The following is a 57,671-nucleotide window of genomic DNA, read 5'->3' as shown; positions in this document are numbered from 1 at the left end:
AGCTTGAACTTAACACTTGGATTATAAAGTTACTAGCAATATCAAGAGCATTCATGAAATAAGATACATAGTTGCTGTAATTTTCTGCTAGATTTTTAGATAAATGATCAAATAAGCTATCCTCGATTTTCATATTAAGAAATTCTAATACAGAGGGGATTACTTTAAACTTTAATGAAGGCACTTTACTCACTAAGAAATTTAATATTGAAGTAATTTGAACATATATAATAGGTAAAACAAATGTTATGACTAGTATAAAAGCTATTAATAAAATAAGTATTATAAAAATTACAGAACATGAACGTGGTATTCTATACTTTTCAAACTTGACTACTAGCGGATTAAACAAATATGCAATAATAATAGATATTAAACATGGAAAAATCATAGGACGCATCAGGAATAACATCCCTATTATAAAAAGCAGTATGAAACAAATAGTTATATGACGTTTTTGCATGTGTTTAGCATAGCTAATTTACTGAAAAATATGCAATTTATTTTTTCTATGTTGAAAGTATTTTACGATTTGTAATACTATCATTTTTTACTAAAATTTAGTTGTTTAATCCGCAGGCAAAGATAGATTTTGAGCTCTCTAAATATCTCTTTTGCTATTATAATTATGCTAGTTAATAGGGGAAGTAACTTTTATATGATGTCAGAAATTTTATTTTTCGGAAAGAATCTTGGATAGAGAGGAAAGCTTCTACAAAAAGAAATATGTGCGCTAAGAAATACAAAATAGCAGCATTAATAGTTGCAGCGGGAGTAGGCAGTAGATGCAATTCTACGATTCCTAAGCAATATATAAAACTGGCAGGTAAATCTGTTTTATTTCATACAATTAAAAGATTTCTGGCTAACCAATATATAGATTACATAAGAATAGCAATTAATAGAGACCATGAAAGTTTCTATGAGAAAGCTATATCACTAATTACAGACACTAAATTACTAAGCCCTGTATACGGAGGAGAAAACAGGCAAAGTTCAGTTAAACTAGGGCTTGAAAGCTTACAAAAAATTAACCCAGATTTTGTAGTTATACACGATGCTTGTAGGCCTTTTGTGTCAGATGTTCTGATAGATAACTTGGTTGAATCTATGATTAATGATCAATATACAGGAGTAGTTCCAGCAATAGAAGTTGAAGACACTATGTCATTGGTGAGTAATAGTTTTATTGAATCTACGATTTCAAGAGGAAAGCTCAGAGCCATACAAACCCCTCAAATTTTTAATTTCAAAGAATTATTATCATGCCATCAATCAGTCAAAGAATTTACTGACGATTCATCACTAATGGTAGAACACAAAAAACATGTTGCGATTATTAAAGGTGAGAAAAGCAATTTTAAGTTAACCACAAAAGAGGATATCAATATGGCAAAGCTTCTTTTTGAAGAGCCAAAATTTCGTGTCGGAGCCGGTTATGATATACATAAGTTCATTAAAGTTCAAAATGGTGCTGAAAGCTTTATAAAAATTTGCGGTGTGAAAATTGAACACAACATGGCAATAGAAGCGCACTCTGATGGTGATGTTGCAATACATGCAATCGTTGATGCAATACTCGGAGCACTGGGATGTGGCGACATAGGAGAGCACTTTCCTCCTAGTTCCTCTGAATGGAAAGATTGCAATTCATCTCACTTTCTTGACTTTGCTGCTAAAAAAGCAAAAGAAAAAGGGTACAGCGTGTCTAATTTAGATATTACTATAGTTTGTGAAGAGCCTAAAATATCGCCTTACAAAGTAGAAATGAAGAAATTCATATCAAAAGCATTAGAAATTGATGATGAATTTGTAAATATCAAAGCAACCACTGCAGAGAAATTAGGTTATATTGGAAGAAATGAAGGAATAGCAGTGCATGCTTCTGTGTTATTGCATACAAACTTTTATTGGAAATAGAAACGAAAAAACTTACTTGACACCCTTCGCCAGCCCCCTTATCATGAAACTGAAGCTATTTATTTATCTTCTCTGTACAGATTAAATGACAAAAAAACTCAACGTATTTGGCGTCTCATGTTTAATTTTTTGCACTATGTGCACCTTATGTCTTTATCAAATTTCTAGCTATACAAGCTAAAATGCGCTTATAAAGCATTTAAAACATCAAAAAACGCCAACTTAAAAAATGGATAGTGAGTAATTAGCTACCCTAGGTTTTCTTTGCCTTTTTTTCTGTTTAGTAAATTTCTTAATGTTTATAATTTAGATTAGTTGCGGCTTAAAAGCAGATGAATCGCGGTTATTAAACGTTTAGAATAAAAAAACGCCATACTTGAAAGTATAATGTAAGTAACTAGCCAACCACGGGGCTTCTTTTGCCTTTTTTTTCGTTTGGTAAATTTCTTAAACATTTATGGCTAAACGACAATCGTCATCCCGCTACTTGTTAGCGGGATCTAGAGATACCGCGGCGGCATGACGTAGGACTGCTGTCATTCAAGTAGCTGACGCTGGAATCCAGCCTTGCTGTAATCTCATCAAGAACGTTGTGTTTTAACATAAGATCAGCCACTTTTATGCTTACCAACTTAATAAAATTCCTGGATCCAAGTAGTCAGGCTACTCGAATGACACCTTCATAAAGTGAAATGAGATCCCGCTAACAAGCAGCGGGATGACGAGAAAGGGGCTACTCGGATGATACCCTCATAAAGTAAAATGAGATCCCGCTAACAAGCAGCGGAATGACGGGAAAAGAGGTGCTGGGATGACACCTTCACAAAGTGAAATGAGATCCCGCTAACAAGCAGCGGGATGACGGGAAAAGAGGTGCTAGAATGACACCGTTTACTATGTAACATCTCATCATATCACAATGTTCGTACAGTTGTGGCGGTATGACGTAGAAAAACTGTTAACTTAAATCTATATTGACATGTCCCATTTTACGCTTATCCCTAACCTCTTTTTTCCCATATATGGTTAAACTAGCTTTTTCGTTGCTCAAATACTTATGAGAATCATATATATCATTACCTATTATATTTTTCGTCATACAAGGAAAGCGTAATACTACTTCCTGCATAGGTAGCCCGCATATTATCCTAACTAGCTGTTCAAATTGACTAACGTTACATGCATCCAAGCTCCAGTGGCAAGAATTGTGAGGTCTTGGAGCTAGTTCATTAACTAACAATTCGTTATCCTTAGTAACAAAAAATTCAATAGCCAGAATTCCTATTACATCAAGCGCATTTGCTATTTTCTTTGCAGCTCGTTGTACCTCTTGAGTTAATTTACTATCTATTTTAGCTGGCACTGTTGAAGTATCAAGTATTCCATCAACGTGGTAATTTTCTGCTATAGGAAAAAAAGCTACTTTACCGTTTTTATCTCTTGCAACGACTATTGAAACCTCTTTCAGTAAATCAACACTTGCTTCAAGAATGTACTCTGTATTCCAATCAAAGGAAGCAAATTGCTTCACTTCAGAATCATTCTCAAGCACATATTGCCCTTTTCCATCATAACCCATTTCTGTTGTTTTCAGCCTTGTTGGATAGCCAAAAGCTCTACTGCTTTTCAGTAGCTCATTATAATTTTGTATACTTTTGTATTCAGCAGTTTTTATACTCAAGCTTCTAATGAAATCTTTCTCTCTAAGCCTATTTTGCGCAATGTGTAACGCTTTTTTACCCGGATAAAAATTTACATCGATATCAATTGCACTACATGGAATATTTTCAGACTCAATAGTGACCAAATCCACACTCTGTGCAAAAGATTCAAGCGCTTTCTTATCAGAGAAATCTGCTATTGTGAAATCATCAGCAATAGAACAAGCTGGATCGTCTTTAGCACTGGCAAAAACATGTATTTTTTGTCCAAGTTTTGTTGCAGCGATAGCAGTCATTTTACCTAATTGTCCACCACCTATTATTCCTATTACTTTTTTGCTCAGCGCATCTGGTTCATTCATACTATAAATTGATATTTCCTAATTAAAGTATACTTGAAAAATCTATGAAAAAAGTATATAATTAAAATACTATTTTCTTATCATGAATATTTTATAATGATAGAATACACACTAACTACCAACTTTGTTGAAGTTACAGTTTTACCAATTTATATTGAAGAGCAATCCATTCCTTATGAAAATTGCTATGTATGGATGTATAACGTTAAGATAAAAAACAAAAGCCAATCAACTATTCAATTGTTAAGTCGTCATTGGCAAATAATAGATTATAAGGGAAAAGTAAATGAAATTGCCGGAGTTGGTGTTATCGGAGAACAACCTGTGATAAAATCTGGAGAGGTATTTAAATACACAAGTGGAACATACTTAAATGTACCGTCAGGAATAATGCAGGGTAAGTATGAATTTCTGAATGAAGAAAGCATAAAAGTTTTTGAAGTTATGATACCACCCTTTTCTTTGGATAGTCCATACATCAAAACTAGACCCCATTAACTGTCAAAATAGTTTATTTGTAACCAGACTGCATTCTGTGATTTTTAGCAAAGCACGATACACAATCGTCATCCCGCTACTTGTTAGCGGGATCTATGCTAAGATACCGCGAATGAATCGCGGTATGACGGTTCGCGGCGGCATGACGATAAGCTCGTCATCCCGCTACTTGTTAGCGGGATCTATGCTAAGATACCGCGAATGAATCGCGGTATGACGGTTCGTGGCGGTTATGACGTGTTAGCTATAGCTATCTTCAAAAATATGGTTGAATAATTGTTAATAATAGTGTATAATTATTAATATTTTTAAGCACTTTGGCTATGGCTCTTTCAAAATTTCTCGATCCTCGCAATGATTTGTGTTTCAAAAAAATCTTTGGAACGGAAAAAAATAAGAATATCCTGATCCACTTTTTGAACGATATTTTAGGGTTTACTGAGATAAATGCAATACAAGAAGTTGAGTTTCTTAGCACTATTATGGATCCCGAAGTTGCCTCTGATAAACAAAGTATTGTTGATGTTCTCTGCAAGGATTCTCACGGAAATAGATATATAGCAGAAATGGTGCGACCTGAAAGCCTTCGGTCATATTGTTTAAAAGGAGAGGAATTCATTCAGAAAGAAACTGAAAGGATTCTAAAGCTTATTGAACCAGATGTTTTGCCATCTGAGTCTACGCATCAGTGCGAATTGGGTAACCAGTTGGTGCCGAGCGACGCGGACAATGAACCTCCTCTTGATAAAGAAGATGCTCAATCGTGAGAGAAAGCATAAACTACAAGCATCATGTGGTTGGAGGGCTAGGCTTAGTGGTATGGTGAACGTAAGTGAAGCTTCATAAGTATCGTAACGATTAAAGAGCTAAAGATGCTGATAAGCTCCGACCAAAAGGTAATGTGGATGAGTTACATTTTTCATTTCTGGATGTACGCAAATAATAATTCCACCGGTATAGAGAAGCCACCTAACCCACTATTGTATGACAAAAGGAACAGGATAAGCCTGTATTTTCGCCTATATGGCAGGCAACCCGCAAGGAATGCTGATGGATGTGCAGGTAAAGGATAATGGAGAAAGCGAATGCCATTTTGTAACGAAATGGATAGAATTTGTAACATTAATTCGCGTGAAAACGAGCAGACTTCCATTTGGTCCCTCATGACAAGAAACTTTGTTAACCACTTAAGGTAGGAAAGCAGATGATTACAAGTACAACTGTAAGTGCACCTACCAATAACTCCGAAGCATGGAACCAGTTACCCTGGAAGAAATGCCAAAAAGTTGTTATGAGGCTACAGAGGCGTATTGTTAAGGCTGTCCAACAAGGCAGATGGGGTAAGGTGAAAACTTTACAACACCTTCTCACACGCTCTTTTAGCGGCAAAGCTTTGGCGGTTAAGAGAGTAACTGAAAACCAAGGAAAAAACACAGCAGGTGTAGATCGTCAAATATGGTCAACTTGCAACACAAAATTTCAAGGAATAAAGCTATTAAAACAAAGAGGATACAAACCTTCTCCGCTAAAACGGATATACATCAGTAAGTCTAATGGCAAAAGAAGACCTCTTGGAATCCCTACGATAAAAGATAGAGCCATGCAAGCATTATACTTGTTTGCTTTGGAACCGATAGCTGAAACGATCAGTGATCGTCACTCTTATGGTTTTAGACCAAAAAGATCCTGCGCAGACGCTACTGTGGCTTGTCACTTGTTACTGGCAAGCCGTAACCAACTACAATGGATACTCGAAGGTGATATTAAAGGGTGTTTTGATAACATTAACCATGAATGGCTCATGAAGCATATTCCTATGGAGAAGAAAATTCTTCATAGCTGGTTAAAAGCTGGCTTCCTAGAATCAAAACTCTGTATTCCACAACTGCAGGTACCCCACAAGGTAGTATCATCTCTCCAATACTAGCAAATCTAGCCCTAAATGGACTTGAAAAATCATTGGAAAGTCAATTTGGTAAACTTGGCAGTAAAAGAAGAAGCAAAATCAGAAGTGGAGTAAATGTAATCAGGTACGCAGATGACTTTATCATTTCAGGAATCACACGTGAAGTACTGGAAAATGAAGTAAAACCTCTAGTATCGTCCTTTCTTCAGGAGAGAGGTCTTATCCTTTCCGAAGAGAAAACAAAAATTACATCTATTACAACAGGGTTTGACTTTCTTGGTTGTAATGTACGCAGGTATAATAAGAAGTTAATTATAAAACCTTCAAAAGAAAGTATTAAGAAACTTCTTAATAAAGCACGTACATTGATAAAGGCAAACATAGCGAACACTCAGGCCGTACTAATCAAGTTGCTCAATTCCCTATTAAGGGGATGGGGAAATTACTACAGCCATGTGTGTGCGAAAAGAGCTTTTAACAAAATAGACCATGAAATTATGTGTGCTCTATGGAAATGGGCAAAGAAAAGACATCCTCGTAAAGGATTACGTTGGATAAAGAATCGTTACTTCAAGGTAATGAAACAACGCCAATGGGTCTTTGCTGCACCCATATGCAAGAACAAACCGAAAGAGATAAGGTATTTAAGACTGCTTAGGTTGATTGATATACCTATCAGACGACATGTTAAAATCAGGGCGGATGCAAATCCACTTGACTTAAAATGGAAAAAGTATTTTGATGAAAGAGTGAAACAAACAAAAATGTTAGCAAGCTCTTTCTCAAGAGAAGGTTCTCTACTGTTGGTGTCACCATTAAGAATGATGTTTTCTGAGGAATCATGAAGGACAAGCCGGTTCGAGAAAAGAAGGACTTAGATAAGGGGCTCAAGCGTAGTGTGGGGAAACCTGCATGCTGCGTTTCTAAGGGAGGGAGTAGTAGCAATACTACTTCCTTACCTAACCAGCTCACTCGCGATAAAGGCTTCGAAAAACGAGCTCAACTATATGCTGCTAAGGCTTACTCAAGGCAAGCTGATAAATCTGGTAAGTACATTGATTTAAAGAAGGTTTTCTTTATTGCTATCTCTAATTGTAATTTATTTCCTGATAAGCTTGATTATATATCCAGCCACACTATAAGAGATGAGAAAACCAATGAGCATGACTTAAAAGATTTTCAATTTGTATTTATTGAACTACCTAAATTTCCTAAGAATAAGGAAGAACAGCTAGAAAGCATAGTGGATCGTTGGTTATTTTTCTTCAAATATGCAGATGAAACTACGGAAGAAGACTTAAGGAAAATAGCAGAAAAAGCACCAATAATAAAGTTAGCCTACGATGAATTAGACAGGTTTAGCTGGAATGAAAAAGATTTAGTAGCTTATGAAGAAAGAATAATGGATCTACGGAAAGAAGAAGCCATTCTTGAATACAGACTTGACCTTGCTACTGAAAAAGGCATCCAAATTGGCGAAGAAAGAGGCATCAAAATCGGTAAAGAGGAAGGGAAAATTGAAGGAAAAATCGAAGTCGCAAAAGCAATGCTGGCTAACAATGTTGATGTCAACACTATTGTCAAATTTACTGGCCTTTCTATTAGTGAGATTGAAGAATTAAGTGTGAACGGTACAGAGTAATTTCAAAGTGCATTTGCAGTTGGAACGGATACATTTAATGAGAGTCCCATTTCACGGTGTTCAAATCTACTCCTTCTTGTACCATCTCCCAAAGTGGGCTCATTTCTCTCAGTCGGCCAACATTTTTAGCAACAAGATCTGCTGCATACAAAACTTCTTCTCTAGTTGTAAATCGGCCTAGGCCAAATCTAATTGATGAATGCTCAAGGTCATGGCCATTATTTAGCGACCGTACTACATAGGAAGGCTCAAGAGACGCAGACGTGCACGCAGAACCAGAACTTACTGCTAAATCCTTGATTGCCATGATGAGAGACTCACCCTCAACATAGGGAAAGCTCAAGTTTAGGTTGCCAGGAATTCTATTTTCATAATCACCATTTAAAACGATATCAGGAAACGCTTCTTTTATCTTGTTATACAAAATATCCCTTAATTCTTCCACTCTAGTTGTTTCTTTTTTCATTTCTTCTCTAGCAATACGTGCCGCTTCACCAAAACCAACTGCAAGAGGTGTTGGAACTGTTCCAGAACGCATGCCTCTTTCCTGTCCACCACCACTAATTAGTGGTATCAGCCTAACACGAGGATTCTTTCTACGTACATATAATGCGCCTATTCCCATAGGTCCATAAATTTTGTGGCTAGAGAGACTCATAAGATCAATGCACATCTCATTAACATCAATTGGAACTTTTCCAAAGCTTTGAGCTGCATCTGTATGGAAAAATATATTATGCTTTCTGCATATTTTACCAATCTCCTTTACAGGCTGAATTACTCCGATTTCATTATTTACCATCATTACTGAAATCAAAATTGTTTTATCAGTAATTGCTTCCTCAAGCTTTGATAAATCTATAATTCCGTTTTGCTTAACAGGCAAATATGTAACTTTAAAGCCTTCATTTTCCAGATGCCGACAAGAATCCAGAACACACTTATGCTCCGTGCAGACAGTGATTATATGATTTCCTTTATTTTTATAAAAGTGAGCAACGCCCTTGATTGCCGTATTATTTGACTCAGTTGCACCTGAGGTAAAGATAATTTCTTTGCTATCTGCGTTCACCAGATCAGCGATGTGTTTCCTTGCTTTTTCCACTGCTTCTTCAGCAGTCCAACCAAATGAATGGCTGCGAGAGTGTGCATTGCTGAACTCACCAAAGTAAGGTATCATCACCTCTAAAACACGGGGATCTACTTTAGTAGTAGATTGATAATCAAGAAATATTGGTAATTTTATTTTAGCATCGTGTATTTTTTTACTTTCAACATTCATAAAGCTACCACGGAGACAAAATTTACAATTATTTTATAGCATTAAAACTTAATTTTTTCAAGATATAATCTTGCATCAAGTACAAAAGTGTCATCCAAGTAGCTGACACATAACTGTACGAACATTTATTTGCGAAAGCAGTGTGTTAAATGTTATAGCCAGTTTTGCCTCAAACACAAAGGCAGTGCCCAGACACTGGGATGACACCCTATTGGTGGCAATTGCTTCCAAATCATAATGTTTGTACAGCTGTGCGCCGTGCGCTGGAATCCGTTTTAGCCCTTATCTATATCTCAGTTCCACCAACAGTTATTGCGTCGACTTTGAGTGTCGGCTGACCAACTCCAACGGGCACATTTTGTCCATCTTTCGAGCATGTGCCAACACCAGGATCTAACTTTAAGTCATTACCAACCATAGATACTTTTTTCAACACTGTTGGACCGTCACCAATTAGTGTTGCTCCTTTTACTGGCTGTGTAATTTTGCCATTTTCTATTAGGTAAGCTTCCGAAGATGAAAAAACAAATTTTCCTGACGTTATATCAACCTGCCCACCACCGAAATTTACTGCATATAGACCTTTCTTTACGCTAGATATTATTTCCTTCGGTGTATACTTTCCGGGCAACATATAGGTGTTTGTCATGCGCGGCATAATAACTTCTTTATAACTTTCTCTTCTACCATTACCAGTTGGGCTTACACCCATGAGTTTAGCGTTCATATGATCCTGCATGTATCCTTTTAGGATCCCATCCTCTATCAATATATTATAACTGGGTGGAGTGCCTTCATCGTCTACGCTGATAGAGCCGCGCAAATTGGGCAGAGTTCCGTCATCAACTACTGTGATGTCACTAGCTGCTACTTGTTTACCCACAGAATTTGAAAATGCTGAGACTTTTTTGCGATTGAAGTCGCCCTCAAGTCCATGACCCACGGCTTCGTGTAACAATATTCCTGGCCAGCCTGGACCTAAAACGACTGTCATTTCTCCGGCTGGAGTTGGAATTGCTTCAAGATTTACCAGTGCTTGTTCTAACGCTTGGTTTGCAACTTCTTTCCACTTTTTCTCAGAAATAAACTTACTATAAGAGTCCCTTCCACCATGCCCTGCAGAACCTCTTTCGGTACGGCCATCTTTTTCTACAATGACTAGCACATTAAAACGTACCAGAGGCCTGATATCGCTTAATCTGTGATCACCCTTTATTATTTGTACAACTTGCCATTCTCCACTTAGAGTTATTTTTACTTGCTTCACGCAGTTATTTTTGGACCTTACATACTCATTAACCTCATTGAGTAGCTTAATCTTTGAATTCAGATCCATTTCATTTATAGGGTTAATCCTCGAATATAGGCTTTTTGTCTCTTCGTTTAAATTTATTGAATTTGTCTTGTTTAAAGACACTGAGCTTTTTACCATAGAAGCAGCATTACTAATTTCTTTTTCGCTGATCTCAGAAGAACAAACGAAAGATGTACTATCTTCACAAAAAGACCTTAAACCAAATCCCCTTCTAGTATTCAAGTCCATGTGTTTTAATATGTTATCCTCAAAAACCAGGGACTCCGACTGGCAAAATTCTAGAAACAGCTCACCACCATCGCTATTGCTCAAAGCGTTATTGACTATTTTATATACGTTATTAATATTAACATTGTTTTGAGCAAAAAATATTTGATCTAGATTTGGCATTACCTTTGAACTAAAAATTGTTTAAGTATATTATTTAACTTTAACATAGTAAACTATAAAAAGCCCGGGTGGCGGAATTGGTAGACGCGCTAGCTTCAGGTGCTAGTAACTTTTTAAGTTGTGGAAGTTCAAGTCTTCTCTCGGGCACTCTTAGCTTCCATATTGCTTATTGAATTAATTAATGTTATAATATAACATATTAGGTAATATTTATGCTATGTATGGTGAAAAAGATAAGTTAGCCTACAGAAAGAAGGTACGAACTTACTCGAAACGCTTAGTTACTACACTATCTACTATCTCTTTCATTGGATACATAGCGGCATTGGTCTTGAATATTCCTGTCTTAAGTCTGTATTTTAGTATTGCCGGCACTATATTCAGTGCACTTTCGTTTGCTTTAAATATATGGTCACTAAATGATCATTCCCGACAACAGAATCTTAATAAGAAATCTGGCATAAAAAACACTCCAGGACAAAAAAAGTTAACAAAGATCTATCTTGATATAGCATCCAGTGCTTCATTTCTAATAGGAGGTATTGCATCTATGTCGCTTTTTGAGTCTTCTGTTATTTATTTTGTTTCTACGCCTTTTTTTATTCTAGGCTGTGTTATTATGGCAGCTAATATCGTTCAAACTATGATTAGTGAACCACAGACAAAAAACGTCCTTGAGAATCTCTCTTCAAATACTGCAAGAGTACAAGCTTAAGTATTAACTTATTTAACTTATACAGGAATATTAGCTATATAATTCCACTGAAGGAAGCCATTCAAAAGAGTTCGATGTAATTAGCGTCAAAAAAGTGTAAGCAGAAATTGTGGGCTTATTGGGGTAGGAGCGCTTAGTACTCCTACTTCCACATAAATTACTTGAATAATTGCTCAAGCTATCAAAATAAAAGTTTTTATTCAGTAATTTGTGTATAAAGGGTACTATTTTACTAGTAGTGAAATAAATCAGAATGAAGTCTATTTTATTAACGAGGCCTTTATTGGATTCGTTCAATACAAGAAATATATTGAGAAAGTATGGATACAAAGTTTATATAGAACCAGTATTCACAATAAAGTACTTAAATCCTGATATATCTGCACACGAATTTGACGTTGTAATATCCACAAGTAAAAACAGTGTAAAGGCTTTTAGTCAAATATGCAAAGTGGATGACTTTCCGATTATTACAGTTGGTAATTCAACCATGCAGGCTGCAAAAAATTTGGGATTTTCTGATATAATCTCAGCAGACAGCAACGTTGATGGTCTGATATCATTCATAAAAGCTCACTATTCAAGTGCAATAAAGTTCTTATATATAAGAGGACAAGAAGTATCATGTGACCTAAAAAAGAGATTATCTGAAGAAGATTTTAACGTAAGAGAAGTTGTACTCTATAAAACAATCATTAAAAGGAGTCTAACTAATAGGTGTAAAAATTTACTGTTGGATGGTAAAATTGGTAGTGTTGCTTTTTTTTCCTCACAGACAGCAAGGGTATTTTGTTCATTAGTTCTAAAAAGTGGGCTATCTCATGTGATGAATAATACAGTTGCATATACCATGAGTAAAAACATTGCTGATAGTTTAAAGTTAATCAAGTGGAAAAAAATTATAACATCGAGGTTGCCTACTGGGGAGAGTTTAATTGATATAATTAATAAGGATTGCTGATGCTAAAGATTGCAACTTGGAATGTAAACTCCATACGTAAAAGAGTTAACCAACTTTGTAGTTTTATAGTTGATAGTCAGATAGATATAGTTTTGCTGCAAGAGATAAAATGTACGGAAGAGCAATTTCCTTATGCGGAGATAGAAAAGTTAGGATATGAATATGCTATCTATGGACAAGTTGCAAGAAATGGCGTTTGTGTTTTATCTAAATATCCGATACTGGAGAAGTTTAAAATTGACATTGTGGAAAGTCATCAAGAAGCACGTTATATAGAGTGCGTGATAAAGTATACCAATAGTAAGATAAGGGTAGGAAGTGTATACGTGCCAAACGGTCAAAGCCCGGACTCTCACGCATTTGAATATAAACTCAAGTTTTTTGATAACCTATATGAAAGGATGAGCACTTTGTTGAAGAATGAAGAGTTAACTATTATAGCTGGCGATTATAATATTGCACCGGATGAAATTGATGTTTTTGATTCAAACTTATTGAATGGCCAAGTGTGCTTTCATATAAGAGAACGTGAGAAGTTAAGAGCGATCTTGAATCTTGGGTTTAAAGATGCGTTTAGAATATCTCACCCAAATTTGCAACAATTCACTTGGTGGCATTATCAAGGCAATTCACTCAGAAATAATCAAGGAATGCGAATAGATTATATGCTGTTATCACCACAAGCTGTAGATAAATTGGAAACATGCTACATAGATGATAGATTGCGTAAGCTAGAAAATCCGTCTGACCATACTCCTGTTGTATGTGCTATAGAATAATAGCAGATCTCTTACACAATTCACTTTTAGCAAACCTGAGTAGTCTTACCTTTGCTGCTCTGTGGTTTTTCCCTTCGTTTGTTTTCCTTTCCTGTCCAAGATTGATCGTGCTGCTCACTTTTTTCGTTTCCTACCTGGGAAATTTGCTCAGGAACAGGCTGTTGTTCACTCTTTTCTTTTCCTTGGGAAATTTGTTCAGAAACAGAGGTGCCTTTCTCAACTTCTGTAACTGGGGTTTTTAAAATATCATCAATGCCCTCGAGAATTTTTCCATTCAGTTTTGCTCTCTTTTCTGTATCATCTTTATCTTGTGAGCTAGGGTCATACAAAGTACCTTTTTTGTTATTTGAAAAAAGAACCTCCACTCCTCCTTTTATGGCAAATATTGTGCCGATAGCAGTAAGAACTACTCCGAGTGTAGTAGGACCAAAAATTAACATTGGAATAGTGGAAAGAAGGACAGGAAAAAAGATCTTGCTTAAGAACGTTGTTACCATCTCTTCATCACTGAGTGGTGGTTCATCCTCTTCTTTCTTGTCTTTACCTAAGAATGGTATTTTTTCTTTCATCCCATCCATAAAGGAGCCAGAAATATTTTTCGGGTCTATTTTGATCCCTCCAATTAGCAGCAGCAGCATTTCCAATACAAACTTTATGGATGAATCTTTAGCTTCTGTACCACGTATATCAGCTACACACTTGGTTATTATTTGTTGTATTTTATCATTATTTAATTTCTCTTCTCTAGCTAAGCCTTGCTCTCTAATTTCTTTAAACATAGAAAGTAAAAACTGAGAAAAATTCTCTTCACTGAGTGGTTTTATATCTTTTGGATTGACATTATTAAGTAGTATGTCCTTATAAGCTGATATAAAATAATCAGTTATTTCTTTGTTCTCCTTTAATTCGGCTTTACCTTCTAATACTTTTACAAAGTAATCATAGATTACCTGATGTTCCTCTTTTTCAAAAATTTTCTCATCTTTGTTAGTTACCTGATTTGAAGGTTCCAAATTCTTTGTTTGTGGAGTTAATATTTTTGTCATAACTGAGTTACTCACATTTACTATACTTCAATTGTAGTATATTTTTCATATTAATTCAAATAATCTATACTCCTAGAATTCACGATGTTTAAGTCATAATTAAGGGAATTTAGACCCCAGTTGTCGCCAATTTTTATTTCTACTTCAAGTGGTATAGAAATTTCTATTGCATTTTCCATTATATCTTTTATAAGTTTTGCTGTTTCTTGCACCTTTTCGTCTTCTACTTCAACCAGTAGTTCATCGTGAACCTGGAGGATTATTTTACCTACTTTCAATTGGTCAAAAAGCTGAATTGTCGCACGTTTTATTATATCAGCAGCGGTTCCTTGCAGTGGTGCGTTTATTGCTGCCCTTTCTGCAAATTGTCTTATATAAGGAATTGTATTGTTTATGTCTCTTACAAAGCATCTCCTGCCAAACAAAGTTTCTACATAACCATGCAATCTTGCGATAGACACTGCTTTTTCCATATAGGCCTTTATTTCTGGGTAACAGGAAAAATAGTAATTAATGTATTCAGCAGCTTCCGCAATGGTAATTCCAAGCCGCTTTGCAAGACCAAATGGGCTAATGCCATATATAATTCCAAAATTGATGGATTTTGCTTTGCGTCTTAATTGCTCATCTATTTCTTGCACTCCAAAAACTTGCCTTGCGGTGATCTCATGAATATCTTGTCCGTTTGCAAAAGCTTCTTTAAATGCTGCAACGTTTGCAACGTGTGCCAGGAGTCTTAATTCTATTTGCGAATAGTCAGCAGAAATTATCTTATGCCCTTTTGGCGCAATAAATGCTTGTCTGATAAGATTTCCCTCTTCGCTTCTGATAGGAATATTCTGTAAATTAGGATTGCTGGAGCTCAGCCTTCCAGTTGCAGTTGCAGTCGTTGAAAAGCTTGTGTGTATTCTACCATCAAGTGGATCAACTTGCTTTATTAATGCATCAGTGTAGGTGCCTTTTAATTTACTTAAATGTCGCCAATTTAAGATTTTACTTGCGATTTCTACCCCTTCTTCTTCGAGTGCCTCTAGAACTTCATAATTGGTGCTATACGATCCAGATTTTTTTGACTTTTTCTTTTTATTAAGCCCCATTTTGTTGAATAAAACATCACTTAATTGTTTTGGCGAAGCAATATTAAATCTTTCTCCTGCCAAATTATATATCTCATCTTCAAGCACGGCAATTACCTGCTGAAATTTATCGGACAGCTCCTGTAATTTTTGTATGTTCAGTAATATCCCATTTTTCTCCATATCAAATATTACTTTCATAAGTGGCTTATCGAAGCGCTCGTAAATTGTGAGCAATTTTTCCTGAAATAACCTTTGCTTTAGCTTTTCATGAATTGCTATTAAAGTTTTTGCCGAGAAAATTTCTGCATTTTCACTCAAATTATGCGCAACTATGTTTGGAATACTGTGATCATGCTTTCCTGTATCCAAGCTATACGACATTATCATCAAATCATCAACTGAATCTAACATCTTCTCTATTGCAGGGAAGATTTTCCTGATCTCTTTAATGTTATGTATTATTTTAAGCACTCCATTTGAGAGCAAAGTTAAGTTAATTATAATGAGTGCATCTTGTATGCTGTCTTGCTCTATATAAAAAATATTACTTTCGCTATAAGATAGACTTAATACATCGTTTTCAAGGTGGTAATGAATTGCAATTTTGCCTTCATATCTACAATGCTCTAAAAATTTCTCTAACTCTTCACTACTATACTCTATTTTTTCTTCTGTGCTAGACCCACTATAGGAAAAAAGCTTTTCCACTTTCCCTATCAAGGAATTGAATTCATACTTCTTTAAAAAGGATAATAGTTTTTCCATATTTGGAGGGCGAACTTCACATTTTGCAATATCATGTTGAAGGTCTACTTTTTCGCATAGTGATAAAAGTTCTCTTGAAATTAGCGCTTTTTCCTTATGTTCAGCAAGAATATTACGAATCCTCGTTTGCTCGATGTTATCAATGTTCTCTATAATATTATTCAATGAATCAAATTCATCTAGTAATTTAGCTGCAGTCTTCGGACCTATTCCCGGAACGCCTGGAATGTTGTCAGATGCATCACCAGTTAGAGAAAATAAATCAAGAAGCTTGTGTGAGTTTACGCCAAATTTTTCTATTACTTGTTTTTCATCTATATATATATTTTTAATGGGGTCGAATATTAAAATATTGTGGTTCAAGAGTTGAAATAAATCTTTATCTGATGAAACGACTACCACTTTAAAGTCTTGGTGGTTGGCGTATTTTGCAGCTAGTGTTGCAATTATATCATCTGCTTCATAACCTTCAATCTCTTCATAGCTGAGGTTAAAAGCTTCTACCGCTTCCCTCAGTATGGTGAACTGTGGAGTTAGATCCTCAGGAGGCGTTACTCTGTTCGCTTTGTACTCAGGATATAAATTGTGCCTAAAATTCTTTTTCCCTGCATCAAGTGCTATAGTTAAGTAGTCCGAATGGGCAATGTACTTAAGAACCATATTCAGAAAGCCATATACACCACCTATTGGCATTCCTGTTGTGGTAATTAAGTGAGGTAGTACATAGTAAGCTCTGAAAAGAAAACCATAGCCATCGATGATTGTGAAAGTTTTTTCTTTCATTGTAGATATTTATGCGTGCTTTTGATGGTCCACTATTTAGCTGAGAAAATCAAGTTTTTGTTTTTCTGCTTTTGAGCGTTGTAAGAGATTTTACCGAAAATAGCATTCATGATGGGGGTGTACACATATGACCTTACCCAGAAAAAGTGGAGAGAAAGTGTGGAATGTTTTTTACAAAAAGAATGATGCATCAAATTGTTCTGGAATGCAATAGTTAATAGTGACGTTGTTTGTTATAAAAAATTTCTATGTATTCAAATATTGCAGTTCTAGTTTGTTGAGCAGAGTGTTGTGAAGTATCAATAAGTATTTCTCTTTTCAATGAGCTAAAGAAGCTTTCTGCAACAGAATTGTCGTAACAACAGCCTTTATTACTCATCTATATTCTTTACAGCTAAGAGATATTGATACCCTTGCGCAGTATATTGTGAACCTTGGTCACTGTGCAGCAGTAGATTTTTAACAGGTTTACGCCTATTAATGGCCATTAATAAAGAGTTCATAACCAATTGTTTATTTATTGCACTACTCATTAACTACCATACGTGAGAATTATTGCTGCCAAATATAGCCATCCCTCCTTGGTTTTGATGTAAGTAATCCCATACTTTATTTGGTTGATCAACAATAAAGTTTTGATCTAGTATATTGGGAGCTACAGCTCTATTATCTGTTTGTTGTTTTTTAATTTTAAACTTTCTTCTCAGTATAGCCCTGATGTCATTTTTCTGCATAATACTTTGCACCGTTTTCAAATTGCAACTTTTACCCAAAGCCTTCAATTCAGCATGAATTTTAGGAGCTCCATATCTACATTTAGAAACTTGATATATTTTTTGAATAGCTTCGAGTAGCTCTTTATTTGCTGATTCTCTACTGCTTATTTTTCTTGTGGTCCACTTATAGTAGCCACTAGCAGAAAATCCTACATAATTCCTGTACTTTATAGCAGTTACTATATAAAAAAATATTTTACTCTTTTTGACTGGCCAGGGCTTTTTTTTAAATGTCTCTTTCCCTTGTTACTCTTGCTTTGTAAATCAAACCTCTCTTTGTCGTAAGGAGCCATGTTACCTCTACCTGGAAATGCATCTGCTGCCGACTTTTTTTCGTTGTGTTTCTTTATCCATTTTCCTAATAAACCACCCTTTATTCCTAAATCCTTTGCTGTTTTTGTAATTGTTTGACCTGCCTTTCTTTGTTCATTTGCCAGTTTAACAGCTTCCAATTTGAATTCTGCTGTATATTCTCTTACCATTTCTAATCCTCCAAAATTTTATTTTACCCAAAAAAACTCTTTTCTTTCTCTCCACTTTTTCTGGGTAAGGTCACTATTTCTTAAGTAATTTACACTTCAGAGTTTATCTGCTTTAAAGTTTACTCTATTCTGTTTCAGCATTTGTCATAAATCCTTAATTATTTCTGACTTTTTAGTTCAGTTTTTAACCATTCTTTCCTTAACTTAATGGCAGTGACAATAAGCCTATCTATCATTCTGATGTGATTTCAGTTTTGTTTACGTGCAAACTCTCTAATCCCACCTTGTAGTTAGGATAAATTAGAGAGACATTAAGATCTTTTTTAATTTTAACATTACTTACTCTCTTTGATCCTAAATAAAAACTCTGTGCATAATCTGGTAACTCAATTGGTTCTGGAGGGCTAACATTGAGAAGTTTGGTCGCATATATTACCACTTCAGATTGTGTAGTGGGTAAATCGTCTGCACAATTGTATATTTCACCAGGTTTTATGTTTTGCATGGAAGAAAATAAAATATTTGATATATCTTCAACGTGAATACGAGAAAAAAAATGCCCTTCTTTTTTCACATTCCTTGCTTTGCCAAGCTGCAAGTCAATTAACACGTTCCTACCAGGACCGTATATTCCAGCTAAACGAAAAATATGTACAGGCAATCTGCTATTCAGCCACCTCTTTTCAGATCTAAGGCGCTTTTCTCCTCTGATTTCTATAGGTTTTGTTTCAGATTCCTCATTCACCCAATTACCAGAGTGATCACCATAGACGCTAGTTGCAGACAAATAACCGAACCATTTTACATTTTGCAGGCAATCACCGTATCTCTCCACAACATCATCGCCATCTGGAGGAATAGAAATTAAAACGTGCGTTGCGCTTTTAAGCAGATCTTGACTAACTTTCTCATAATTAAAGAGGATTACATCTTGTATATTTTTACTTCTTGATGTGCCACTGACTTTCCAACCTAAGTTCAGTAATTTTTTCGATAAAAATTTAGCTACATATCCATAACCAAAGCAAAACAAGTGCATGAAAATTAATTTTTAAAATTCTTCTTGATAAATTCTACTCCTAATTTTATTCCCTCTTCATTAATAATATGCCCTAATGCATGAATTGGGTGTCCTTCAACATTTACTCCATTTTCTTTCAGAGCTTTAACCGCTAAGTCGAGGGACGAAAAAGGTACCACGTCGTCAGCATCACCATGGATAACACATATGTTAGGTTTTGATTTGATCTCTGGTGCAGTTTTTGAAGGTGAAAGAAACCTACCAGAGTATGCAACAACTGATGCACAGGATTGAGAGCGGGTGAGAGCTGTATGTATTGCAAGCATTGCTCCTTGAGAAAATCCAACTAAAGAAAGTTGCGTATCTTTTAAATTAAGCTCCTTTAATTTTGTATCAATGAAATGATTTACAATTGATGTAGCATTTTTTACTCCATTATATAGCGCTTCCTCACTACGATCTTCCAAGCTGAACCACTGATAACCATCACCTATTTCTCTTTCAAACGGAGCATTGGGTACTGTAAAATATGAACCCAGTAAAAACTTGCTCATAACTTTAGCAAGGTGAATGAAATTATCGCCACTTGAGCCCCAACCATGTAAAAAAATAATCAAATTTTTCTTATTTCCGCCTGCACAAATTTCTGGGCCTTTAAGTTCAATCATTTCTTTTCCTTTTGCGTTTATATTTTTATTTAACACTAATTTTCAAATTTGTAAAACCAATGTGCAATTACGTTCCCGATACTACAGATAAAGTGACTTAGGTTCATCGACGATTTGAAAAACCGTCATTCCGCTACTCGTTAGCGGCTGAGATACCGCGAATGAATCGCGGTATGACGTAGGGAAAACCTTAGCTATAAACCTCAGAAATAAGAAAACAAACTAGAAAAAATACCTCACTATAACTGCAGCCTTAAGCAACGTACCTTATTTATTTACGAAAACTGGTATAAATGCTATGCAAGTAGCTACACTACTTGCATGACATCAACAATTGACCTCGACTTACCGTCCAACTAGAAAGTTGTATATAGAATGACAGAAATCCAGATGTTATTTACTTACTTTCGATCTTTTCTATCAATTTTTTAACTAAACCTCTTAGCTTCTTACTGGATTCATCAAGCTCTTGAATTTGCGAGCTGCGCTCTTTCATTAGTTCCTTATAGTTACCTCTTATGTAGTCAATCATTTCCTTCATCTGAGCAATCATCTTGTTAGCATCCATGCTGTCCAAATCAGGTATCATGTTAGGCATAGCGCCTTCTAACATACCGCCAGCCATAAGCTGCTGAGACATTTGCATAAATGGTTTTAAAGTCTGATTAAGCAATTCAGGATCCTTGACTAATTTTTCTATTTGCTCTTTGCAAGTATCCATATACTGCTTCATAAATTCATCTTCTTGCACTTTACCTGTCATAATTACACCTACTTGAAAATATCGATTCTTTATTATATATTGTTTTTAAATTAAAAACAATACAAAATACTCATCACAATTGCATTAATACTTTTTAAATAATAAAAAATGCTCCTTTGCTTATAAAGGGTCACATACTTTCTTTAACCACTCCTTATCTTTGACGCTATTTTCTAAGTTTTTATAGACAAATTGATGGTAGCCATTTATCCATTCAATTTCATCCTTAGTAAGCATTTGCACATTTATTAGTCTTCTATCATATGGAATAGAGGTCAGTTGTTTAAAGTTTAAGAAGCCGTTTTCTTGTCTGTTGACATACATCAGATTTTCAATCCTTATTCCATACTCTCCCGGAATGTAATAGCCAGGTTCGTTGGAAAGTATCATCCCTGGCGTGAGTTTCACTTTATTACTTTTTGATATTGCTTGTGGTCCTTCGTGTACTGATAGGTAACTTCCTACTCCATGCCCTGTACCATGCATATAGTCCATTCCAAATTTCCATAAATGCGTACGTGCCAATATATCCAATTCTCCACCAGTAGTGCCGGGGGGAAAGACGACACTTGCTATAGCAATGTGAGCTTTGAGTACTATTGTATAGTGGGTTATTTGCTCATTGGTCGGATTACCAACTACTACAGTTCTTGTCACATCAGTTGTGCCGTCAAGGTACTGGCCACCAGAGTCAATCAAATACAGTCCATCTTTCTGAATTACTTTATTCGTCTTACTGCTTGCACGATAGTGAATTATTGCCCCATTCTCATTAAATGCAGAAATTGTTGGAAAGCTCAATTGTTTAAACAAATTCTGCTCTTTTCTGTATTCTAAAATCCTTTCTTCAGCTTCAAGCTCTGTACCAACATTACTTTCAAGCCAATGTAGAAAATTTGTAACTGCCACTCCATCTCTGATGTGCGCATTTATAGCCCCAGCTATTTCAGTTTGATTTTTTACTGCTTTATAAATTAAACAAGGATCCTCTCTTTCAGCTACCTGTTTATCTTTTATTACAGCCATGATACTCATTGGAGTTGTGTTTGGATCTATAACTATTGAATTTAGCTTGTCCAGCGAATTTTCTAGCTCACTGATATCAAAAATATTTATATGATTGCCTAAATTTGCTTCTATAGTTGAATGTTCTTTATCTTGAATAAACAAATCAACATTACCGCTTTTATACAATATAGCACGACCCAATATACATGGAGTATATTTAGCATTTTCGTTTCTTAAATTTAATAACCATGAAATTGAATTTGGATCAGTTAAAAGCACTGCTTCAGCTTCTTTATCTATACTTTTAGCGACTTTTTCACATTTGTCCTTACTACTTTCACCAGCATATTTAATAGAATGTAAAACCACTGCTTGTTTTCGATAGTCACTTTTTTTTCCAGCTAAACAGGGTATTAATTTACAGATATTCTCATACTTTCTTATATCTTCCATGGTAAAATATTGCAAATAATAACCTAGTGAGGCAGTCGATGTTAAGTTTGCTTTTATCCATTCGCGTGGATCCTCTTCTTGTATATTATATACTTGAAAATTGCCCTGATCGAGCTGATTGTGAGCTTGTGTGATATAGCGTCCATCTGTAAAAAATTGGCACTTGTTGTTTTTTGTGACAATAAGCAGCCCATTTGTTCCTGTGAAGCCACACAGCTTTGTTAGCTCCTCTGAATACTCATTTAAATATTCGTCTTTAGTATGTAACACAAATGCATCAACGTTTATTTCGTGCATAAAAGAACGAAATTCTTTGATTTTTGACATGGAATGCCTCACGCAAAACTAGCAGCTACTTTCGTTTTCCTGTTTCTCAAATACACTAATATGCTCACTATCGCTGCGGGAGTGATGCCTTGTATTTGCTTTGCAATGCCAATCGTCGCTGGTTTTATTGTTTGTAGCTTTTCTATTACCTCACTTGACAAGCCTTTAACTTGTGAATAGTTGAAGTTGATTGGAATTTGAGTGTTAATTTCCTCTCGTAAAAACTTCATATCTGCTTCTTGTCTTATTAGGTAGGGTTTATATTTTGCTTCAATTTCAACCGCTTCGCATATTTCATTCTTAGCTCTATTATCCGCTTTGGTGTGTCCCATTTTGCCATTCCAGCGCGTGACGCTGCTTAACTCCGGCCATATTTCTTGTAATTTATTCCAGTCGATGTTTGGATAGCTAAGTAAATCTAGTGCCGTTTTTCTTATCCCATCATAAGATATTTTGATACCATAAGACCTAAGCTGCTCAGGAGTAATCGTCAGACTCCCTAACTTCTCTTCAAGCTGCTTAATGGATTCAAGTTTATTCTGTAAAACAGAGTATCTCTCATGCGAAACAAGGGAAATATCATAACCTTTTTGTGTTAATCTTCTATCTGCATTGTCTGACCTGATAGCTAGCCTATATTCTGCACGCGAGGTAAATAATCTATAAGGTTCGATCACCCCTTTGATGACTAGATCATCTATCATTACGCCGATATATGAGTCTGTGCGATGAAGAACAAAGCTTTCTTTTTTTTCAGATGCAGAAAGTGCTGCATTGATCCCGGCAATAATTCCTTGCCCTGCTGCTTCTTCATATCCAGTGGTGCCATTAATTTGGCCAGCAAAATATAGGCCTTTAATTTTCTTAGTTTCAAGAGTATGAAACAGCTCTCGTGGGTCAATATAGTCATACTCAACTGCATATCCAGGCCTTAGTATTTCTGCGTTTTCAAGTCCTTTGATACTCTTTATCATTTCACGCTGCACTTCAATAGGCAATGAATTTGAAATTCCGTTCGGGTATACAGTATCATCATCCAGGCCTTCTGGCTCTAGAAATATTTGATGACTACTTTTTTCTGCAAATTTATTAACTTTAACTTCAATTGATGGGCAGTATCTTGGTGCTATAATATCATCCAAATACGAAGAAGCTGACCTGTGCAGATTCTCTCTAATTATTTTATGCGTGTTTTCATTAGTATGGGTAATAAAGCATGATACCTGAGGTTGGTTAATTTTTTCTGTGAGATAAGAAAACGGCACAGGTGGATTATCACCCACTTGTTCTTGCAATATTGACCAGTTTATAGTGCCACGATCAAGCCTCGGTGGAGTTCCAGTACGCAATCTACCTAATTTAAAATTATATTTCTTCAACGTATTTGCAAGTTCTACTGCAGGCTTATCTCCCATTCTCCCTGAAGGAGTTACCTGCTCTCCTATATGAATCACACCCCGCAGAAAAGTCCCTGTAGTTAGAACGACTTTACTTGTCAGTATATGCTCCCCTGAGCTTGTTATTACAGCTTTAATGCACAATTCTCCATTGTTATTACTCTCTATAAGAAAATCGTCAACCGACTCTTCTTTTACCGTCAAATTATTATAATTTAGAATAATTTCCTGTATTGCTTGCTTGTATAATTTTCGGTCTGCCTGTGCACGCGGGCCCCATACTGCTGCACCTCTGCTGCTATTTAAAATGACTGAGTGTATACTTGCTTGATCGATTGCTCTTCCCATTATTCCATCAAGAGCGTCAACTTCCCTGACTACAACGCCCTTTGCAACTCCTCCGATTGCTGGATTGCAGGACATTTCCCCTATAGTTGAAATTTTATGAGTTATAAGCAGCGTGTTTGCACCAAGGCGAGCTGCAGCAGCAGCAGCTTCGCACCCTGCATGACCACCACCTACTACTACTACATCATATTTATGCATGCCTTCTTGAGTAATTCTTACTCTACTAATATTCTAACTATTAGCGGTTAATGTCAAATTTTACAGTAATTAACTATTTCAATCATCAGTGGCCAATGTATAGCTAACTCACGTCATACCGTCACGGTATCTCTAGATCCCGCTAACAAGCAGCGGGATGACGGTTTTTCAAATTATCGGGTTTTAGTGGGGCGAGCGACCAGGATCGAACTGGCGACATTCAGTACCACAAACTGACGCTCTACCAACTGAGCTACGCCCGCCAAGATATAAAATTTCTAACATAAGAGCGCAAATAGTCAATTGATTATTTAACTCTCCTTTTGCAGAGGGTTTTAAGTTTAGCCAATAAATATTTTCATTGATACTTTTACCATTATAGTTAATTGTATTGACACTAATGAAGTAGTGGTATGTTTAAAAGTATTTTCACATTTAGTTTTTTTACGGCTATTTCAAGGATCTCAGGGTTAATAAGAGATGTATTGATTGCTACGGTTATTGGTGCGAACTCTCTTGCAGACATATTTTTTTCTTCGTTTCGTTTTGCCAATCTATTTCGAGCATTTTTTGCAGAAGGAGCGTTCACTACCTCATTCATACCATTATATTCGACAGAATCATATGATAATAAAAAGGCATTTAATTTTGCAAGTAGTGTAATATCCATTACGTTTATTATCTTAGTAATTTTTTGCCTTATCATGCAAACTTTCTCCCCTTATATGATTCAAATTTTTGCTCCTGGATTTGACCAAAGTAAGTTTACCCTTACTGTTACTTTATCAAGAATTATGATGCCCTACATAATCTTTGTTTCAATTGCATCACTTATTGGTGGAATGCTGCAAGTAAAGCAGCATTTTGCTTCAACAGCTATTGCACCAATCGTTTTGAATCTCTGTTTAATCATCAGTTTGTTTGTGCCTTACGTAAAAACTCCAGCGCACAACCTTTCTATAGCTGTCCTTATAGGAGGAATTTTCCAGCTACTTTTGATACTATTTAGTGCATACAAGTTAAAGGCAGCTTTTTCTTTTAGCCTTGAATTAATCAATGAAGTAAGGTTATTTTTTAAGCGTGTGATACCTGCAATTATCAACAATTGTGTAACTCAAATAAGCTTATGGATTGATACAATCATGGCGAGTTTTATACCAAATGCGGTGTCCTATATATATTATGCCGATAGACTAAATCAACTACCGCAGGGAATAATCGGTACTGCAATTGGTACAGTGCTTCTTCCTTTAATTTCAAAACAGGTGGATAATACTGAAAATATAGTCAAAATACAGAACAAGGCTCTCAACATAGGATTAATGTTAATTATGCCAACAACTGCTGCCTTTATCATTATTCCCGACATAATTTTACTTACGCTTTTTTCTTACGGCCGGTTTGATCATTATGCAGTGCAGCAAACTGTTCCCACTTTAATAGCATTTTCTCTTTCTTTACCTGCATTTATTATAAATAAAGTATTGCTACCTACATTTTTTGCTAAAGGCAATCTGAAAATACCAACCATATTTTCGCTAATGTGTCTTGGAATTAATGTAGTGCTAAACCTTTTGTTAATGAACGAGTATCAGCATACGGGGATTGCTATTGCTACTTCCGTTTCCACTTGGATAAACTCTATTCTATTAATTAGTTATTTAACAATAAATAAAATGTATAAGGTTAGCCAAGCGTTATTGTTAAATGTCATGAAAATTTTTGTAGCAACGGCAGTCATGTCAATAGCCCTTTATATTTTTAATTCTTTGTTGGCAGGATTATTTTTTGATAAAATGTTGGCTCGTATTGTTTATTTAACGACTTTAATAGCTTTGAGTGTTATTGTTTATTTTGGTATTCTCTATTTAATATTTAAGGGAAACTTTAAGCATGTGTAAATTATGAGACTTTCTTTATATGCTATATTATCAATCTCACTGCTATTAATTCTCATGCATGTTGCTGCAACTTTTAAGGATTGGAGTGGCTACAGGAAATATATCATAAAAGAGTTAGAGAAGACGTATGATGCTAAAGTGCATATTGGGGGAAAAATTAAAGTTTCGTTGATTACCCCAAAGCTCACTATTTATAATGTATACGTACAATACAACGAAAATAAAGAGCAAAAGTTGTCAGATTTAATTAGTGTAAGAAAAATTGAAATAAGGCCATCATTCCTATCGTTGTTTTTATTTTCGTTGCAACCAAAGTCAATCACATTGTTTGGCATGAAAAGCAACAAAGAAAATTTACTTAATATTATAAATACAAACGCCAGTGGTAACACAGTCGATATAGTAATAAAAGACAGCCAAGTAAGTTTCAAGAATGATTTCGCTGATATTGTTAACATAAAGGAAGTTGCTGTAAAAAAAAATAAGCAGTTTTTTTTTTTTGGTAAAGTAAAGGTAGGTGATAATAATTACGATTTTTCAGGAAAGGTTAATATCACAAAAAGGAATGTACACATTAGTGTTGAATCAAATTTTGTAAATTTGCTATTTACAGGTAATAGAAATCAAGAAGAACTCCAGGGTAATTTAACATTAACAATTAATAACAGTTCCGGTTCTGTGAGTGATTTAGCAAAAATCATTAATCTTAGCTTTCTCTCTTGTGTTATTCCTAGCGAAAATATCAAGATATCATCCAATATAAGTCTTAATGAAAGTGAGTTTACGGCAACTGACTTAAAAATTGATTCCAAAAGCATGCAAGCCAGCGGTACAATACAAAATGATAGAAAAGGCAATCACACTAATTTCAATATTAGCTTCAGTAAAGTTGATTTAGATTCCATACAAAATGATTCACAAAGAACAATGAATATGAAGGATCTTCTGGAATGTTTTAGAGCAGTTGTGCCAAAGAACTTGAGCTTAAATTTTAATATGGAAGCTTCTAACATTCAATATCAAAACAAAATATTGGACAATTTCCGTGCTGTACTAAAATCCACTGATGGCAAAGTAAAAGTTAATACGCTTCTTAAATTTCCTGGAATCAATAATATATCTTACTTATCAGGAGAGATCTCAAACAATAATGTCCTATCTGAATTCAACGGTGATTTATTAGTCGAAGGAAATGATTTTGAGTCATTCATTTCATGTTTTTTCCCTTCTATAAAGATGAAAGAAAACCAGAAAAATCAATTTACACTAAGTTCTAAACTGCACCTTGCACCAAGAATATTATCTATCTCAGACATTAGACTGCTAAATAATAAGGAATCCTTGCAAGGATCAATTAGAGTAAGCCACACAAAAAAACGCAGTGTGATCGATGGTGAATTTAGCATGCATAATCTTGATGCAGATAAATATGATCATTCATTATTTAGCAGTTTACCTAAAATGCAATGGCTGAAAAATTTTCAGTATGATACAAATATAAAGGCCCGTGTTAATAACCTTACATTGAATGATACGAAAATTAAAAATTTGGATTTTTTGCTGAAAATGGAAAAAGGTAAGCTAGTTGCAGATAAAATAAAACTATCTGGAGAAGATTTCGATATTACCGGTAATGCAAAAATATTAGCAGATCAAAAATACGCCAAACCTTTATTAGATGTTAACCTTACGGGCAGTAAATTTAATGGAAAAATTATTACATTACCAAATTTAGTAGAGACGAAAAGAAATTCAAGAAATGAGATAGATCAAATTCAATGGTCAACAAAGCAGCTTGATTTTTTGGATGATAAAGAAGGCTTTGATGCAAATGTGCAAATCAATACTGCAGAATTTAAAACCGAGCAGAATGTTTTAAAAGATTTTAATTTGGATGCGGTAATGAGAAACAACACTATCACTATCAGGCAGGCAAGTTACGTATTAGAACGCGGGCAAGTGTTTTTTCAGGGTTATTTAAGATCAGACTCAATAAATACAAGATTTTCTATTGTAAATTTGGACACTAAAAAGATTGGTAAGGTTATAGGAATTGACAATGTAAATGGTCAGGTAAGCTTAAATGGTGAAATCAAAACTCAAGGAAAAAGTTTTCATGATTGGGCTAGTAACTTATCAGGAGATGTAAACTTACAAGCGCAAGGAATAGAAGTTACTAATGTAGATTTCAATTCATTTATCACTAATTTGTTAAGCAGTAAGAATAAATCTGAAATTTCCACACTTGCTTATGTTGATATATATAATGGCAAGACATTTTTTGAAAATATTAGCGGAAAAGCAAGTATTAAGAGTGGTATATGTTCAACTAGTTTACAGTTCGGGATTGATCAAGCATCAGGATCGATCTCTTCTAATTTAACCTTATCTAACTTCGCTTTAGCTTCTATATTCAGGTTCTTTTTCATACCACCAAATTATAGTAATCCAATCTATATCGATATGCATTTGGATGGCCCTATTTGGCGTCCTAAGATGAGTTTTGATGTAGACCAAATCTTCATCGCTCTGGTTGGCAAGAAAAATAGTTAATTTACTTAGGTGTACGGTTTAGGGGACAATAAACTCATCTGAACGGATACAAACTTAACCTAACTCATCACCACCTGGCAGTGGTGGCAAGCCAAATGCTTCTCTCTTTTCGTTGAGCGTCATGAAGCTTGCGTTTTCTACGTATTTCCACAACTTTTGTCTTTTTTCCATGAGAATTTCTATTGCATCTTTGTCATACGACAAGCACAGATCTTCACCAAATCTTGGTGTCAGCCAAGAATTCAGGTGACAGATAATATTTTCTAGCGTTGGTAAAACCGTCTGCTCCCAGAGGGATAAGCGTGCTTCGACTAAATTGCTATAAGTGTTATCACCCGGTATGCCAAGCAATTGCGGTGGAACGCCAAAAGCTAGCGCAATATCACGAGCTGAGCTGTGTTTGGACTCAATAAAATCCATATCCCTTGGCGATAAGCTCATTTCTTTCCACTCCAAGCCTCCTTCAAGCAATATCGGTCTTCCAGCGTTTATAGAACCTGAATAATGATCATTTATCTGCGCTTTTAAGCGTTGGTACTGCTCTTGACTTAAACTTCCACCACTTCCATCTTTTGCTGATTTTACAACTATTGCACCACTTGGTCTTGCCCCATTTTGCAACATCGCTTGATTCCAAGCACCCGCCTGATTATGTTGATCTATGCTATATGCAGCTGCCTCAATTGGTGATAACCCATACCAATCATTCAAAGGATTAAAGGTCTTTAAGTGCAACACTGCTGAACATCCAGTTAGTTTATCAACTTTAAAGTCATAACTGTTGTTATTTATGGTATAACGATAGATATAAGGAACGTTATTTCTCCCTGGAACAATTTCAACCCTATCGGGGCGCAGAAGATAAAGCTCTGTTGGTGGTTTTCTACTATTCTGTGACTCAACCATCAATATATAAGAATTGCCGTTAACTAACCGATAAGTTACAATCCCCTCAATAAATTCCGATTTTGATGTCATTGGATTAGGAGAATAAAGTAATTTCAGTAATGGATGGGCTTTTAATTGCGATTTTCCCTGTTCAGTAAGCTGGCAGAGAGTAAAAGGTACCGAAGATGCAGCACTTGCAATCATATTAATTGCTCGAAAGGCAATAACATTTTTTATGTAACCTTCCTCAGCAAAACTTACATAATCACGCTTACTCCAACTTGGCTCCATTATTAGCTGCAAAGCAGAATATTTAGTAAATACTGCGCTTTTTTTTCTTTGAAAAATATTGAGATTCATATATGCCTCCTAAAAAATTGAATTTGTGGTAGAATTATATCAATTGGTGTCACAGGAAGGATATACTAACGTACGAACATTATGTTTGAGAGCAATCTCTACACAGTAGTTAAATGGCAGGCACAATAGGGGGTAGCAAAAAGAATGAGCTTTTTTTTTGAGCTGAGCGAAGCCACCTAAGGTAGAAAATGAATCAGGAAGGAGTAAAAATATATTTAATATTTATATGATGTACTTACTTATAAATATCTTTTCTGTGTCCTATCTCTGTGATAACCACTTCATATTTTATAATATTTACGGAATAGATAACGCGATAATCACCTACCCTTAATCTTCTTTGTCCTTTAAATCTGTAATATAATGGCTCACCAAGGTTAATGGGATCAACTGTAAGGCGCTTATTTATCGCATTTATGATCCTTAATCTTATTGTTTTTGGAAGAGCTGGAAGGTCTTTCTCAAGAACGCTTTCTATGAAGATAATATTGTATTCCAGTCTACATCCTCACTTCTAATTTTCTTTACACCTGAAACATTACGTTTAGCAGCACGCTCAATTAGTATTTTATCTTCCTCATTTTCAATTGCTTCTTGTATTAGCTTCTCTGTTAGTTCTTTAATGGACTTATTTCTTATTTTAGCCAGTCCAGCAAGACACTCTGAAATTTCGTTGTTGAAAGTTATGCTAAATTTTGAGTTTGCCATATATTTTACCTAAAATCTACTAATAATTATACAACATTTTTCTGAATTTTTCAATAAAAAAAGTTGCCTATACGTAAAGAGGACCTGTGTTGACAAATAATTAAACATTTGTCATGTACTATGTTTGTTAAGGAGAAATAGCACAGAAGTTAGTATTAAGTATATTAGGAATAAGAAAGGCTGCGCCCAGTGTCACACACTGGAATAACAGGAAAAAATGAACTGCTATACTAAAAAAAAAGAAATAGAATATGACAGAATGGCTAATATCTAATCAGCTTATTGATTATAACTGTGCTGTAAAATCCATGGAAGAGAAAATTCAACAAATTCACAATAATTCAGCAGACGAATTGGTATGGCTACTCCAGCACCCTCCACTTTATACTGCAGGAATCAGTGCAACAGCTGATGATATTGTTGAAAAACTATTTCCCATATATAAAACAGGAAGGGGTGGTAAACACACATATCATGGTCCAGGACAGCGCATTATATATTTAATGTTAAACCTTAAAAAAAGAAACAAATGCGATATAAAGCTATATATTAGAGATCTAAGTAAGTGGATCATAAATGTTTTAAAGCAATTTAATATACTTGGAGAGTTTAGAGAAGATAGAATAGGCATTTGGGTAAACCATAACGGAGTAGAAAAAAAAATTGCAGCTTTTGGTATTCGCTTAAGAAAATGGGTAACTTATCATGGCATAGCGCTTAACGTCTTTCCAGACCTCTCTCACTATAAGGGTATTATTCCTTGTGGGTTGCAAGGTTATGGCGTCACGTCAATGGAAGAACTAGGAGTGAAAGTTCCACTCTCTGAATTGGATGATATACTAAAAAAAGAGTTTTATAAGATATTTTAATGATTGTTTACCTTTTATATTTCATTCTCACTTTATGTGCTAACACAGGTATTCATGCAATGGACCAAGTTGATATTATTGCTCCTTCCTCCAAGGGAAAAGAATCAGATCTGACTACTATAAAAGAATATGTAGAAGCTTTGGATTTTAATCCCCATATTTCGGAGAAAATATATAGTAATGATAACCCATTTTATTCCAACTCTGATGAATTCAGAGCAAATGATTTGGTTAGTGCACTAACCGGTGATAGTAAAATAATCTGGTGTATCAGAGGAGGAGAAGGGGCTTCTCGGTTAATTCCCTATCTAGAAAAGTTACCCAATGATAAAAAAGAAAGGATTGCTCAAAACAAAAAGATCCTCATAGGCTATAGCGATATAACTGCCTTGCACATCCATCTACAAGCTAAATATGATTGGCAAACTCTTCACGGCACCATGTTGGAAATGATAGTAAATAACTCCGTTTCTGAAAGCTCTGTTGAAAAATTGAAAGAGTTAATTCTTAACAAGCGGGATTCTATCAGATTTGATAAGCTAAAGATGATAAATAATGGCATTAGACTAAAAGATGGCAGATTAAAGTCTAAAATCATCGGTGGTAATATGACTTTAGTTGAAAACAGTATAGGAACTGTTTGGCAAATAAATGCGAAAGGTAAAATTCTATTTTTAGAGGACATAAGAGTCTACCCATACGCAATAGAGCGCAGTTTAGATCACCTAAAACAAGCTCACATCTTTGATGGAGTACATGCAGTAATCTTTGGGGATTTCGTTAACTGCTATAACGATAACCTTGTTGAAGTTGTAAAAGAAAGGTTTGCAAAAAGTGTTAACTTTCCTGTATTTACTATGAAAGGGGTAGGCCATGGACATACAAATGATCCTTTACCTTTTAACACTCACGCTATTATTAGCGTTCAAGACGAAAAAGAAGGTTTGTTTTTTATGGACGTGCAGAATGTTAGCTAATCTTATAGCTAACGCGAGCTCTACGTCATACCGCCGCAGTATCTCTTAGCCGCTAACACGTACTTAACCGTCATACCGCGATTCATTCGCGGTATCTCATCCGCTAACAAGCAGCAGTTCTACGTCATACCGCCGTGGTATCTTTTAGCATAGATCCCGCTAACACGTAGCGGGATGACGAGCTTATCGTCATGCTGCTGCGAACCGTCATACCGCCACGAACTGTCATACCACCACGAACCGTCATACCGCGATTCATTCGCGGTATCTCTAGATCCCGCTAACACGTAGCGGGATGACGGTTGTCAGGGTGTCATGCAAGTAGCTGACTACTTGGATCTGGTAGGCTTAAATCACAATGCCCGTAAAGCTGCGACCCTAGAGCTACTATCTCTCACCCACTGCAAATATTGCACGGTACTATCCACTTGATCATCGTGTCGAGTTTCAGGAAACATTAAAATCTCATACTCAAAATCGTTCAGCCATACTGCTTGGTGCGGCAGAAAAACCTTGCCAGACTCTATAATCGGAACAATTTGATAAAATCGAGTGAGTTTGTCATCATGTGGTACTATTTCGATAATTGGTAAATCACTGTTTGTCTTTAGCTCTTGCACCAATTGCTGACCACTTGTTTTTGCTTCGATTAAAATTGCGTGCGGTGTCCATCTTGCAGCTAGTGACAGAACTTGCTCTTTAAGCTTTGGATACTCAAGCTTTGCGCGATATACATCGAGTAAATAGAATTTATTGCCCACTTTTGTCCAGGTGGTGCAGACGCTAAAGTTGCTCATGCTGCTTGTTGAAACTGCAGTGTCCCAGCTCTGAGTGACATATGAGAGACTATCAGAAAAATTTCTATAGCGCTTCAGCCACTCTCGTTTAATTATACCACTTGAAAGTGGCAGAGGGTTTTGTTGATATTGTGCAGCAAAAGCGTAACTTCCAAGTTCAACCTTTATCATCTCAACTTCTTCTTTTCCTCCATCGAGGGGATATAGCAACTGACCTTCTTCTCTTGAGTATAATATTACGGGTGGTGTCATTCTAGCACTTGATGCTGTAATCCAGCTTTTGTACTCATTTGTAGTTACTCGGGTGACAGGAACAAGAAAAGGAGGCGCTGGCTTTTTGATTGAATAGATAATCTCCTTATTTTCAGATATCATCGGTAAACAAGTATGGTTCCATATGTTTTTCGGTTTGGAGAGAAGGTGCCCGGTTAAATCTTCTTGATGTAGCCTATGCATCACAAGAACAATTACTCCTTTTTTTCTATTGTTGAGCCTGGCTACTAAAGTCTGGTCAAACCAATTTGTAGCACGCTTTCTAAACGTTTCACTCAAAGCTTGGGCGGGACTCAGTGGATCATCCACGATGATGAAATCACCACCTTCACCTGTTAACGTCCCTCCAACTGACGTTGCGATTCTGTATCCTCTCTGCACTGTTTGAAATTTGTATTTGGTATTCTGATCTTTGGATAGTTCTACCTCTGGAAACAGCTCTCTATACCAACTAGACTGCATTATGCATCTTGTATCGAGCGAGTGCTTTTCGCTAAGCAGCCGAGAGTAGCTTGCAACTATTATTCTTGCAGTTGGCTGATTTCCCAGTATCCATGCGGGCCACGCAACACTAGCGCACAGGGACTTCATTGAACGCGGAGGCATATTGAATATTATTCGCCTCATTTTGCCAACATTTGCCGCTTCAAGTCTGTCTGCTATGACTTTTATATACTGATAATCATTATACTCACACCCCGGCACTACCGTTTGAAAACACAGTTCAATGAATTTTAGAAAGTTCATGATATAATGTTGAAACCAACGCGTGACGCTGGGATGACAAAAAAAGGAGCACTGAAGGCTATAGGTGAGACGTTGCGGTATCTCTAGATCCCGCTAACAAGCAGCGGGATGACGAATTACTTAACCATCATCTACACCGTCATACCGCGATTCATTCGCGGTATCTCAGCCGCTAACAAGTAGCGGAATGACGAATTACTTAACCATCATTACACCGTCATACCGCGATTCATTCGCGGTATCTCAAAGCATAGATCCCGCTAACAAGTAGCGGGATGACGGTTGTCGTTTAGCTATAAATATTAAGAAATTTACCAAATAAAAAAAAGGCAAAAGAAGCCCCGTGGTTGGCTAATTACTTACATTATACTTTCAAGTATGGCGTTTTTTTATTCTAAACGCTTAATAACCGCGATTTAGCTGCTTTTTAATGCAACTAACCTTTAGTCATAAATGTTTAAGAAATTTACTAAACAGAAAAAAAGGCAAAAGAAACCCTAGGGTAGCTAATTATTCACTATCCATTTTTTAAGTTGGCGTTTTTTGATATTTTAAATGCTTTATAAGCGCATTTCAGCTTATATTAGGTAAAAACCTAGAAATTTTATAAAGACATAAGATGCACATAGTGCAAAAAATTAAACATGGGACGCCAGATACGTGAGTTTTTTTGTCATTTAATCTGTACAGAGAAGATAAATAAATAGCTTCAGTTTCATGATAAGGGGACTGGCAAGGCTTGTCAAGCAAGTTTTTTGCAATATCAGGGGATAATTTCGACCATAAATCCCTATCAATAAATTTTAACAAAAATACTTTAGTGCATTTTCAAATATAAGCATTCCATCGCCATATTTTGGCACAGCAACACCTAAACGCTTGCTCTTTTCTTTTTCAAGGGGCCAATTATCTTGCTGGGTAAAAAATATTCCCCTTTCTGGATGGGGCATTAAAGCTAGCACTCTTCCACTTTTATCTGATAAAGCTGCTAGGTCGTATGTAGATCCATTCGGATTGTAAGGAAATTGTAGGTTAGCATAGTTGCCATTTTTATCAATGTAACGTAATGCGGTGGAATTGCTCTCAATCAATTGGTTCAAAATATCTTGATCCATAAAAAATTTGCCTTCCCCATGAGCAATAGGGAGATATAGTTCACTCAGACCCCGTAGCCAAACAGAATTACTCTTTGAATTAACTCTCACTCTAATCCAACGGCATTGATAATTGCCTATATCATTATGGATTAAAGCTAGACTAGAGAATTCTGGAATTAATTTTACTAATATCTGACAACCATTACATATTCCTATAATCAGCTTGTCCTGAGATAAAAACTCTTGAAACTCATCCAACAAGTTGTTTTTAATACGTAAAGCAAACGCATTACCAGCACCAGTGTCATCACCATAGGAAAAACCCCCTGGAATTGCAAGTATATTGCTTAATTTCAGTTCACCTGGATTATCTATGATATCGTTAATGTGAACGATTTTTACTTCAATATTACCAATACCAAGTTTTCTGCTGCATTCCATAAATGCAAATGCAGTTTCTTTTTCGCAATTTAAGCCATAACCAGATAGGACTGTGATTTTCATGAATTGCTAAAAATTAAAAAATTCGAATTTCCTTTTTACAAAATTTGCTACTAAATTTAACGCAAATAACACCAATAATAAAGCTATAATTGCGATAGCAGCAAGTTCAACAAATGCAATTTCAGGATTGCTTGACCATATGTATATTTGCACAGGTAGAACAGTCGCCGGATCGAAAAAGGACGTAGGTGTATCAGCAATAAATGCCACCATACCCATCATAAGTAAAGGAGAAGATTCACCTAAAATCCTTGCAATTGCAAGCACAGTACCATGTATTATTCTTGGTAACGCAATCGGTAAAGAGTGATCTAATATCACCTTGATGTGAGGTGCACCGAGCGCAAACGCTGCATCTTTTATCGTAATAGGAACATTCGCAAAGGCATTTTTTGTTGCAATTATAATATTAGGTAACATCATAAATGAAAGAGTCATTCCACCAACAAGTGGTGAAGAGCGTGGTAGCCCAAATATGCCAAGATAGAGAGTTAAGCCCACTACACCAAATATTATTGAAGGCACTGCAGCAAGATTATTTATGCTAATTTCTACAATATTAGTCATTAGCCTATTTTTAGGCATAAATTCGTAAAGACAGATGCCCGACATAATTCCTATTGGTAATGCTAATGCTAGGCACACTATAATTGTCATTAATGAACCGATAAACGCTCCTAAAATCCCTGCATTTTCAGGTTCACGAGAGTCAGATTTAAGGAATAAAGACTTATTAAAAAATTTTTTCACTCTCCTCTTTTCTTTTAGCCAATCAAGTAATTTAGCATAACGATCATTCAAATATTTATCTTTATTTATTGAATTAATTATACTTGACGCGGTAAACCAGATCTCATATTCACCACTATCTTTTACTTTCTTACGAAAAAATTTCTCTAGTTCTTTGTAAGAATTACGACTTAAAATTTCGTCACCGTCTTTAAAATCAGTTCCTCCAAACACCTTACGTAAAGAATCGTTGAGTAAGCCAATGGACTTATACCGCAAATCACTAGGATTACTCGCCAAAGCAAGATCAGCATTTATTTCAACTGGCAATAAAATTTTCGTTACTGTTAAGGCACTGTAAGAGTTAACCAATATACTGAGCAATATACACACAGGACAGCCAAGTGAGATAACTAGTGCCGTGAAAGAACAAAAGCGTAGCGCTCTGTTCTTTTTATTTTTCCTTTTTATACAAGCATGTACACGCCTTGACTGAAGTAATTTAAGGAATTTTTTCTTTATACTCATTTACTTTTCTTTACACGAGGATTTGAAAAAACTTTCCCCTTTTTTGTCATGCAAGTAGCTGACACTGGGATCCAGCAGGCTTTGCCTGCAAATAATTTTTACATTTTCCATGAAAGCACAAACCAAAAGGAGAATAATGAATGCTGGATCCCAGTGTCGGAGCACTGGGATGACACCACAGCGGGAGGCAAACACAATGTTCGTACAGTTGTGTGTCACGCACTGGGATGACAAGAGAGAGTTCTGAGATGACACAATTGACATCACTCCCTATTGTATCTACTTAGATTTCTTTTTAACATAAGTAGTACGCTCTTTGATCCTTGCAGCTTTTCCAAATAGTTTGCACAGATAATACAGTTTTGCTCTACGAACCTTTCCTTTTCTTGTCACTTGCACTGAAACCAGTGCAGGAGAATAAACAAAAAACTGAGACACTATACTTTCTCCATGGCTCACTTTTCTGACTGCAAAAGAAGAATGTAACCCGCGGTTCCTTTTTGATATACATACACCTTCAAATATCTGTATACGTTCACTTGTACCGTCAACTACTTTAAAAGTGACCTTCAAATCATCGCCAGGACGAAATTCTGGTATTTCTTTAGCTAACACTTGCATTTGCTGTTCGTTAAATTTTTTAAGTAAATTTGTCATTTATCTCTCCACTCAATAATTCAGGCCTACGCTTTTTTGTTATAACATGAGACTGCTTCTGCCTCCAATCACTTATTTTTTTGTGATTGCCAGATAACAAAACCTCAGGTACTTTATATCCCTTCCACTGCTCAGGTCTAGTATATTGAGGATATTCAAGTACACCACCACCATAATTAAAACTTTCTTCAGTAATACTATCGGTATTATTTACTACACCTGGAAGAAGTCTAATGCATGCATCAAGAACCACCATTGCAGCTGGCTCACCTCCTGAAAGTATATAATCTCCAATACTTAACTCATAAGGAGTATACGCATCAATTATCCTTTGGTCAATACCTTCAAATCGACCACACAATATTGTTATATGAGGAAACTCTAATAATTCTCTGGCAATATTCTGATTAAACTTAGTTCCAGATGGAGTCATGTAAATAAACTTAGTGTTTTTATGAACAGAGAGCATACTATCTACTGCATCACCAACTACATCAGAACGCATAACCATTCCTGCTCCACCTCCATATGGAACATCATCCACAGTTGAATGTTTATCTTTCGCAAAAGAACGAATATTTATTACTTCAAGGTTCCATATTTTTTTTTCTAACGCTTTTCCGGCAAGAGAATAGTTCAAAAACCCCGGGAACATTTCTGGGAATATGGTTAATATTGTAACATTGAATGCCATTAAGGTTTATTTTAAGTTATTTGGGGCTATACTCTAAGAATAGTAAATTGATATAATATATAGTTAAATTAAACATGTCACTGAATAAAACGATATACGAAGGTAAAGCGAAAGCCATTATTGAAACTGAAGACTTATCAATTGTCATACAGCACTTTAAAGATGATGTTACAGCATTCAATAAGGAAAAATATGAAATAATCGATGGTAAAGGAATAATTAATAATCATATTAGTGCTTTTATCATGGAAAAGCTTGAGAAAGCAGAAATTAGCACACACTTTATAAAAACTCTAAACGAAAGAGAACAGCTAGTCAAAAAACTCAAGATAATACCTCTTGAGGTAGTAGTTAGAAATGTCGCAGCTGGCAGCTTTTGCAAACGTTTTAATATCAAAGAAGGTGAGAGGCTTGCATCTCCTATAATCGATTTTTTTTACAAAAATGATGACCTAGCCGACCCAATGGTAAGTGAAAATCACATACTGTATTTTGATTGGCTATCTAGCAAAGAAATGGATGAAGTTAAAACTACAACTTTAAAAATCAACGAAATATTAGTTCACCTATTTTCAAATGCAAGTATATATTTAGTTGATCTCAAGTTAGAATTTGGCAGATTAATAAATGACAGTACTAAAATCGTTTTAGCTGATGAAATTAGCCCTGATAACTGCAGATTATGGGATAAAAATACTTATAAAAAGCTAGATAAAGATGTCTTTCGTTTGAATTTAGGAGATTTAAAGGAAGCATACCTAGAAGTTGCAAAAAGACTGTCAGTAAAGTTAGGTTAACTAAATACTACTCTATCAAGTGGAGGGTTACATGCCTCATCAAGTTTTCCAATAATTTCAATTTTTTCTCCACGTTTTTGGAAATGATTTTTCACGTTTTGCATATTCTCAGAACTTACGATCAATACCATACCAATACCACAATTAAATGTTTTTAGCATTTCTTTCTTCTCTATTTTACCCTCCTTTGTTAGCCATAAAAATATATCTGGCCATTTCCAGGAATTAATGTCTATGTTTGCAAATAAGTTTTTTGGAAGAATTCGCGGAATATTGTCTACCAAACCACCACCCGTGATGTGCGCAATACCTTTTACTTGTGACATGATAGGCAGCAAAGAATCAACATATATTTTTGTTGGTTCAAGTAGTATTTCACTCCAAGATTTATTATTCCATAGAGATGTATCGTTATAATTTATACCTAAGCTTTTGAAAACATGGCGCACTAAAGAAAACCCATTTGAGTGAATTCCACTTGACTCTAAGCCAACTATATAATCACCTGCTTTCATCATACTACAGTTTGGAAGAATTTGCTTTCGATCAACTACACCAACCACAAACCCTGCAAGGTCATAGTGATTATTACCATACATTCCAGGCATTTCTGCAGTTTCCCCACCAACCAATGCTATTTTAGCTTGCTTGCACCCCTCTGCAATGCCCTTAACCACAGATAATAAAACATCTTTGGTCAAAACGCCTGTTGCAAAGTAATCAAGGAAAAACAAAGGCGTTGCTCCTTGTGCAAGTAAGTCATTTACACACATTGCAACTAAATCTATACCTATAGTATCATGTTTATTCACTTCTTGAGCTATCAACAGTTTCGTACCTACTCCATCAGTTGAGGAAACGAGTACTGGATGGTCATACTTCTTACTTAGTGCAGCAAAATCAAATAACGCAGAAAATGAACCTATTTCGCTGATTACTTCTTCTCTAGTAGTTTCTTGAGCAATAGGCTTGACTTCTTTTATTAACTTATTATATAGTTCAATATCTATTCCTGATCTGGTATAAGTATTCATAATCCTTTTATAAATTTTAAAATTGTTAATACTATATTAATGCCTTGATATAAAAAGTGCAACGAAACTTTCTCTTAATTGACTATTATATACTTACCAATATAGGGTAACTTAAATCATTTATAATTATCCAATGAACGAAAATACCAAAAACATACTGTTAATAACGGAACTGCTATCAGGACGGCTGCTTCATGACTTTGCTAACTCTATGAATGGAATAACGTTTGGCGTAGAAGAGCTTGAAGTAATAGATAAGAATGATGCTGATGCGCAGAAGGAAGCGTTGTTGTTTCTTAAAGAAAGCTCCGATGATTTAATATATAAACATAAAGTTATGAAGCAGGCATATTCTTCTTCAATGGATAATTATAGCTTTGATAAGACCAAATCTAATATCGAAAATTATTTATTAAAAAAAAAGTAAAGCTTACGTGGAAAATAGACGCATACTCTGCAAAAAATAAGGAAGATTTAATTGAAAAGATAAATAAGATAATTTCTAATATGGTGCTAACTATAGTCAGTGCAGTGGCGGAAGTTGAACTAGTATCTGTTTTACTGAGTCAAACAGAAGATAAAATGCTATTAACTATAAAAATTCTAAATGAACACAAACCAATAAGCAAATCATTAGTAGACAAATTAATCAAAAAAAATGACACTAATTTAAATACAAAAGATATTAATATCTATATGACCTCTTTATTATTAGAGTACTATAACACTGAAATGCATTATACTTGCGAAAATAATTTGCTGGAAATAGGTTTAACTATAACTTGAGTTGCATATTTGGTTATTACAACTTTTTCTTCGTGTCAAGGCATTCCCCGACAAGGGGTACCAAATCTAATTTTTGTAATCACTTAAGTTTAGTACTATTTTATTAATGTAGCGCTCATTTGCATCTTTGATGATAAACTTCATACCATTTTTATATTTAATGACTTCATCTACAGAAGGCACTTTACCAGCAATCGAAAGAATCAAACCACCAAGTGTAACATAGTCTTCTTCAGGGTCACGTAATTCTATTTTTAGATCCTCTTCTATATCTTTTATAAGAGCCCTTGCTGATACTTCAAACTTATTTTGAGACAATTCAGTAATGGTATATTCTGAATTTATTTCGTTTTCACTATCAATGTTTGGTATTAGTTCCTCTATAAGATCAGTCATTGAAATTAAACCATCAGTTCCACCATATTCATCCAATACGATAGCTAAGCATGATTTAGAAGAGTTCATCCTAACAAAAAGATTAGTTGTCTTCATCGAGGGTGGAACAAATATTACGCTTTGTATAATATGTTTCAGATTAAAATTTTTATCCCTATTAAAAATAACATCTTTTACATAAAAAAAGCCTATTACGTTATCAAAGTTATTTTTATAAATTGGTATTTTAGTGTGGCAAGTGTTTTTTATCTTCTTTATTATTTCACGCTCGCTTGACTCAATGTCTACTGCGCATATCTCTGTACGTGGAGTCATTATATCCATTATACCACAATCGCGGAATTTTAATAGACCATTAAATATATTAAGGTCTGGCAGATCTTTCATTAATGCCTCAGTCGCACACTTTTTCAACACAGAAGCTTTTTTGAAAAGGAAGAGAAAAATTCTATATGCTATTTTTTCTACTAAGGTTCTTTTTTTACTCAATTTATTCCCTGTAATGGCAAAAACGTTTTCAGATTAGATTTATCAAGAAAACTGTTATTAAATGTTTAATAAGCATGTGAATAATGTCAAATTAATTTGTGAATTATTTGTTGATATAAAATACCAACAATTGATCAACAACTTTTTCAACAACATATACATAGTTGTGTAACAATGCATGATGGTAAAGTATTTTCCATAAAAGAAAATTACTAACACTCTAAACACCTTACTTATACACATAAATCATAACAGAAAATCAATAATATACGAAAGTTACTCACATATTTATCCACAAGTTGAACAACGCCAATTTTTACTAAATTTTAAGTTAGTAACAAGTTATTGATAGAACTATTATTATTACTATACTTTAATATACAAAAGAATAAATAGAATAGATTGGAAAGCGGCAAAACAACAATAGCGAAAATTATTAAGAGAAATGAGCCGGGTGGAAGAGTGCCTATCTGGCTAATGCGTCAGGCTGGCAGGTCTCTTCCTGAGTACCGCAAAGCAGTAGAAAATATGAATAATTTTATGGAGATATGCTACAACACAGATTTAATGACAGAATTGACGTTACAGCCGGTGACAAGATTTGACATGGATGCGGCGATAATTTTTTCAGACATTTTAATAATAGCTGATGTTTTGGGTTGTGACGTGAATTTCGTACGCGGTGTAGGTCCAATAATAAAACCCGTGGAAAGTCCTAAGGAATTGAAGGGTCCACAAGAAATTGAAACTAAAACCTTACCAATTCTAAACGCTATAAAAAAAGTCAGAAGCCAATTACCAAAAGAAAAATCTCTCATAGGATTTGCTGGTGGACCATGGACAGTAGCCTCATACATCATAGAAGGTAGGAGCAGCAAAACTTTTTCCAAAGTATTAAATTTTTATCCTTCGTGTTTGAAGGAAATAATTGAACGAATAACGGAAGTAACGATTATTTATCTAATTAAACAGATAGAATTTGGAGCAGATGTTATTCAGCTATTTGACAGTAATGCTGGTGCGTTATCGGAACCATTGTTTAAAGAATATGTTATCGAACCAACAAAGAGAATTATCTTGGCAATAAAGGATAGATTTTCTGATTTTCCAATAATAGGTTTTCCAAGGTCTGCTGGAAATCTTTATAAAGATTACTGCGAACAAACAGGTGTATCTGCAGTAAGTATAGATTATAATGTTCCAATAAAATGGGCGAAAGCGAATCTAAACATCCCTCTACAAGGAAACCTTGATCCTAATCTTTTAGCCTATAATAAAACGGAAGCAATCAAAGAAGCAAAACGTATAATAGATTGCTTTAGAGATTTACCCTTCATATTTAATCTCGGACATGGAGTACTCCCTGATACTCCAGTTGAAAATATTGCTGCATTGGTAAACCTGGTAAAAAGCTACTAATACAATACACAAAATTCTAGCTTTTTTGTTGTACGGGGTTTATCATTTGAATTTAGCTTCAGTAAGATATGTCAGACCTTGCAAAAAGAATGTCCCTAATAAAACCATCACCTACGATTGCTGTAACTGATAAGGCAAATAAGTTGAAAAATGAAGGAAAAAAGATCTGTGTTTTAGCTGCAGGAGAACCGGATTTTGATACTCCAGATCATATAAAAAAAGCAGCTATTCAAGCAATAAGTGAAGGTAAGACTAAATATACTGCTGTTGATGGAACGCGTGAGCTGAAAGAAGCAATAATTAATAAGTTAAGAAAGGATAATAACCTCGAGTACACGCTTAACCAAATCTGTGTTGGTACAGGTGCTAAGCAGGTGTTATTCAATTTGTTCATGGCAACAATTAACTCTGGAGATGAAGTTATTATTCCAGCTCCTTATTGGGTTTCATATGTTGATATGGTAAGTCTTTTTGGCGGCTTGCCAGTTGTAGTAGAATGCAAACAAAATTTTAAACTGACAGCGGAATTATTGAAAAGCAGGATAACTAAAAAAACTAAATGGTTAATTCTTAACTCACCGAACAACCCTGCAGGAGCTGTGTACACATGTGATGAATTGAAAGACATAGCACAAATATTGCTTGAATATCCACATATGAATGTCGTTACAGATGATATTTATGAGCATATAATATACGACGAAAAGTTTTTTACTATTGCTCAGGTTGAGCCGAAGCTTTATGATAGAGTTTTTGTAGTCAATGGAGTATCAAAAGCCTATGCAATGACAGGCTGGAGAATAGGGTATATTGCAGGTAGAAGTGATGTGGTAAAAGCTATCTCTACGCTGCAGTCTCAAAGCACTTCTAATCCAAATTCGATAGCACAAGCAGCAGCAGCAGCAGCATTAAACGGTGATCATAGTTTTTTGAAAGAAAGAACAAGGATTTTTAAGAGTCGTAGAGATTTTATGGTGAAAGAGCTAAATTCTGCCCCGGGATTATCAGCGTCTGTTCCACAAGGTGCGTTTTATTTATTTGTCTCATGTGAAGGATTGCTCAGTAAAAGCACAAAAAGTGGTAAGATAATAAATAATGATTTAGATTTTACTGAATACTTACTGGGAGATCATTTGGTTGCTGTGGTTCCAGGAATTGCATTTGGTCTAGAAAATTTTATCAGAATTTCTTATGCAACCTCTCAGGAACAATTAGAAATTGGATGTGATAGTATTACTAAAGCGTGCCAGGAGTTAAAATGAAATAGACTATCCATAAGTTGTATATTTTGCCATACTTCGCCAAGGTTATTTTGAATGTTCTAACTTGTGTTTTTCTATGGAAGGCATTTTTATTGATTGAGCAAGTGTCTTTCTAATATTGAATTCCTCATTTTTTTCATTTTGTTGCAGTAAGTTAATGTTATTTATTTTATTTACTAAATCTTTCCCCTTTTCCAGAGTCTTTAAATCACTTTCGTTAATGTGATGTTCATTGTAAAATTCTGCAACAATTTCTTTTCTTTTCGGATAAGTATTTAAAAATTCCGACACCTGATGTTTAGCAACAGCTTGAATAAATTTCTTATTAAATCTTGAATCGTTATATAGATCTTCTAAATTTTCATCGTAGTGTTTTGCTTCATTTACAGCAAGCTTTATTATCTCTTCTATACCACTTAGAAGTTTCCTATACAATTTGTCGTATCTATTGCCTAGCACGTGTGTAGCGAATGTTTGTTCAATGTATTTTGTTATGTAATTTTGCAGCGTATTATCTATCGTGCTTATATTCATCAGCCTGCTTTAATATTATATTAACTATTTTACACATAAAAAGGTTAATATTGAATTAATAGAATACTTCTGAAGTCAAATTTTACTGAAAATTATGGTATTTAAGATATAATTGTCAGCATGAAATAAAAACATAAATAAAATGGATCTTGTAACAAAAGTGAAGCTCAAGATAAAGATGAATAAGGGTAAAATCATAAATATACTTATCATTTGTGGTGTAATTTTTTTCATATACCTTATTCATGAGCCAGTTGTAGATATGGTAGAAAAAATTATAAGTAAAATAAAAGGTCTCTTTTAAAAATAGAAAAAGTGAACTTTTTCCATCATCCAAACTTGAACCTGGAAAATTTAGTTAATGCATAAACTACTTATGTTGGCTATGAGTTCAACTGTATAAAATTCCGGTAAATTAAAATAAGTATTCATAAAAATATTGTTTTCTATAAACAGAGTATCTATAATGCTAGCTTTGGGGTAAAGTATTGCAGAGGAATTTTTTAATCTGGTTGTTGGCGTCACTGTTTTATGCATACCAATATATATTACGCGTAATTCCAAATATTATAATTCCTGAATTGGTAGTAAGGTTTAATATAGGAACAACAGAAATAGGACAATTTTGTGGACTGTATTATGTAGGTTATGTGTTAGCACATATTCCTGTAGGTATTCTTTTAGATAGATTTGGTTCTAAAGTTGTTATACCGATTTGTATTGCATTAACATCTTTAGGTGCTTTACCTTTAGTCAGTTCTAATGATTGGAGTTATTCTATTATTGGAAGAATAATTACTGGTATTGGATCCTCTGCTTCAGTACTTGGACTCTTTAAAATAATAAGAATCTATTACCATAGAGAAAAATTTGCCATGATGTTCAGCATATCGGTTATTATTGGCATTTCAGGTGGTGTATTTGCCACCAAACCATTACATGTCTTACTTGATAAGTTTGGGTGGGATTATTTATTTACTGTGTGTATAATGCTTGGATTATTGCTTGCTTTAACTACCTTTATATCTATACCTAAAGTTGGCACCTCAGACGAAGAATTAAATATTAAAAATTTAAGCAAAGTTATATTTAATAAAGATATTTTATTGATAGGTTTGTTTGGCGGTTTTATGGTTGGACCATTAGAAGGCTTTGCAGATGCGTGGTCCGCAACATTCTTGCATGAGATTTACGCTATAGATAGACACATTGCATATAGCATTTCAAAATGGATACTAATAGGCTTTGGCTTTGGGCATTTATTACTTCCTTACATATTAGCAAAAAATCCAACCAAGCACTATGAAATAATAATTTCTTGTGCTATGGCCATGATAATTGTGTTCTTATTACTTTTTATATGCAATATTAGTGAACTCCTGGCATGTATATTACTATTCATTATTGGTCTTGCTTCTGCATACCAAATTGTTTTTACTGCTAAAGTTGTAAGTTGTGTAAAAAACGAAGCAGTAGCAAGTGCAGGATCTGTAGGTAATTCCATAGTTATGAGTTTTGGTTATTTTTTTCACGTCATTATTGCAAATATAATGAATTTTTATTGGAACGGTGAAATTATCGATGGAAAGCCATTTTATGGAACTGATGTAATGGTTAAGTCTATGTTAATAATACCTATATGCCTACTAATAGGAATGATAGGCTTTTGGTTACTTAAAGTTATAAGCTGTAAAAAGAGCTAAGCAGATTTAGATGATTAATATAGTATTGTTTTTTATAACTAAAGTATCTATAATCCTAAATTTTAGCTGAGATTCATGTTGCAGAGGAATTTTTTAATCTGGTTGTTGACGTCACTGTTTTATGCATACCAATATATATTACGCGTAATTCCAAACATAATTGCGCCTGAATTAATAACAAAATTTAACATAAGTATTGCAGATGTTGGCCAGTTTGGTGGGTTATACTATGTAGGCTATACGCTAGCTCATATACCTATTGGTCTTTTCCTTGATAGATTTGGACCAAAGTTTGTTTTACCTGCTTGTACCGTTTTGACATTTACCGGAACACTACCGCTTATATGCTTTGATGAGTGGAGTTATTCAATAATTGGAAGAATAATTGTGGGAATTGGGTCATCCGCTTCGGCAATTGGAATCTTTAAAGTTGCAAGCATGTATTTTGCGCAAGAAAAATCAGCAAGAATGGCCAGCTTATCTATAATTATAGGAATTTTGGGAGGGATATGTGGCGGGTTACCTTTAGACTTCTTACTCGATAAATTTGGCTGGAATTATGTTATCTATACATTCTCAGCATTTGGGTGTTTACTTGCTCTGTTGCTGTTCTTAGTAACGCCTGAAAGCAATGCTCAACAGGAAAAAGTTAGCATTAGAGACTTAAAAAACATACTTTTCAACAAGCATATTATTCTAATTAGCTTTTTTGGTGGACTCATGGTCGCTCCAATGCAAGGTTTTGCCGATGGTTGGGTGAAAGCATTCTTTTTTGAAGTATATAAAATGAATGAAGACTTGGCATCTTCTCTCTCTTCCGTAATATTGATAGGAATGTTAACAGGATCATTCTCTTTGGCTTATTTATTGGAAAAATATAAAAATAAGCATTATGAAGTAATAATTGCATGCTCATTTGCAATGATCGCTAGTTTTCTTTTGCTTTTTACTCAGATTGGTGGCTTGTATGTTGTATTACCTACGCTTTTTATTATTGGCTTCACATCTGGATATCAGGTGGTTACCATTTACAAAGCGATAAGTTATGTAAATAATAACTTAGTAGGCCTGGCTACAGCTGTGTCAAACATGATAGTTATGGTTTTTGGCTATTTTTTTCACACTGGGATCGCAAAAATAGTAGATTTGTGTTGGGATAGAACAATAATACAAGGAAATCCTGTGTATGGTGCTGAATTGCTGATAAAAGCAACATCAGTTATTCCTGTATGTTTGCTGGTGGCTGTTTTTGGGCTCTTATGGTTAAAAAATAAAGATTTTAGAGAAGTTGATTGTAATAAGTAGATAATTTATCGAAGGCTCGTATGATAAAATCGTTAGATGTACTAATTTAAGGCTCTTGTTATTATGAAATATAATACTTTATTTTACTTTGATATTTTTGTTTTAATTGTAATTGGGTTTTATTAGGTGGTAGGTATGTCGAAAAGTAATTTTTTTGTATGGTTGATAGTATCTCTTTTCTATGCATACCAGTATGTGTTACGTGTCATGCCAAACATAATTGCGCCTGTATTAATAACAAAATTTAATATAAGCATTGCAGATTTAGGGCAATTTAATGGTCTCTACTATGTGGGATTTACACTAGTTCATATCCCTGTTGGTCTTTGTTTTGATAGATTCGGTCCAAAAATTGTTTTACCTATTTGTGCTGTCTTGGTATCTATTGGAACATTACCTCTTGTGTGCTTTGATGAGTGGTATTATTCAGTATTAGGTAGAATAATTGTTGGGATTGGCTCGTCTGCGTCAGTAATAGGAGTATTTAAAGTTGCCAGTATGTATTTTCCGCGAGAAAAATCAGCAAAAATGGCAAGCATATCTGTTATTATAGGGCTATTAGGGGCAATATATGGTGGTCTACCAATAGAACTTTTGCTTGATGAGTTTGGTTGGAATTACGTAATTTATATTCTTTCAGGGTTTGGTTTCTTACTCGCTTTATCTTTATTTTTAGTTATTCCTTACAATGCTTACGACTTTCGAAAAGAAAAAATTAGCATGAAGGATCTAAAAACTGTGCTTTTCAATAAATATATCATTCTAATTAGTTTTTTTGGTGGCTTAATGGTAGGTCCACTAGAAGGTTTTGCTGATGCTTGGACAAAAGCTTTTTTATGTGAGGTATATCAAATGGCCGGTGATCTAGCGTCTTCAATTTCTTCTGTTATATATGTAGGATTTGCAGCTGGATTGCTCTCTTTTGCTCACATATTAGAAAAATATCCAAATAGACATTATGAAGTTATTATTGTCTGTTCCTTTGCAATGATTGCTAGTTTCCTTTTACTTTTTACACAGGCTGGCGGATTGTATATTGTATTGCCTGCACTTCTTGTTATAGGTTTCGCTTCTGGATATCAAATAGTAACACTGTACAAAGCATTAAGTTATGTAAATAATAACTTAATAGGATTAACTACAGCTGTGTCAAATATGATAGTCATGGTTTTTGGCTATTTTTTTCACACTGGGATCGCAAAAATAATAGATTTGTGTTGGGATAGGACAGTGATACAAGGAAATCCTGTGTATAGTGCTGAATTGCTGATAAAAGCAACATCTATTATTCCTGTATGTTTGCTGATAGCTGTTTTTGGGCTCTTATGGTTAAAAAAGCAGGATAAGCAGTCTTAAAATTGCTTGTGCATCTTAAAATTAAAGCGAGGTTTGATCTATGATGAGTGTTTTAAAAAAAATCTGTGGCTCTAAAAATAGTTTAAAGTCTTTTGATAACGAGGTTTATCAGTCTATAGAAAAAGAATTACAACGCCAAAAATCACAATTGCAATTAATTGCATCAGAAAATTTTGCAAGCAAAGCGGTAATGGAGGCACAAGGCTCTTTTCTGACTAATAAATACGCAGAAGGTTATCCAGGTAAAAGATATTACTGTGGTTGTGAGCATGTGGACAAAATTGAAAGTCTGGCTATAGAAAGACTTTGTAAGTTGTTTGGTGTTAAATTTGCAAACGTTCAACCTCATTCTGGTTCTCAGGCAAACCAGGCGGTATTTGCTTCACTGCTTACTCCAGGCGATACAATACTTGGATTATCACTGAGTTGCGGTGGGCATCTAACTCATGGTGCGGCACCAAGCCTTTCTGGTAAATGGTTTAAGTCAATTCAATATACAGTGAATAAAGACACTTATCTGCTCAATATGGATGAGATAGAAAAGCTGGCGCTGGAGCATAAACCGAAATTGATCATAGCTGGTGCTTCTGCTTATCCAAGAAAAATGGACTTCAAACGCTTTCGCGAGATTGCAGATAAAGTTGGTGCTTATTTGCTTGCAGACATTGCTCACTATGCAGGGCTTATTGCAGCGGGCGAATATCCATCCCCTGCTGAATATGCACATGTTATGACTTCCACGACTCACAAAACTTTGCGTGGTCCTCGTGGTGGAATAGTGATGACCAATGATGAAGCATTACACAAAAAAATTCAATCCGCAGTTTTTCCAGGATTGCAGGGCGGGCCACTTATGCATGTGATAGCTGCAAAAGCTGTTGCATTTAAAGAAGCATTAGCACCAGAGTTTAAGACTTATAGCAAGAAAGTCGTGGAAAATGCGAAAGTGCTGGCTCAAGAATTGCAAAAGCATGGACTTGACATTATAACCGGTGGCACTGACTCTCATATAGTGCTAGTTGACTTAAGATCGCAGAAATTAACTGGAAAAGACGTTGTAGATAGCCTTGAGAGAGCCGGTATTACCTGTAATAAAAACTCTGTACCATTTGATACAGCAAAGCCGACCATCACTTCAGGGCTCCGTTTTGGCACCGCTGCTGAGACAACACGCGGACTTGAGGCAGAAAATTTTAAAGAGATAGCTGGTCTAATAAATGAAGTAATTCAAGGATTAATCAGCGGAAATAGCTCAAGTGTCGAAAAAGCAGTAAAAGCTAAAGTTGAAAGGATTTGTAGTAATTTTCCTATTTATTAATTTATGTGGTGTCATCCAAGTAGCTGGTAGAAACGAAAAAACTTACTTGACACCCTTCGCCAGCCCTCTTATCATGAAACTGAAGGTATTCATTTATCTTCAATCTGTGCAGATTAAACGACAACAGTATTACGTAATTGGCGTCTTATTTTTAATTTTTTGCACTATGCGCACCCTACGTCTTCACAACATTTCTGGGTTTTTACCTATATAAGCTGAAACGCGCTTATAAAGCGTTTAAGACAGTATAGCACGCCAATTTGCAGGATTAGAGAATGACAACTAGCTAATACGGGATTTCTTTTGCCTTTTTTTCTGCTTAGTAAATTTCTTAAACATTTAAACTAAGATGAGTTGCATTTAAAAGCAGCTAAATTGCAGTGTTTAAGACTTAAAAAACGCCAATACTGAAAATAGACAATGACTGGGGCTTCTTTTGCCTTTTTTTCGTTTGGTAAATTTCTTAATGTTTGTAGCTAACATGAACAAACATTTGAGAGTAACTTCTGCTAGTAGGGTGTCATCCCAGTGCCCAGACACTGGGATCCAGGAATTTTATTAAGTTAGTAAGCATAAAAGTAGCCGTTTTATGTTAAAATACAACATTTTAATGATTATGAAAAGGCTGGATTCCAGCGGGCTTTGTTGCATCGCGAGCTATGATGGATTAAAGATAAAAAAGATGGAGAATATCAGTAGCTTATTATTCTGGTATTTATAATAAGAACGGTCAGTGAATACCTAAATTTGAGTAAAAGAAATTTCACTACCACTCACTAATCTGGCTAAAATTCAAGAATTTCAATGCTTTAGCTATTTTCAATAGAATTAAATTTATTAATATAAATAATAAATTACTATTCTTAAATTTGATCAGATTGATTGCAAAAAAACAAGATTTTCAATAGGTTGCTTATAATTCTAACTATAGTTAGCCTTTCATAAGTAGCGATGCAACAAAGCCATTCCAGCGTCACGCGCTGGAATGACATTGTAGGGTGTTATCCGAGTCCTTTTTCCGTCATCAGAGGACCATATGACGTCATCCAAGTAGCGTGACTACTTGGATCTAAGCTGTATTACCAAGTCCAATTAAGTGCAGCATCATCACTTGTTGGAGGCTCAAAATACGGTTGTGACATTTCCTCTTGCACAGCTCTTTTAAATTCTGGACTTTGTATGCTTATCTTTGTTACATGCTCTTGTAAGGCTTTCTCAGTAGCTATTTCAGCAGCTGTTGGACTTTTACCATCTGCTCCTGTCTCCCCTGTCTCCCCTTGTGGGCCTTGAGCTCCATCTTTACCATCTGCTCCTTTAGGACCAGTGGCTCCTGTCTCCCCTTTTAGCCCTTTACCTCCTAAGAACACCTTTGCTGTTTGATCATTTTTGTCACCATACGCTGTGTCAGTAGCATCAAGAAATCCTCCTAATTTATCCACTAAAATTGATTTGTCGCCGTCTTTTGCATCAAATATAGCATTCACGACATCTTTCGCTGCAGCTTTTGTTTTAAGCTCTGTAGCTTTAACAAAAGCAGTCTCTGCAGCAGTTTTAGTGTAAACTTCATCGGCTGGAGCAGCTTTAATATATACCTTATTTGTAAAATCAGGAGAAGCAGTTATAGCATCCACAACAGGCTGTTTTACTACTTCTGTTTTTAGCGTATCTGTAAGTCCTAAAGTTTTAACAAATGCATCATCAACACCTTTTTTGGTATAGATACCATTATCATCAGCACCTTTTGCTAATTCTGGTATTAAAGCATCCACAACAGGCTGTTTTACTACTTCTGTTTTTAGCGTATCTGTAAGTCCTAAAGTTTTAACAAATGCATCATCAACACCTTTTTTGGTATAGATACCATTATCATCAGCACCTTTTGCTAATTCTGGTATTAAAGCATCCACAACAGCTTTTTCTGCAACTTTTGTTCCAAGATCTGCAGTTTTAAGAAACGTGTCATCAACACCTTTTTTAGTATAGATACCATTATCATCATCACCTTTTGCTAATTCTGGTATTAAAGCATCCACAACAGCTTTTTTTGCAACTTTTGTTGCAAGATCTGCAGTTTTAACAAACGCAGTATCTGCATCATTTTTAGTGTATACTTTATCGGTAAAATCAGTAGAAGCAATTATAGCATCCACGACATCTTTCGCTGCAGCTTTTGTTTTAAGCTCTGTAGCTTTGACAAAAGCAGTGTCTGCATCAGTTTTAGTGTAAACATCTGCAGTATTAGCTTTGTTGGCTAGATCAGCTGCACCAGCTTTCTCTCCTAGCTCAGCATCGACGTAATTCTTGTCAGCTTTTTTTGCCAACTCATCATTTACATTTCTTTTAGTGTAAACATCTGCAGTATTAGCTTTCTTTCTCAACTCATCATCCACACCTTTTTTAGTATATATACCTTTATCATTAGCACCTTTATTGAGTTCCACTATCAATTTTCCTAAAAAATTTTTGTTAGTTGCAAGGTTTTCTATTGTATCTATTGTACTCAATTTTTCACTCAACGCCATATCACCCTCCATTAATTACAAAAACCATAGCATGCATGAAAATAGTATAATTTTCGTTAATGTTAGATTTTACATAAGATTTCCTTGAAACTTGTTGTTTCAGAATTCTTCTCTTGTCATTCAAGTGTGTAGCAGATGATGTCATTCCAGTCTGGAATCCAGCCTTTATTATGCAGCCACTTATTTAAAGTTAAGTTTTCTGGATCCCAGTGGGCTTTGTTGCATCGCTAGCTATGATGGATTAAAGATAAAAAAGGTGGAGAATATCAGTAGCTTATTATTCTGGTATTTATAACAAGAACGGTCAGTGAATACCTAAATTTGAGTAAAAGAAATTTCACTACCACTCACTAATCCGGCTAAAATTCAAGAATTTCAATGCTTTAGCTATTTTCAATAGAATTAAATTTATTAATATAAATAATAAATTACTATTCTTAAATTTGATCAGATTGATTGCAAAAAAACAAGATTTTCAATAGGTTGCTTATAATCCTAATTATAGTTAGCCTTTCATAAGTAGCGATGCAACAAAGCCATCCCAGTGTCTGGGCACTGGGATGACACCGAAGGGGCTACTCGGATGACAAACCCTGTCATTCCATGGCGTGACGCTGGTTTCCATCCAAGACGGCAGTGCTTGACACTGGAATGACAAGAAGAGGGCACTGCCCTCCTTGTATGTATTAGATATAGGCCGAGTTGTGGTCGTGATAAATGTGATCGCTTGCGCAATCGAACATTTTCACAAAACCATTCTCTAGATAAAGATTATATTCGTGATGTTGATCTGATAATACAATATTATCTTGCTCCCCTGAATTGAAATGACTTGAATCTGACAGCAATTCGTAATTTGGATTATCTATTTTACTAATGCTGTTTATTACTTTGCCATTACCACTTGATATAGCTAAACTATAACTATCACCATCCTTCATTATCTTGATGGACACCTTATCTTCAGGTAACACTATAAGCTTCTTTGTGCCACTATCGTGGATTACGAATTTGCCTTTTTCAAAATAGTATTTGTCTTCCGGCAAAGCACCAACCTTATAATCTGATGTGTGCAGTTTGTTCCAAAAATCTAACACAGATTGCTTTTCTGCTCCTTCCGCTCTATCATACAAGGCTTTCACATCATTATAATTTATCGTTACATTTGCCTTATGCTTCCCTTCTGAGTCCTGCTCGTAGCTCTTTTCTATTTTGAGAATTGTGTCTTTTAATACTACCTGTTCTTGCTCTTTCTCCTCCACTGAAGCTGACCTTTTTGCCCTTGTTGGAATTTGTGGCTGATCAGACTGCATTTCACTATTGTCGTTTGATGCAGTTTTCTCTTCAGCAGCTTGTGCAACAACATTAGTAGTACTATGAACTTCTGTCTTAGTTTCACTTACTTGCCCTTTTGGACTTTCGGTTTGTTTCTCTTTTGTAAATATTCTCTGATAGTCCGTGTAGCCTCTATTAGTATCACCGATATCGCCACTGCCTTGATCAAAAGTTATTTTTTTACTTCCATTTCCCATATCTTCAATTTCAACTTGAGGAGAAACAGATGCTAGGAAATCGTTATAACTGTAGTTGTAGTCAGCAGAAAAGAATATTTTCCCTTTGAAATTGTGAAAGTTATTAGACAACATTCCAATTTCTTCATCACCATCAAACAATTTTACTTTAGTGAAATATGTTTGATCTTTTATTCTAACTATTTCACCGCTGGAGTTTCTTTGTATGTGATAATCATTTGGGTCGTACTTTATAGCAAAAAGTTTGCCAGAGCCATATTTCTCTAAGTTTATAAGGCCCACATTTACATGTTTATGGGAATAATCTCTCTTTTCATATTCATGTGCAAATATTGGATCTATATATCTATATTCGTCTGATATATTTGGCATACCTACTGGATGTTCATTCCCATCTTTCGTCACCGGAACAAGCTTATATGCTCCATCTTTTTCCACTAATTTTAGGTGAGTAATACTTTGTGGTAGTTGAAACCTTACGTTTGCTCCATGGTCATGAATAAATAGATCACCTTTCTCGGTAATATAAAAGCCCATATTTTTAAATTCATGTAAGCGCTCGTCTCCTTGCTTTACGACAGCTTCATATACATCATCGTCTGTCCTATCTGTTCCCTTATTATCCAGTAATTTTCCTTTTTCCACGATTACTCCATTTGCCTTTTGCTCATCAGAATATTGTGCATGTTCTGAATCCTGATGATTCAAAATTTTGGTACCTCTAAGAAGCAGAGAATCTAAATCTTTTTGGATGTGTCCAGTGCTAGGATGCAACAATTCATTTTCATGTAAATGCGCTTCATCAAAGTATTCATCGCGTTCAACTGTTCTGCCATCTATTAGGGAAGCTTTATAATGACCATTTTCTTTTGTAACTGCCATGTAAGCACCGCCTTCGTATGAAACATTTAAGTTGTGCAATATATCCTCAAAAACGAAAGTTTCTTTAGTTTGGCCTTCAACTTGCTTAAAAAATCCTGATTCGCTCAATAATTCTCCAAGCTTTGTATTTCCGTCATATATAGACAGTGCACCCATATCTCCTTGACCATGAGCTTGCATAGAAAAAATCTTACCTTCTTGTAGATCAATATGATTTGTACCTCTTATCAAGTTTGAATCGATGTTGATCATCTCTCCTAACATCTTTTCTACGTCGATGTTCTTAGTCGCTTTTACTTGTTCTAAGCCAGTGTTTATGGTTTTATCAAGTAAGGTACTTTTTAATTCCTCATATTTGGAGGGAATTGAATAATATTTGTCTGAATACTCTTCGTAAGAAATCTTCCCTTCGCTATATTCTTTATTTATCTTGGGATATTCCATTTGCCTCTGCTCATCCAGATTTTTTAATGCATCATCATAAGCTTTCTTTAAATTTTCATCATACTTTGATAGCATTCTAAAAGCCTGATTTTTATACTCTAGACTGTTTCGGTACTCATTACCTTGTTGGTCAGAGTAAGTTAGTTTATCCTGTCCATCGGAAGTTTTTACTACCTTGAGGAAATGATATTCCTTTGATATATCAAGTGTATCATTTGTTGCCCTATTTATAGCACGAGCAACATCATAAAATGCAACGTGTTCTACAGGAGAAAAACTTCCAACGTTTTCTCCATCCATTTTTTCTATATTTGCTTTATAGTAGGATACGTTTTTAATTTCTCCACCCACTATTTCTTGACCAATTGCTATGAAATCTCCTTTTGTAACTTGCAAAGCGTTGAGATGTTCCATTGCAGTTTCTGTATCATTCTCAGCAAGCCAACTTTTGAAGTCAGTATCGTGTCCTTTTATGTCTTTCAAGAAACTTTTTGACTCATCTGAGTTACCTTGACGTAAAGCATCTAGGTAGTCTCTTAATAAACTAGGATCTTTTTCCTGTAAGTACATTATCAACGCATGACCTGTTTTATAAACCAAGCTATTTGCTTCGCTGTCCTTTGAGTATTCTAAACTTAAAATTTTATCTAAATCCAAATTTGCAGCTTCAGTTTTGTCGATACTTGATCCTTGAGAATTGAATTTATGATCTGAATGATGCTCAAAGTAGTCTGCAATTCCTTCCATTAATACTGTAGGTAAAGATTTGCCTCCTGTAGCCAAGTAAGTTAAACCATGTGCAAATTCATGCTGAAGGTTATGAATGCCACCTTGCTGGTAGACGTACATTTCAGCAAAAACGTCAGCTTTCCCTTTGTAGTAACATTTACCACCTTCGTCTCCAAGGTAAGAACCGAAACGCTCGCTTCCGCCAAGGTGAGTGTAATCATCCTTGTCATCAAACATGTAAATTTTAAATGTTTGTTCTGAACTGCCGCGTTCTAACTCGAATGCGTTTTTAAAATTAGTAGCTGTTTCTCTTATCTCACTTTCAATGTTAGCAAC

General features: G+C 35.2%; 50 protein-coding genes, 2 tRNA genes and 2 pseudogenes (2 of these 54 running past the window's edge). 25 read left to right on the top strand and 29 right to left on the bottom strand.

Annotated elements, in window-relative coordinates:
- Nucleotides 1-463: the start of an AI-2E family transporter gene (locus tag ACJZL3_RS06345; RefSeq protein ID WP_010963061.1), read on the bottom strand. The gene continues 602 nt to the left of window position 1, outside the view; 463 of the gene's 1,065 nt are visible here — the first part of the coding sequence; its start codon is at nucleotides 461-463; the stop codon falls past the left edge of the window.
- Between the two features lie 263 nt (nucleotides 464-726).
- Between ACJZL3_RS06345 and ACJZL3_RS06340 the strand changes: the two genes are divergently transcribed.
- Entirely contained in the window at nucleotides 727-1,920 is a 1,194-nt protein-coding gene (locus ACJZL3_RS06340) for a bifunctional 2-C-methyl-D-erythritol 4-phosphate cytidylyltransferase/2-C-methyl-D-erythritol 2,4-cyclodiphosphate synthase (RefSeq protein WP_010963060.1), read from the top strand.
- Nucleotides 1,921-2,878: 958 nt separating this feature from the next.
- Here ACJZL3_RS06340 and ACJZL3_RS06335 read toward each other — a convergent pair.
- A complete protein-coding gene (locus ACJZL3_RS06335) occupies nucleotides 2,879-3,943 on the bottom strand; it encodes a 5-(carboxyamino)imidazole ribonucleotide synthase (RefSeq protein WP_010082017.1) in 1,065 nt (354 codons plus the stop codon).
- A gap of 96 nt (nucleotides 3,944-4,039) precedes the next feature.
- On the opposite strand from ACJZL3_RS06335, the gene apaG reads away from it, so the two are divergent.
- From apaG to ACJZL3_RS06305, 6 genes and pseudogenes are all read left to right on the top strand, one after another.
- Nucleotides 4,040-4,441 carry a Co2+/Mg2+ efflux protein ApaG gene (gene apaG / locus ACJZL3_RS06330; protein ID WP_007549064.1) on the top strand — a complete coding sequence of 134 codons (402 nt, stop codon included), beginning with the start codon at nucleotides 4,040-4,042 and terminating at the stop codon, nucleotides 4,439-4,441.
- A gap of 323 nt (nucleotides 4,442-4,764) precedes the next feature.
- Nucleotides 4,765-5,010: pseudogene (locus ACJZL3_RS06325) on the top strand (PD-(D/E)XK nuclease family transposase); the annotation flags it as partial.
- 454 nt (nucleotides 5,011-5,464) lie between these two features.
- Nucleotides 5,465-5,608, top strand: coding sequence for a hypothetical protein (locus ACJZL3_RS06320; protein ID WP_173862902.1), 144 nt, complete (start codon nucleotides 5,465-5,467; stop codon nucleotides 5,606-5,608).
- Nucleotides 5,609-5,645: 37 nt separating this feature from the next.
- The gene (locus ACJZL3_RS06315) at nucleotides 5,646-6,368 is read left to right on the top strand and encodes a reverse transcriptase N-terminal domain-containing protein (RefSeq protein WP_419198720.1); all 723 of its coding nucleotides are present in this window, start codon (nucleotides 5,646-5,648) and stop codon (nucleotides 6,366-6,368) included.
- On the top strand, nucleotides 6,281-7,192 hold the full coding sequence (locus ACJZL3_RS06310) for a group II intron maturase-specific domain-containing protein (protein ID WP_419198970.1): 912 nt from the start codon (nucleotides 6,281-6,283) through the stop codon (nucleotides 7,190-7,192). The genes ACJZL3_RS06315 and ACJZL3_RS06310 overlap by 88 nt, the downstream gene beginning before the upstream one ends.
- The gene (locus tag ACJZL3_RS06305) at nucleotides 7,189-7,989 is read left to right on the top strand and encodes an Rpn family recombination-promoting nuclease/putative transposase (RefSeq protein ID WP_010962972.1); all 801 of its coding nucleotides are present in this window, start codon (nucleotides 7,189-7,191) and stop codon (nucleotides 7,987-7,989) included. Before ACJZL3_RS06310 ends, ACJZL3_RS06305 begins: the two co-directional genes overlap by 4 nt.
- A gap of 34 nt (nucleotides 7,990-8,023) precedes the next feature.
- Here the strand turns inward: ACJZL3_RS06305 and ACJZL3_RS06300 are convergent, their stop codons facing one another.
- The 3 genes from ACJZL3_RS06300 to tldD form a co-directional block, all read right to left on the bottom strand.
- Nucleotides 8,024-9,271, bottom strand: a complete 1,248-nt coding sequence (locus ACJZL3_RS06300; RefSeq protein WP_010081919.1) for an IscS subfamily cysteine desulfurase — start codon at nucleotides 9,269-9,271, stop codon at nucleotides 8,024-8,026.
- A gap of 90 nt (nucleotides 9,272-9,361) precedes the next feature.
- A complete protein-coding gene (locus ACJZL3_RS06295; protein ID WP_153296798.1) occupies nucleotides 9,362-9,502 on the bottom strand; it encodes a hypothetical protein in 141 nt (46 codons plus the stop codon).
- Nucleotides 9,503-9,557: 55 nt separating this feature from the next.
- Entirely contained in the window at nucleotides 9,558-10,976 is a 1,419-nt protein-coding gene (gene tldD, locus ACJZL3_RS06290; RefSeq protein ID WP_010962974.1) for a metalloprotease TldD, read from the bottom strand.
- Nucleotides 10,977-11,038: 62 nt separating this feature from the next.
- On the opposite strand from tldD, the gene ACJZL3_RS06285 reads away from it, so the two are divergent.
- From ACJZL3_RS06285 to ACJZL3_RS06270, 4 genes are all read left to right on the top strand, one after another.
- Nucleotides 11,039-11,123 (top strand) — tRNA-Leu (locus ACJZL3_RS06285).
- 70 nt (nucleotides 11,124-11,193) lie between these two features.
- A complete protein-coding gene (locus tag ACJZL3_RS06280; protein WP_010962975.1) occupies nucleotides 11,194-11,691 on the top strand; it encodes a hypothetical protein in 498 nt (165 codons plus the stop codon).
- Between the two features lie 253 nt (nucleotides 11,692-11,944).
- Nucleotides 11,945-12,652, top strand: a complete 708-nt coding sequence (locus tag ACJZL3_RS06275) for a uroporphyrinogen-III synthase (protein WP_010962976.1) — start codon at nucleotides 11,945-11,947, stop codon at nucleotides 12,650-12,652.
- Nucleotides 12,652-13,431: an exodeoxyribonuclease III gene (locus tag ACJZL3_RS06270; protein ID WP_010962977.1), complete on the top strand. Its 780-nt coding sequence runs from the start codon at nucleotides 12,652-12,654 to the stop codon at nucleotides 13,429-13,431. The genes ACJZL3_RS06275 and ACJZL3_RS06270 overlap by 1 nt, the downstream gene beginning before the upstream one ends.
- Before the next feature lie 26 nt (nucleotides 13,432-13,457).
- Here ACJZL3_RS06270 and ACJZL3_RS06265 read toward each other — a convergent pair whose 3' ends face one another.
- The 9 genes and pseudogenes from ACJZL3_RS06265 to ACJZL3_RS06225 all read right to left on the bottom strand — a co-directional run bounded on the left by ACJZL3_RS06265 (nucleotide 13,458) and on the right by ACJZL3_RS06225 (nucleotide 24,808).
- Entirely contained in the window at nucleotides 13,458-14,477 is a 1,020-nt protein-coding gene (locus ACJZL3_RS06265; protein WP_070356955.1) for a hypothetical protein, read from the bottom strand.
- Nucleotides 14,478-14,527: 50 nt separating this feature from the next.
- Nucleotides 14,528-17,104 carry a DNA polymerase I gene (gene polA / locus ACJZL3_RS06260; RefSeq protein WP_419198745.1) on the bottom strand — a complete coding sequence of 859 codons (2,577 nt, stop codon included), beginning with the start codon at nucleotides 17,102-17,104 and terminating at the stop codon, nucleotides 14,528-14,530.
- Nucleotides 17,105-17,275: 171 nt separating this feature from the next.
- A pseudogene (locus ACJZL3_RS06255) lies at nucleotides 17,276-18,362 on the bottom strand (IS3 family transposase).
- 232 nt (nucleotides 18,363-18,594) lie between these two features.
- Entirely contained in the window at nucleotides 18,595-19,401 is an 807-nt protein-coding gene (locus ACJZL3_RS06250; RefSeq protein WP_010082068.1) for an SDR family oxidoreductase, read from the bottom strand.
- 5 nt (nucleotides 19,402-19,406) lie between these two features.
- Nucleotides 19,407-20,051 (bottom strand): alpha/beta hydrolase, encoded by a 645-nt coding sequence (locus tag ACJZL3_RS06245; protein ID WP_010962980.1) that lies wholly within the window; start codon nucleotides 20,049-20,051, stop codon nucleotides 19,407-19,409.
- 397 nt (nucleotides 20,052-20,448) lie between these two features.
- Entirely contained in the window at nucleotides 20,449-20,814 is a 366-nt protein-coding gene (locus tag ACJZL3_RS06240; protein WP_419198744.1) for a hypothetical protein, read from the bottom strand.
- A gap of 120 nt (nucleotides 20,815-20,934) precedes the next feature.
- Nucleotides 20,935-22,602, bottom strand: coding sequence for a M24 family metallopeptidase (locus ACJZL3_RS06235; RefSeq protein WP_419198743.1), 1,668 nt, complete (start codon nucleotides 22,600-22,602; stop codon nucleotides 20,935-20,937).
- Between the two features lie 8 nt (nucleotides 22,603-22,610).
- Nucleotides 22,611-24,545: a tRNA uridine-5-carboxymethylaminomethyl(34) synthesis enzyme MnmG gene (gene mnmG / locus ACJZL3_RS06230; protein ID WP_010962983.1), complete on the bottom strand. Its 1,935-nt coding sequence runs from the start codon at nucleotides 24,543-24,545 to the stop codon at nucleotides 22,611-22,613.
- A gap of 187 nt (nucleotides 24,546-24,732) precedes the next feature.
- A tRNA-His gene (locus ACJZL3_RS06225) sits at nucleotides 24,733-24,808 on the bottom strand.
- A 150-nt stretch (nucleotides 24,809-24,958) separates the two neighbouring features.
- On the opposite strand from ACJZL3_RS06225, the gene murJ reads away from it, so the two are divergent.
- Entirely contained in the window at nucleotides 24,959-26,446 is a 1,488-nt protein-coding gene (gene murJ / locus ACJZL3_RS06220; protein WP_419198742.1) for a murein biosynthesis integral membrane protein MurJ, read from the top strand.
- Nucleotides 26,447-26,449: 3 nt separating this feature from the next.
- Nucleotides 26,450-28,999: an AsmA-like C-terminal region-containing protein gene (locus tag ACJZL3_RS06215; RefSeq protein ID WP_419198741.1), complete on the top strand. Its 2,550-nt coding sequence runs from the start codon at nucleotides 26,450-26,452 to the stop codon at nucleotides 28,997-28,999.
- A gap of 54 nt (nucleotides 29,000-29,053) precedes the next feature.
- Here ACJZL3_RS06215 and ACJZL3_RS06210 read toward each other — a convergent pair whose 3' ends face one another.
- The 3 genes from ACJZL3_RS06210 to ACJZL3_RS06200 form a co-directional block, all read right to left on the bottom strand.
- Nucleotides 29,054-30,247, bottom strand: a complete 1,194-nt coding sequence (locus tag ACJZL3_RS06210) for a phage portal protein (protein WP_419198740.1) — start codon at nucleotides 30,245-30,247, stop codon at nucleotides 29,054-29,056.
- Between the two features lie 235 nt (nucleotides 30,248-30,482).
- Nucleotides 30,483-30,656 carry a type II toxin-antitoxin system RelE family toxin gene (locus ACJZL3_RS06205; protein WP_231115917.1) on the bottom strand — a complete coding sequence of 58 codons (174 nt, stop codon included), beginning with the start codon at nucleotides 30,654-30,656 and terminating at the stop codon, nucleotides 30,483-30,485.
- Nucleotides 30,657-30,721: 65 nt separating this feature from the next.
- The gene (locus tag ACJZL3_RS06200; RefSeq protein ID WP_010081986.1) at nucleotides 30,722-30,955 is read right to left on the bottom strand and encodes a DUF6290 family protein; all 234 of its coding nucleotides are present in this window, start codon (nucleotides 30,953-30,955) and stop codon (nucleotides 30,722-30,724) included.
- A gap of 251 nt (nucleotides 30,956-31,206) precedes the next feature.
- Here ACJZL3_RS06200 and lipB point away from each other — a divergent pair, with 251 nt between their 5' ends.
- On the top strand, nucleotides 31,207-31,824 hold the full coding sequence (gene lipB, locus ACJZL3_RS06195; RefSeq protein ID WP_010081985.1) for a lipoyl(octanoyl) transferase LipB: 618 nt from the start codon (nucleotides 31,207-31,209) through the stop codon (nucleotides 31,822-31,824).
- Nucleotides 31,824-32,801 (top strand): LD-carboxypeptidase, encoded by a 978-nt coding sequence (locus ACJZL3_RS06190; RefSeq protein ID WP_010081984.1) that lies wholly within the window; start codon nucleotides 31,824-31,826, stop codon nucleotides 32,799-32,801. The genes lipB and ACJZL3_RS06190 overlap by 1 nt, the downstream gene beginning before the upstream one ends.
- 353 nt (nucleotides 32,802-33,154) lie before the next feature.
- Here the strand turns inward: ACJZL3_RS06190 and terL are convergent, their stop codons facing one another.
- The 3 genes from terL to pstA all read right to left on the bottom strand — a co-directional run bounded on the left by terL (nucleotide 33,155) and on the right by pstA (nucleotide 37,476).
- A complete protein-coding gene (terL, locus tag ACJZL3_RS06185) occupies nucleotides 33,155-34,618 on the bottom strand; it encodes a phage terminase large subunit (protein WP_010962987.1) in 1,464 nt (487 codons plus the stop codon).
- 803 nt (nucleotides 34,619-35,421) lie between these two features.
- Nucleotides 35,422-36,219, bottom strand: a complete 798-nt coding sequence (locus ACJZL3_RS06180) for a phosphoribosylformylglycinamidine synthase subunit PurQ (RefSeq protein ID WP_006279487.1) — start codon at nucleotides 36,217-36,219, stop codon at nucleotides 35,422-35,424.
- Nucleotides 36,220-36,225: 6 nt separating this feature from the next.
- Nucleotides 36,226-37,476, bottom strand: a complete 1,251-nt coding sequence (pstA, locus tag ACJZL3_RS06175) for a phosphate ABC transporter permease PstA (protein ID WP_419198739.1) — start codon at nucleotides 37,474-37,476, stop codon at nucleotides 36,226-36,228.
- A gap of 48 nt (nucleotides 37,477-37,524) precedes the next feature.
- Here pstA and ACJZL3_RS06170 point away from each other — a divergent pair, with 48 nt between their 5' ends.
- Nucleotides 37,525-37,707, top strand: coding sequence for a hypothetical protein (locus ACJZL3_RS06170; protein WP_010962989.1), 183 nt, complete (start codon nucleotides 37,525-37,527; stop codon nucleotides 37,705-37,707).
- A gap of 48 nt (nucleotides 37,708-37,755) precedes the next feature.
- Here the strand turns inward: ACJZL3_RS06170 and rplS are convergent, their stop codons facing one another.
- Nucleotides 37,756-38,133 (bottom strand): 50S ribosomal protein L19, encoded by a 378-nt coding sequence (gene rplS, locus ACJZL3_RS06165; RefSeq protein ID WP_006279489.1) that lies wholly within the window; start codon nucleotides 38,131-38,133, stop codon nucleotides 37,756-37,758.
- Nucleotides 38,117-38,827, bottom strand: coding sequence for a tRNA (guanosine(37)-N1)-methyltransferase TrmD (gene trmD, locus ACJZL3_RS06160; RefSeq protein ID WP_007549279.1), 711 nt, complete (start codon nucleotides 38,825-38,827; stop codon nucleotides 38,117-38,119). The genes rplS and trmD overlap by 17 nt, the downstream gene beginning before the upstream one ends.
- Nucleotides 38,828-38,901: 74 nt before the next feature.
- On the opposite strand from trmD, the gene purC reads away from it, so the two are divergent.
- Nucleotides 38,902-39,624, top strand: coding sequence for a phosphoribosylaminoimidazolesuccinocarboxamide synthase (gene purC / locus ACJZL3_RS06155; RefSeq protein WP_010081959.1), 723 nt, complete (start codon nucleotides 38,902-38,904; stop codon nucleotides 39,622-39,624).
- Here purC and purM read toward each other — a convergent pair.
- Nucleotides 39,621-40,658 (bottom strand): phosphoribosylformylglycinamidine cyclo-ligase, encoded by a 1,038-nt coding sequence (gene purM, locus ACJZL3_RS06150; protein ID WP_007549277.1) that lies wholly within the window; start codon nucleotides 40,656-40,658, stop codon nucleotides 39,621-39,623. The two genes, purC and purM, sit on opposite strands and share 4 nt — an antisense overlap.
- A gap of 133 nt (nucleotides 40,659-40,791) precedes the next feature.
- Here purM and ACJZL3_RS06145 point away from each other — a divergent pair, with 133 nt between their 5' ends.
- Nucleotides 40,792-41,085, top strand: coding sequence for a hypothetical protein (locus ACJZL3_RS06145; protein ID WP_006280049.1), 294 nt, complete (start codon nucleotides 40,792-40,794; stop codon nucleotides 41,083-41,085).
- An 80-nt stretch (nucleotides 41,086-41,165) separates the two neighbouring features.
- On the top strand, nucleotides 41,166-41,444 hold the full coding sequence (locus ACJZL3_RS06140) for a hypothetical protein (protein WP_419198738.1): 279 nt from the start codon (nucleotides 41,166-41,168) through the stop codon (nucleotides 41,442-41,444).
- A 66-nt stretch (nucleotides 41,445-41,510) separates the two neighbouring features.
- Here ACJZL3_RS06140 and ACJZL3_RS06135 read toward each other — a convergent pair whose 3' ends face one another.
- Nucleotides 41,511-42,329: a transporter associated domain-containing protein gene (locus tag ACJZL3_RS06135; RefSeq protein WP_419198737.1), complete on the bottom strand. Its 819-nt coding sequence runs from the start codon at nucleotides 42,327-42,329 to the stop codon at nucleotides 41,511-41,513.
- Between the two features lie 402 nt (nucleotides 42,330-42,731).
- Between ACJZL3_RS06135 and hemE the strand changes: the two genes are divergently transcribed.
- Complete coding sequence (hemE, locus tag ACJZL3_RS06130; protein ID WP_419198736.1) at nucleotides 42,732-43,748, top strand: uroporphyrinogen decarboxylase; 1,017 nt, start codon at nucleotides 42,732-42,734, stop codon at nucleotides 43,746-43,748.
- Between the two features lie 68 nt (nucleotides 43,749-43,816).
- Nucleotides 43,817-45,010 carry a pyridoxal phosphate-dependent aminotransferase gene (locus ACJZL3_RS06125; protein ID WP_010082012.1) on the top strand — a complete coding sequence of 398 codons (1,194 nt, stop codon included), beginning with the start codon at nucleotides 43,817-43,819 and terminating at the stop codon, nucleotides 45,008-45,010.
- Between the two features lie 45 nt (nucleotides 45,011-45,055).
- Here ACJZL3_RS06125 and ACJZL3_RS06120 read toward each other — a convergent pair whose 3' ends face one another.
- Nucleotides 45,056-45,544: a hypothetical protein gene (locus ACJZL3_RS06120; RefSeq protein ID WP_006280043.1), complete on the bottom strand. Its 489-nt coding sequence runs from the start codon at nucleotides 45,542-45,544 to the stop codon at nucleotides 45,056-45,058.
- A gap of 488 nt (nucleotides 45,545-46,032) precedes the next feature.
- Here ACJZL3_RS06120 and ACJZL3_RS06115 point away from each other — a divergent pair, with 488 nt between their 5' ends.
- From ACJZL3_RS06115 to glyA, 4 genes are all read left to right on the top strand, one after another.
- On the top strand, nucleotides 46,033-47,247 hold the full coding sequence (locus ACJZL3_RS06115) for an MFS transporter (protein WP_419198735.1): 1,215 nt from the start codon (nucleotides 46,033-46,035) through the stop codon (nucleotides 47,245-47,247).
- Nucleotides 47,248-47,322: 75 nt separating this feature from the next.
- A complete protein-coding gene (locus ACJZL3_RS06110) occupies nucleotides 47,323-48,552 on the top strand; it encodes an MFS transporter (RefSeq protein WP_419198734.1) in 1,230 nt (409 codons plus the stop codon).
- A 135-nt stretch (nucleotides 48,553-48,687) separates the two neighbouring features.
- On the top strand, nucleotides 48,688-49,908 hold the full coding sequence (locus ACJZL3_RS06105) for an MFS transporter (protein ID WP_010081954.1): 1,221 nt from the start codon (nucleotides 48,688-48,690) through the stop codon (nucleotides 49,906-49,908).
- 40 nt (nucleotides 49,909-49,948) lie between these two features.
- Nucleotides 49,949-51,226: a serine hydroxymethyltransferase gene (gene glyA / locus ACJZL3_RS06100; protein WP_010962995.1), complete on the top strand. Its 1,278-nt coding sequence runs from the start codon at nucleotides 49,949-49,951 to the stop codon at nucleotides 51,224-51,226.
- A gap of 1,079 nt (nucleotides 51,227-52,305) precedes the next feature.
- On the opposite strand, the gene ACJZL3_RS06095 is transcribed toward glyA, so the two are convergent.
- From ACJZL3_RS06095 to ACJZL3_RS06080, 4 genes are all read right to left on the bottom strand, one after another.
- Nucleotides 52,306-53,748, bottom strand: coding sequence for a collagen-like triple helix repeat-containing protein (locus tag ACJZL3_RS06095; RefSeq protein WP_419198733.1), 1,443 nt, complete (start codon nucleotides 53,746-53,748; stop codon nucleotides 52,306-52,308).
- 1 nt (nucleotide 53,749) lies between these two features.
- On the bottom strand, nucleotides 53,750-53,893 hold the full coding sequence (locus tag ACJZL3_RS06090; RefSeq protein ID WP_174517021.1) for a hypothetical protein: 144 nt from the start codon (nucleotides 53,891-53,893) through the stop codon (nucleotides 53,750-53,752).
- A gap of 368 nt (nucleotides 53,894-54,261) precedes the next feature.
- Nucleotides 54,262-54,417, bottom strand: coding sequence for a hypothetical protein (locus ACJZL3_RS06085; protein ID WP_155975178.1), 156 nt, complete (start codon nucleotides 54,415-54,417; stop codon nucleotides 54,262-54,264).
- Between the two features lie 17 nt (nucleotides 54,418-54,434).
- A protein-coding gene (locus ACJZL3_RS06080; RefSeq protein WP_264374274.1) for a peptidase M2 crosses the window boundary here: on the bottom strand, nucleotides 54,435-57,671 show its 3' portion. The gene runs 150 nt beyond the window's last position; the window shows 3,237 of its 3,387 coding nt (coding positions 151-3,387); the start codon falls outside the window, past its right edge; it ends in the stop codon at nucleotides 54,435-54,437.

The sequence above is a fragment of the Wolbachia endosymbiont of Rhagoletis cingulata genome (genome assembly GCF_048537655.1).
Taxonomy (GTDB): Bacteria; Pseudomonadota; Alphaproteobacteria; order Rickettsiales; family Anaplasmataceae; genus Wolbachia; species Wolbachia pipientis.
This window is presented reverse-complemented; position numbering and strand designations above follow the sequence as displayed.

Bases quoted from the DNA above. Each gene is read 5' to 3' on its own strand.
- rplS (WP_006279489.1), bottom strand. From the start codon at position 38,133: ATGACAAATTTACTTAAAAAATTTAACGAACAGCAAATGCAAGTGTTA.
- lipB (WP_010081985.1), top strand. From the start codon at position 31,207: ATGACAGAATGGCTAATATCTAATCAGCTTATTGATTATAACTGTGCT.
- ACJZL3_RS06200 (WP_010081986.1), bottom strand. From the start codon at position 30,955: ATGGCAAACTCAAAATTTAGCATAACTTTCAACAACGAAATTTCAGAG.
- ACJZL3_RS06275 (WP_010962976.1), top strand. From the start codon at position 11,945: ATGAAGTCTATTTTATTAACGAGGCCTTTATTGGATTCGTTCAATACA.
- terL (WP_010962987.1), bottom strand. From the start codon at position 34,618: ATGAACTTTCTAAAATTCATTGAACTGTGTTTTCAAACGGTAGTGCCG.
- ACJZL3_RS06240 (WP_419198744.1), bottom strand. From the start codon at position 20,814: ATGACAGGTAAAGTGCAAGAAGATGAATTTATGAAGCAGTATATGGAT.
- ACJZL3_RS06315 (WP_419198720.1), top strand. From the start codon at position 5,646: ATGATTACAAGTACAACTGTAAGTGCACCTACCAATAACTCCGAAGCA.
- ACJZL3_RS06095 (WP_419198733.1), bottom strand. From the start codon at position 53,748: ATGGCGTTGAGTGAAAAATTGAGTACAATAGATACAATAGAAAACCTT.
- ACJZL3_RS06125 (WP_010082012.1), top strand. From the start codon at position 43,817: ATGTCAGACCTTGCAAAAAGAATGTCCCTAATAAAACCATCACCTACG.
- ACJZL3_RS06090 (WP_174517021.1), bottom strand. From the start codon at position 53,893: ATGACATCATCTGCTACACACTTGAATGACAAGAGAAGAATTCTGAAA.
- polA (WP_419198745.1), bottom strand. From the start codon at position 17,104: ATGAAAGAAAAAACTTTCACAATCATCGATGGCTATGGTTTTCTTTTC.
- ACJZL3_RS06280 (WP_010962975.1), top strand. From the start codon at position 11,194: ATGTATGGTGAAAAAGATAAGTTAGCCTACAGAAAGAAGGTACGAACT.
- apaG (WP_007549064.1), top strand. From the start codon at position 4,040: ATGATAGAATACACACTAACTACCAACTTTGTTGAAGTTACAGTTTTA.
- purM (WP_007549277.1), bottom strand. From the start codon at position 40,658: ATGAATACTTATACCAGATCAGGAATAGATATTGAACTATATAATAAG.
- ACJZL3_RS06235 (WP_419198743.1), bottom strand. From the start codon at position 22,602: ATGTCAAAAATCAAAGAATTTCGTTCTTTTATGCACGAAATAAACGTT.
- ACJZL3_RS06335 (WP_010082017.1), bottom strand. From the start codon at position 3,943: ATGAATGAACCAGATGCGCTGAGCAAAAAAGTAATAGGAATAATAGGT.
- purC (WP_010081959.1), top strand. From the start codon at position 38,902: ATGTCACTGAATAAAACGATATACGAAGGTAAAGCGAAAGCCATTATT.
- ACJZL3_RS06250 (WP_010082068.1), bottom strand. From the start codon at position 19,401: ATGCACTTGTTTTGCTTTGGTTATGGATATGTAGCTAAATTTTTATCG.
- ACJZL3_RS06265 (WP_070356955.1), bottom strand. From the start codon at position 14,477: ATGACAAAAATATTAACTCCACAAACAAAGAATTTGGAACCTTCAAAT.
- ACJZL3_RS06120 (WP_006280043.1), bottom strand. From the start codon at position 45,544: ATGAATATAAGCACGATAGATAATACGCTGCAAAATTACATAACAAAA.
- ACJZL3_RS06215 (WP_419198741.1), top strand. From the start codon at position 26,450: ATGAGACTTTCTTTATATGCTATATTATCAATCTCACTGCTATTAATT.
- murJ (WP_419198742.1), top strand. From the start codon at position 24,959: ATGTTTAAAAGTATTTTCACATTTAGTTTTTTTACGGCTATTTCAAGG.
- ACJZL3_RS06245 (WP_010962980.1), bottom strand. From the start codon at position 20,051: ATGATTGAACTTAAAGGCCCAGAAATTTGTGCAGGCGGAAATAAGAAA.
- ACJZL3_RS06110 (WP_419198734.1), top strand. From the start codon at position 47,323: ATGTTGCAGAGGAATTTTTTAATCTGGTTGTTGACGTCACTGTTTTAT.
- ACJZL3_RS06180 (WP_006279487.1), bottom strand. From the start codon at position 36,219: ATGAAAATCACAGTCCTATCTGGTTATGGCTTAAATTGCGAAAAAGAA.
- glyA (WP_010962995.1), top strand. From the start codon at position 49,949: ATGATGAGTGTTTTAAAAAAAATCTGTGGCTCTAAAAATAGTTTAAAG.
- pstA (WP_419198739.1), bottom strand. From the start codon at position 37,476: ATGAGTATAAAGAAAAAATTCCTTAAATTACTTCAGTCAAGGCGTGTA.
- ACJZL3_RS06300 (WP_010081919.1), bottom strand. From the start codon at position 9,271: ATGAATGTTGAAAGTAAAAAAATACACGATGCTAAAATAAAATTACCA.
- ACJZL3_RS06340 (WP_010963060.1), top strand. From the start codon at position 727: ATGTGCGCTAAGAAATACAAAATAGCAGCATTAATAGTTGCAGCGGGA.
- tldD (WP_010962974.1), bottom strand. From the start codon at position 10,976: ATGCCAAATCTAGATCAAATATTTTTTGCTCAAAACAATGTTAATATT.
- ACJZL3_RS06170 (WP_010962989.1), top strand. From the start codon at position 37,525: ATGCAAGTAGCTGACACTGGGATCCAGCAGGCTTTGCCTGCAAATAAT.
- ACJZL3_RS06140 (WP_419198738.1), top strand. From the start codon at position 41,166: ATGGTGCTAACTATAGTCAGTGCAGTGGCGGAAGTTGAACTAGTATCT.
- ACJZL3_RS06145 (WP_006280049.1), top strand. From the start codon at position 40,792: ATGAACGAAAATACCAAAAACATACTGTTAATAACGGAACTGCTATCA.
- ACJZL3_RS06105 (WP_010081954.1), top strand. From the start codon at position 48,688: ATGTCGAAAAGTAATTTTTTTGTATGGTTGATAGTATCTCTTTTCTAT.
- ACJZL3_RS06210 (WP_419198740.1), bottom strand. From the start codon at position 30,247: ATGAATCTCAATATTTTTCAAAGAAAAAAAAGCGCAGTATTTACTAAA.
- mnmG (WP_010962983.1), bottom strand. From the start codon at position 24,545: ATGCATAAATATGATGTAGTAGTAGTAGGTGGTGGTCATGCAGGGTGC.
- ACJZL3_RS06270 (WP_010962977.1), top strand. From the start codon at position 12,652: ATGCTAAAGATTGCAACTTGGAATGTAAACTCCATACGTAAAAGAGTT.
- ACJZL3_RS06190 (WP_010081984.1), top strand. From the start codon at position 31,824: ATGATTGTTTACCTTTTATATTTCATTCTCACTTTATGTGCTAACACA.
- ACJZL3_RS06305 (WP_010962972.1), top strand. From the start codon at position 7,189: ATGAAGGACAAGCCGGTTCGAGAAAAGAAGGACTTAGATAAGGGGCTC.
- ACJZL3_RS06320 (WP_173862902.1), top strand. From the start codon at position 5,465: ATGGCAGGCAACCCGCAAGGAATGCTGATGGATGTGCAGGTAAAGGAT.
- trmD (WP_007549279.1), bottom strand. From the start codon at position 38,827: ATGGCATTCAATGTTACAATATTAACCATATTCCCAGAAATGTTCCCG.